Annotated in this window: 46 protein-coding genes and 2 pseudogenes (2 of these 48 only partly in view); 32 read left to right on the top strand and 16 right to left on the bottom strand. The window is 58.7% G+C overall.

Translation table 11 applies throughout. From position 1 onward, the window contains the following. On the top strand, positions 1-7 hold the 3' portion of the coding sequence (gene rnc, locus FJ320_00240) for a ribonuclease III (GenBank protein ID MBM3924409.1). The gene continues 764 nt to the left of window position 1, outside the view; only the last 7 of its 771 coding nucleotides appear in the window; its start codon lies off the left edge, out of view; its stop codon occupies positions 5-7. Beyond that, on the top strand, positions 1-947 hold the 3' portion of the coding sequence (gene ftsY, locus FJ320_00235) for a signal recognition particle-docking protein FtsY (GenBank protein MBM3924408.1). The gene continues 10 nt to the left of window position 1, outside the view; the window shows 947 of its 957 coding nt (coding positions 11-957); the start codon falls outside the window, past its left edge; it ends in the stop codon at positions 945-947. The genes rnc and ftsY overlap by 17 nt, the downstream gene beginning before the upstream one ends. Before the next feature lie 11 nt (positions 948-958). Next, positions 959-3,328, top strand: a complete 2,370-nt coding sequence (locus FJ320_00230) for a hypothetical protein (GenBank protein ID MBM3924407.1) — start codon at positions 959-961, stop codon at positions 3,326-3,328. Next, entirely contained in the window at positions 3,291-5,822 is a 2,532-nt protein-coding gene (locus FJ320_00225; protein ID MBM3924406.1) for a TIGR03663 family protein, read from the top strand. The genes FJ320_00230 and FJ320_00225 overlap by 38 nt, the downstream gene beginning before the upstream one ends. A 62-nt stretch (positions 5,823-5,884) precedes the next feature. Next, positions 5,885-6,943 carry a flippase-like domain-containing protein gene (locus tag FJ320_00220; protein MBM3924405.1) on the top strand — a complete coding sequence of 353 codons (1,059 nt, stop codon included), beginning with the start codon at positions 5,885-5,887 and terminating at the stop codon, positions 6,941-6,943. Beyond that, positions 6,940-8,271 (top strand): NAD(P)/FAD-dependent oxidoreductase, encoded by a 1,332-nt coding sequence (locus FJ320_00215; GenBank protein ID MBM3924404.1) that lies wholly within the window; start codon positions 6,940-6,942, stop codon positions 8,269-8,271. The genes FJ320_00220 and FJ320_00215 overlap by 4 nt, the downstream gene beginning before the upstream one ends. An 82-nt stretch (positions 8,272-8,353) precedes the next feature. After that, positions 8,354-8,881 (top strand): hypothetical protein, encoded by a 528-nt coding sequence (locus FJ320_00210; protein ID MBM3924403.1) that lies wholly within the window; start codon positions 8,354-8,356, stop codon positions 8,879-8,881. After that, on the top strand, positions 8,871-10,583 hold the full coding sequence (locus tag FJ320_00205; protein MBM3924402.1) for an NADH-quinone oxidoreductase subunit F: 1,713 nt from the start codon (positions 8,871-8,873) through the stop codon (positions 10,581-10,583). Before FJ320_00210 ends, FJ320_00205 begins: the two co-directional genes overlap by 11 nt. Continuing rightward, on the top strand, positions 10,583-13,417 hold the full coding sequence (locus FJ320_00200; GenBank protein ID MBM3924401.1) for a hypothetical protein: 2,835 nt from the start codon (positions 10,583-10,585) through the stop codon (positions 13,415-13,417). The genes FJ320_00205 and FJ320_00200 overlap by 1 nt, the downstream gene beginning before the upstream one ends. Before the next feature lie 139 nt (positions 13,418-13,556). Next, entirely contained in the window at positions 13,557-14,288 is a 732-nt protein-coding gene (locus tag FJ320_00195; protein MBM3924400.1) for a ferredoxin--NADP reductase, read from the top strand. A 71-nt stretch (positions 14,289-14,359) separates the two neighbouring features. Beyond that, the gene (locus FJ320_00190; GenBank protein ID MBM3924399.1) at positions 14,360-14,611 is read left to right on the top strand and encodes a hypothetical protein; all 252 of its coding nucleotides are present in this window, start codon (positions 14,360-14,362) and stop codon (positions 14,609-14,611) included. 136 nt (positions 14,612-14,747) lie between these two features. Beyond that, positions 14,748-17,495: a DNA mismatch repair protein MutS gene (gene mutS / locus FJ320_00185; protein MBM3924398.1), complete on the top strand. Its 2,748-nt coding sequence runs from the start codon at positions 14,748-14,750 to the stop codon at positions 17,493-17,495. A gap of 353 nt (positions 17,496-17,848) precedes the next feature. After that, on the top strand, positions 17,849-18,193 hold the full coding sequence (locus FJ320_00180; protein ID MBM3924397.1) for a hypothetical protein: 345 nt from the start codon (positions 17,849-17,851) through the stop codon (positions 18,191-18,193). A gap of 691 nt (positions 18,194-18,884) precedes the next feature. Continuing rightward, on the top strand, positions 18,885-19,589 hold the full coding sequence (locus tag FJ320_00175) for a hypothetical protein (protein ID MBM3924396.1): 705 nt from the start codon (positions 18,885-18,887) through the stop codon (positions 19,587-19,589). Continuing rightward, positions 19,564-20,448: a hypothetical protein gene (locus FJ320_00170; protein ID MBM3924395.1), complete on the top strand. Its 885-nt coding sequence runs from the start codon at positions 19,564-19,566 to the stop codon at positions 20,446-20,448. The genes FJ320_00175 and FJ320_00170 overlap by 26 nt, the downstream gene beginning before the upstream one ends. Before the next feature lie 5 nt (positions 20,449-20,453). On the opposite strand, the gene mftG is transcribed toward FJ320_00170, so the two are convergent. Then, positions 20,454-21,983: a mycofactocin system GMC family oxidoreductase MftG gene (gene mftG, locus FJ320_00165; protein MBM3924394.1), complete on the bottom strand. Its 1,530-nt coding sequence runs from the start codon at positions 21,981-21,983 to the stop codon at positions 20,454-20,456. 221 nt (positions 21,984-22,204) lie between these two features. Here mftG and FJ320_00160 point away from each other — a divergent pair, with 221 nt between their 5' ends. The 5 genes from FJ320_00160 (at position 22,205) to FJ320_00140 (ending at position 27,686) form a co-directional block, all read left to right on the top strand. Next, positions 22,205-22,468: a hypothetical protein gene (locus tag FJ320_00160; GenBank protein ID MBM3924393.1), complete on the top strand. Its 264-nt coding sequence runs from the start codon at positions 22,205-22,207 to the stop codon at positions 22,466-22,468. Between the two features lie 304 nt (positions 22,469-22,772). Continuing rightward, positions 22,773-23,195, top strand: a complete 423-nt coding sequence (locus FJ320_00155) for a hypothetical protein (GenBank protein MBM3924392.1) — start codon at positions 22,773-22,775, stop codon at positions 23,193-23,195. 158 nt (positions 23,196-23,353) lie between these two features. Further along, the gene (locus FJ320_00150) at positions 23,354-24,598 is read left to right on the top strand and encodes an ammonium transporter (GenBank protein MBM3924391.1); all 1,245 of its coding nucleotides are present in this window, start codon (positions 23,354-23,356) and stop codon (positions 24,596-24,598) included. A 293-nt stretch (positions 24,599-24,891) separates the two neighbouring features. Continuing rightward, positions 24,892-25,290: a CBS domain-containing protein gene (locus tag FJ320_00145; protein ID MBM3924390.1), complete on the top strand. Its 399-nt coding sequence runs from the start codon at positions 24,892-24,894 to the stop codon at positions 25,288-25,290. 302 nt (positions 25,291-25,592) lie between these two features. Then, positions 25,593-27,686, top strand: coding sequence for a DNA mismatch repair endonuclease MutL (locus FJ320_00140; GenBank protein ID MBM3924389.1), 2,094 nt, complete (start codon positions 25,593-25,595; stop codon positions 27,684-27,686). 4 nt (positions 27,687-27,690) lie between these two features. On the opposite strand, the gene FJ320_00135 is transcribed toward FJ320_00140, so the two are convergent. From FJ320_00135 to FJ320_00125, 3 genes are all read right to left on the bottom strand, one after another. Next, positions 27,691-28,263, bottom strand: coding sequence for an MFS transporter (locus FJ320_00135; GenBank protein ID MBM3924388.1), 573 nt, complete (start codon positions 28,261-28,263; stop codon positions 27,691-27,693). Further along, positions 28,185-29,090 (bottom strand): MFS transporter, encoded by a 906-nt coding sequence (locus tag FJ320_00130; protein MBM3924387.1) that lies wholly within the window; start codon positions 29,088-29,090, stop codon positions 28,185-28,187. Before FJ320_00130 ends, FJ320_00135 begins: the two co-directional genes overlap by 79 nt. A gap of 348 nt (positions 29,091-29,438) precedes the next feature. Beyond that, positions 29,439-30,332, bottom strand: a complete 894-nt coding sequence (locus FJ320_00125; protein ID MBM3924386.1) for a LysR family transcriptional regulator — start codon at positions 30,330-30,332, stop codon at positions 29,439-29,441. A gap of 355 nt (positions 30,333-30,687) precedes the next feature. Here FJ320_00125 and FJ320_00120 point away from each other — a divergent pair, with 355 nt between their 5' ends. From FJ320_00120 to FJ320_00105, 4 genes are all read left to right on the top strand, one after another. Next, on the top strand, positions 30,688-31,275 hold the full coding sequence (locus tag FJ320_00120; protein ID MBM3924385.1) for a class I SAM-dependent methyltransferase: 588 nt from the start codon (positions 30,688-30,690) through the stop codon (positions 31,273-31,275). Next, positions 31,275-31,664, top strand: coding sequence for a hypothetical protein (locus FJ320_00115; protein MBM3924384.1), 390 nt, complete (start codon positions 31,275-31,277; stop codon positions 31,662-31,664). The genes FJ320_00120 and FJ320_00115 overlap by 1 nt, the downstream gene beginning before the upstream one ends. 146 nt (positions 31,665-31,810) lie before the next feature. Then, positions 31,811-32,425, top strand: coding sequence for a methyltransferase domain-containing protein (locus FJ320_00110; GenBank protein ID MBM3924383.1), 615 nt, complete (start codon positions 31,811-31,813; stop codon positions 32,423-32,425). Positions 32,426-32,720: 295 nt separating this feature from the next. Further along, positions 32,721-33,791 carry a class I SAM-dependent methyltransferase gene (locus FJ320_00105; protein ID MBM3924382.1) on the top strand — a complete coding sequence of 357 codons (1,071 nt, stop codon included), beginning with the start codon at positions 32,721-32,723 and terminating at the stop codon, positions 33,789-33,791. Positions 33,792-33,872: 81 nt separating this feature from the next. Here the strand turns inward: FJ320_00105 and FJ320_00100 are convergent, their stop codons facing one another. Continuing rightward, complete coding sequence (locus tag FJ320_00100; GenBank protein ID MBM3924381.1) at positions 33,873-34,088, bottom strand: hypothetical protein; 216 nt, start codon at positions 34,086-34,088, stop codon at positions 33,873-33,875. A gap of 461 nt (positions 34,089-34,549) precedes the next feature. After that, entirely contained in the window at positions 34,550-34,762 is a 213-nt protein-coding gene (locus FJ320_00095; protein MBM3924380.1) for a hypothetical protein, read from the bottom strand. Positions 34,763-34,784: 22 nt separating this feature from the next. On the opposite strand from FJ320_00095, the gene FJ320_00090 reads away from it, so the two are divergent. Then, positions 34,785-36,563, top strand: coding sequence for a hypothetical protein (locus tag FJ320_00090; protein ID MBM3924379.1), 1,779 nt, complete (start codon positions 34,785-34,787; stop codon positions 36,561-36,563). A gap of 296 nt (positions 36,564-36,859) precedes the next feature. On the opposite strand, the gene FJ320_00085 is transcribed toward FJ320_00090, so the two are convergent. The 7 genes and pseudogenes from FJ320_00085 to FJ320_00055 form a co-directional block, all read right to left on the bottom strand. Further along, entirely contained in the window at positions 36,860-37,111 is a 252-nt protein-coding gene (locus FJ320_00085) for a MarR family transcriptional regulator (GenBank protein ID MBM3924378.1), read from the bottom strand. After that, positions 37,071-37,352, bottom strand: a complete 282-nt coding sequence (locus FJ320_00080) for a hypothetical protein (protein MBM3924377.1) — start codon at positions 37,350-37,352, stop codon at positions 37,071-37,073. The genes FJ320_00085 and FJ320_00080 overlap by 41 nt, the downstream gene beginning before the upstream one ends. A gap of 177 nt (positions 37,353-37,529) precedes the next feature. Then, a pseudogene (rpoD, locus tag FJ320_00075) lies at positions 37,530-38,270 on the bottom strand (RNA polymerase sigma factor RpoD). Positions 38,271-38,696: 426 nt separating this feature from the next. Continuing rightward, positions 38,697-38,981: pseudogene (locus tag FJ320_00070) on the bottom strand (hypothetical protein). A gap of 138 nt (positions 38,982-39,119) precedes the next feature. Continuing rightward, complete coding sequence (locus FJ320_00065) at positions 39,120-40,907, bottom strand: DNA primase (GenBank protein MBM3924376.1); 1,788 nt, start codon at positions 40,905-40,907, stop codon at positions 39,120-39,122. Positions 40,908-41,375: 468 nt separating this feature from the next. After that, on the bottom strand, positions 41,376-42,047 hold the full coding sequence (locus FJ320_00060; GenBank protein ID MBM3924375.1) for a 1-acyl-sn-glycerol-3-phosphate acyltransferase: 672 nt from the start codon (positions 42,045-42,047) through the stop codon (positions 41,376-41,378). Next, on the bottom strand, positions 42,044-42,703 hold the full coding sequence (locus FJ320_00055) for a (d)CMP kinase (GenBank protein MBM3924374.1): 660 nt from the start codon (positions 42,701-42,703) through the stop codon (positions 42,044-42,046). Before FJ320_00055 ends, FJ320_00060 begins: the two co-directional genes overlap by 4 nt. 111 nt (positions 42,704-42,814) lie before the next feature. Between FJ320_00055 and FJ320_00050 the strand changes: the two genes are divergently transcribed. The 3 genes from FJ320_00050 to FJ320_00040 are packed head-to-tail and all read left to right on the top strand — an operon-like array spanning position 42,815 to position 44,588. Next, complete coding sequence (locus FJ320_00050; GenBank protein MBM3924373.1) at positions 42,815-43,462, top strand: phosphatase PAP2 family protein; 648 nt, start codon at positions 42,815-42,817, stop codon at positions 43,460-43,462. A 55-nt stretch (positions 43,463-43,517) separates the two neighbouring features. Next, positions 43,518-44,027 carry a CvpA family protein gene (locus FJ320_00045; GenBank protein ID MBM3924372.1) on the top strand — a complete coding sequence of 170 codons (510 nt, stop codon included), beginning with the start codon at positions 43,518-43,520 and terminating at the stop codon, positions 44,025-44,027. Between the two features lie 33 nt (positions 44,028-44,060). Further along, complete coding sequence (locus tag FJ320_00040; protein MBM3924371.1) at positions 44,061-44,588, top strand: HNH endonuclease; 528 nt, start codon at positions 44,061-44,063, stop codon at positions 44,586-44,588. A 266-nt stretch (positions 44,589-44,854) separates the two neighbouring features. Here FJ320_00040 and holB read toward each other — a convergent pair whose 3' ends face one another. Next, the gene (gene holB / locus FJ320_00035) at positions 44,855-45,925 is read right to left on the bottom strand and encodes a DNA polymerase III subunit delta' (GenBank protein ID MBM3924370.1); all 1,071 of its coding nucleotides are present in this window, start codon (positions 45,923-45,925) and stop codon (positions 44,855-44,857) included. Between the two features lie 266 nt (positions 45,926-46,191). Continuing rightward, a complete protein-coding gene (gene lysA, locus FJ320_00030; GenBank protein ID MBM3924369.1) occupies positions 46,192-47,502 on the bottom strand; it encodes a diaminopimelate decarboxylase in 1,311 nt (436 codons plus the stop codon). 373 nt (positions 47,503-47,875) lie between these two features. Between lysA and FJ320_00025 the strand changes: the two genes are divergently transcribed. The 4 genes from FJ320_00025 to FJ320_00010 all read left to right on the top strand — a co-directional run bounded on the left by FJ320_00025 (position 47,876) and on the right by FJ320_00010 (position 54,542). Next, entirely contained in the window at positions 47,876-50,017 is a 2,142-nt protein-coding gene (locus FJ320_00025) for a DUF4382 domain-containing protein (GenBank protein MBM3924368.1), read from the top strand. 221 nt (positions 50,018-50,238) lie between these two features. After that, the gene (locus tag FJ320_00020) at positions 50,239-52,101 is read left to right on the top strand and encodes a PAS domain S-box protein (GenBank protein MBM3924367.1); all 1,863 of its coding nucleotides are present in this window, start codon (positions 50,239-50,241) and stop codon (positions 52,099-52,101) included. A gap of 403 nt (positions 52,102-52,504) precedes the next feature. Continuing rightward, positions 52,505-53,152 carry an MBL fold metallo-hydrolase gene (locus tag FJ320_00015; GenBank protein MBM3924366.1) on the top strand — a complete coding sequence of 216 codons (648 nt, stop codon included), beginning with the start codon at positions 52,505-52,507 and terminating at the stop codon, positions 53,150-53,152. A gap of 67 nt (positions 53,153-53,219) precedes the next feature. Continuing rightward, positions 53,220-54,542: an insulinase family protein gene (locus FJ320_00010; protein MBM3924365.1), complete on the top strand. Its 1,323-nt coding sequence runs from the start codon at positions 53,220-53,222 to the stop codon at positions 54,540-54,542. Positions 54,543-55,435: 893 nt separating this feature from the next. On the opposite strand, the gene FJ320_00005 is transcribed toward FJ320_00010, so the two are convergent. After that, the gene (locus tag FJ320_00005) at positions 55,436-57,343 is read right to left on the bottom strand and encodes a S9 family peptidase (GenBank protein MBM3924364.1); all 1,908 of its coding nucleotides are present in this window, start codon (positions 57,341-57,343) and stop codon (positions 55,436-55,438) included. Positions 57,344-57,671: the final 328 nt, after the last annotated feature.

Raw genomic sequence — 57,671 nt, 5'->3', positions numbered from 1 at the left:
TCTTTAAGCGGAACAAGGAAGAGTCTAAGGCTAAGACGCAGCAGGCGGTACAGAAAAGCCGCGGGTCTCTGTTCGGGCGCATCATGGGCATACTGAAGTCATCGCCGCAGCTTGACGAGTCGTTGTGGGAGCAGCTGGAGGAGATACTTATTTCCGGCGACGTGGGAGTTGAAACCTCGCTGTCCATAGTGCAGAGGGTTAAGGAGAGGGCGAAAAAGGAGTCGCTGGGCGATGCGCAGCAGGTGTTTGGTGTCCTCAAGGAGGAGCTGATATCGGCGTTGGGCGATGGCGCTACAAAGGCGGATACAGAGACGAAATCCCAGGCGGGGCCATATGTGGTGCTGGTGGTTGGCGTGAACGGCGTGGGCAAGACGACGAGCATCGCCAAGCTGGCCAAGCTCTACGCCGGTGGGGGGCAGCGGGTGCTGCTGGCCGCGGGGGACACGTTCCGGGCGGCGGCCATTGAGCAGCTGCAAATCCTGGCGCAGCGTGTGGGCGTAGACGTTGTAGCCCACCAGCACGGGGCGGACCCCGGGGCGGTGGCTTTTGACGCTTACCAGGCGGCCAAGGCGCGGGATATTGATGTGTTAATCGTCGACACGGCGGGCCGGCTTCATACCAAGACCAACCTGATGGAAGAGATGAAGAAGGTGAGGTCAGTGATAAAGCGGCTGGACGCGTCGGCGCCGCACCATACACTGCTGGTGCTGGACGCGACGACAGGATACAACGGTCTGGCGCAGGCCAAGGCTTTTAAGGACACAATAGAGTGTTCCGGGATATTCCTGGCGAAGCTGGACGGGACCGCCAAGGGCGGTATAGCCCTGGCGATAAGGCGAGAGCTGGGGCTACCGATTTATTACATTGGAACAGGCGAGAAGATAGAGGACATAGCGCCTTTCGAGCCGGAAGAGTTTGTCGAGGCGCTGCTGGCGCCATTGAACTGAGGCCGTAGAGCTTGCCATCATTGTTAGGCCACCTGCTGCTGTGGCTTCTGGCCGTTGAGCTTCTGGGCCTCATTTTTGTTCCCATCGCCTTTTTGCTGTTCAAGCGACTGCCTGACCGTGGCGTTACGCTGTCCAAAGTACTAGGGCTATTGGCGGCCTCGTACGTCTATTGGATTGTGGTTCTTACGGGGCTTGTGCCAAACAGCCAGGGGGCGCTTATCGGGATTTGGGCGGTACTGGCGCTGGGGTCAGCATGGCTCTGGAGGAGGCGAGGGGGTGAGATTCTGGCTTTCGCGAAGGAGCGGTGGGGTCATCTGGCTGTGGCGGAGGCGGTGTTTCTGGGGATATTCCTGATGTGGGCGGCGGTAGTGGCCCAGGCGCCGGGGATAAATCACACCGAGAAGCCTATGGACTTCGGGTTTCTCAACTCGATACTAAAAAGCGAGAGCTTCCCGCCGGAGGATATGTGGCTGTCGGGACATTCAGTGAGCTACTACTACTTCGGCCACCTGATGATGGCGGGACTGACAAAGCTGACGGGAATACCGTCCAGCATCAGCTACAACCTGTCGTTGGCGCTGGTGCCCGCGCTGGTATCGGCGGCGATATACGGACTGGCGTACAACCTAATTCGATTGGCGGGGGCAAGCGCGGGTCGGGCGATGGCCTTCGCGCTGCTGGCGCCGGTGCTGGTGGGGTTGATCAGCAACCTGGTGGGCGTTCTGGAGTTTGTTCACGCGCAAGGGTGGGGTTCGGAGGGATTTTGGGCGTGGGTGATTATCAAAGACCTGGGACCTTCCACTCACGACCCAAGCTTCTTTCCGCAGGAGTACAACTGGTGGTGGAGGTCGACGCGGGTTATCGACACGGTGGTGGAGGGGCGGAGCCTGGACTATACCATAAATGAGTTCCCGTTTTTCAGCTTTTTGCTGGGCGACCTCCACGCCCACGTGCTGGCTTTGCCGTTTCTGGTACTGAACGTCTCACTGACGCTTAACATTTTCCTTTCAAAGACTCCCATAGGGTTTGCATGGGTCCGAGCGCATCCCTGGGAGTCGCTGGCCGTGGCGGCGTCTCTGGGCGCTCTGGGGTTCATCAATATTTTCGATCTGCCGGTTTTCGCCGCGCTGCTGGCAGGTGTGGTTTACATAAAAGCGCTGTCAGAGAAGGGCTGGCACGCCGTCAGAGCGTTGGCCGCGATGCTGGGGATGATGGCGCCGATATTCCTGGCGGCGGCGGTGCTGTACATGCCTTTCTACCTTACGTTCAACAGCCAGGCGTCGGGAATTTTGCCGCTGGAAGAAGTTAGCACACGACCCTTCTATTTCTTTCTTATATGGGGGGTCTTTCTGACTATCAGCGTCGCTTTTCTAGCGAGACAGATGTGGTCGCTGGGGAAGCCGAAGAGGGGTGGCGAGGGTGTGGCGGCGGCGGTGGTGGTATTTACTTTTCTACCGGTGGTGCTGTGGGGGGTGCTGGTGTTTTTCTTGAGGCTGGGGGATGACGGCCTTGGCGGCGCGCTGGCTACAGTGGGGTCTAGGTTTGGCAAGCTGCTGCCACTGTTGGGGATAATAGGGCTGGCTGGTTACAGTTCGATATCGCAGGTAAAACAGGGCAGGACTGTGGCGGCCTTTTGCCTCGCCATTATGGCCTTGGCTTTTTATCTGCTGATGGGCGCGGAGCTTTTTTATATCAAAGACTATTTGATACTCAGGATGAACACGGTCTTCAAACTTTATTATCAAGCCTGGCTTATGCTATCGGCGGTGGGGGCTTTTGGGGCGTATTACTGGCTGTCCAAGCATGCACCGACCAGGGGACTCGCGAGGACTGGCTATTGGGCGATGCCAGTGGTGGTGGGACTGCTGTTGATAGGATCATTTTATTACCCCGCGGGCGCGGCGCTGGACAGGATGAAGAGCAACAGCGATCCAGCGACGCTGAACGGCCTGGTGTATATGAAGCGCTGGTCGCCGGGGGAGTATGAGGCGATTGTCCAGCTTCGAGATAAGGCGGAGAGGGGAAGGATAATCGAGGCAGTGGGGGACGATTATTCGGAGTACGGGCGAGTGGCGGCCAGCACGGGGCTGCCTTCGCCGTTGAACTGGCCGGGACATGAGCTGCAGTGGCGGGGATCGAGCCAGCCCTTCGCGGGGCGTCAGGAGGACGTGGCGCTGGTATACCAGAGCAGGAACACTGAGGAGATTAGCCGAATCCTAGACAAGTATGATATACGGTATGTGTTTTTTGGCCCTCGAGAGCGAGCCAAGTATGGAAGCGAGTCACTACTGACGCTTCCGAGCATGATGAAAGTCTATTTTCAGAGCGGGGACGTAATGGTTTATGAGAGACTTGTCCCGACGAGTCGGGACGACACATAGTATGCTCAAAACCGCACTTTCTCGCTCATCAAACTTCCTCAGGTCTAAGCAGAACTTAGACCTATGGATTTTCCTGGGGCTGGCGATGATGGCCCTGGGTATGAGGCTGTGGGACCTGGGTGGCCGCCCTTACCACTATGACGAAAGCCTGCATACACACTATAGCTGGAGACTTTTTGCCGGCGAGGGGTACCGGCACGAGCCGTGGATGCACGGCCCGTTGCAGTTCTTCCTGAACGCGCTGGTCTTTGCGATCTTCTGGGACGACGACTTTACTGCCCGACTGATTTATACTTTCTTTGGGGCCGGGCTGGTTTTCCTGCCCTATTTTCTGCGCAACTACACGGGCAGGGCCGCAGCCATCATCGCATCAGTGATGCTGGCGGTGTCGCCGATGCTTCTTTATTTCAGCCGCTATTCGCGAAATGACATCATTATGGGTTTCTTTGCCTTTGCGCTGTTTATTTTAATCTGGCGGTACCTGCACGAGCGTAAGAACCGGTACTTGTATATGACAGCGGCGGTGCTGGCCCTGTCGCTGGCTAGTAAAGAGACGGCGTTCATAGTGATTGGTATTGCTGTAGTCTTACTGCTGCCTCTGGCGATGAAAGACCTGATGCGGCTGGGGCTTCGTCGAAAACGGCTGAAGGATATGGCATCGCCGGCGACGATGCTGCTACTCATAGGGACGCTGACGCTGCCCCAGTGGTCGGCGTTGATCTCGCTGGTGCCTGGTTGGTCTGGGAGCGAGGGGATGGTGCTGGTGTATACGGCGGACGATGGACGGAACCCGGTGGGTCTGCCGTTATGGGGAGCCCCGTTTTTGAATCCGGCGGTGATCAACCTGCCTGCGTTGGCTGACGCCTTTATTTTGGGTGGTATAGCGGTATTGGGGTTATTAGGTGTCTTCATGGCGAGGGAAAAGCGCGAGTCCATCAGGGATAGCAGCGGCAGGGTGGTGGGTGTTGTGAAGGCAAAATCACGGCGTGTAGTCCTAGTTGGAGGGCTGATGTTAATCGCTATGGCCGCTTACGCCGTTCTAGCTTTGGCCGACGTGGAAGTCAGCCAGAGCTACCTTGCGGCTGGGGGTATCCTGATTGGGACGGCAACGGCAGCGGCGGCGCTGGGGCTGATGTGGAACTGGCGTGTGTGGCTGATCAGCGCTGGGATTTTCTATTTCCTATGGCTGGCTTTTTATACCAGCATGTTCGGGGCCTTAACCCGGCCTTATGTCGAATGTCCGGACACGCTGTCGGGGGTAGTGGATGTCGCTTGTACGCGCCTCGGCGGGGCCTTTACCGGGGTATGGCAGAGCCTGGGATACTGGATAGCGCAGCACGATGTGACACGAGGGAACCAGCCCTGGTTCTACTACATTCTGACCATGTCGGTCTATGAGTTTTTGCCTTTAGTCTTTGGTCTTATAGGCGTGGGATATTATTTTTTGAAAAGGGAATTCCTGGGGCTGGCTTTGGCTCTCTGGTCGCTGATGACTTTTGCGCTTTACAGCGTAGCTGGGGAGAAGATGCCGTGGCTGACGGCGAACCTGGCGGTGCCTTTCGCCATGCTGGCGGGAAAGTTTGCCGGCGATTTGTTTGACGGACTGCTGTGGCGGCGGCTTGTGGCGAACAGGGGCATTATTCTGGTGGTGGCGGCCCCCGCCCTGCTGGTGGCGGCGGTCTATCTGCTGCAGCGGTTCCTGGCAGCCGACAACTTCAACGACTGGCGAAGCTGGACAGCTCTGGCATCGACAGTGGTGCTAGTAATCGTGGTAGGAAACCTGATATGGCTGGCGAGGCCCAGGGTGGGGATTGCCCTGAGCCTGCTGAGTGTGGGAGTGCTGATGCTGGGGTTCACGGCGTTCAGCGCCGGTCGGGCGGCGTACACTCGCGACGATTACCCGGTGGAGCTGCTGGTATACGCCGGCGCCAGTGAGGATATAAGGACGTTGTCGGAGGAGCTAAGGGACCAGATGGCGGATCTTCCTCCGGAAAAGAAGGCGCTGGTGGACTACGAGATCTGGTATCCCTTCGCCTGGTATGTTCGCAGCGATAAATATATAGAGTTCAGATGTTTCAAGGACCCTGACGAAGCGGGTTATGTGGACTGGTGCAACAAGATCAGCGAGACGTCCGAAGCGGGGGCGCTGGCGCTGTTGGACTCTCACGGGAGGCGGGATGCGATTCATCTGACTAAGTACGCCCAGACGGGGCCGCATAGGGACTTGCTATGGTTTCCGGAGGTCTATCGGCGTCCGGATGAGGATCGTAAGAAAGAGAGCTTCCGGGAAGAGCTGCCGAAAGACATATCCTTTGCGCGGGACAGGGTGCAAGATAAAGAGTCGTGGCGCGGAGGTCTAGACTACTTCTTATACCGGAAGCTGAGCTCAGAGTGGTGGGACACTAAATTCTTTACATATTTGTCCGTGCAGCAGACTAGTCTAAGTGAAGACGCGGCTTTTGACCAAAACCAAACACAAGATATACTGAAATGATGTTCTTACTTTCAGCCTGAGCGCAACTTTTGATAAAACCTCGAAGCTTTATCTTTGGCCTGATGGTAGGTCTGGTATTCATTGCCCTCTTTTTCCTGACAGTGGACGAGAAAGAGATGGGCGAAGCGTTGGCCGATGCCGAGTTGAAGTATCTGGCGCCGGCGGCGGCATTTTACTTTGGGGCGGTGTTCTTTCGGACGCTGCGATGGCGGTATCTGCTGTCGCCGCTGCGTGTGTTTGCGGCGCTGCGCCTATTTCCGGTGGTGGTGGTGGGGTACATGGCCAACAACCTGCTGCCTGTGAGGCTGGGAGAGCTAGCAAGGTCTTATTACCTGCGACGGCGGGAGGATTTCAGCGCCAGCACCGCGCTGGCCACTATAGCGGTGGAGCGAGTGTACGACGGTATCACCTTGCTGCTGATGGCGCTGGCGGCGGTGCCGTTCCTGTTGGGGTACGACTTGTTAGATGGGGCCAGCAGTTCGCAGCGGTGGTCGTGGGCTCTGCTGGGGGCCCTGGCGGCGGCGGTGTTCGTGGCGGCGATAATCGTGCTGACTATGCTGGCCATAAAGCCAGGATTCGCACGGACTATTTACAACCTTTCCAGGATTTTCCCATCGAAACTCCGGCCAAAGGTGCAGAAACTTATCAGTCTTTTCATCGAAGGGCTGATGGTGCTGCGGAAGCCTCGGCGCCACCTGGGACTTTTCCTCTGGTCGCTGCCCATCTGGCTTTTCGAGGGCGCGCTGTATTTGCTTATTGCCTATTCGTTTGGTTTACATCAAGTTTTTGAGCCGGCATGGCTGCTAGTGCCCGTAGTATTGCTGGTCATGGCAGCGTCCAACCTGGCGAGCTCAATCCCATCATCGCCGGGGTCCATTGGCACCTTTGAGTTTCCTGCGGCGGCGGCCCTGGTGCTGGTAGGGGTGGGCCAGGGAGTAGCGGGGGCCTACGCCATTCTGGTGCATGTGGCACTTCTGCTGCCGGTGACGGTGCTGGGGTTAGTATTCCTGTGGGTGGGCCATGTATCGCTGGGAAGGCTAGCAAGGGGGTCGGAGGCTCTGTCGGAGACGTCCAAAGCGAGAGTCGAACACATGACGTCTCAGGAAGCGCAAGAGTCATGAAGGTAGGCATTATCGGCGGCGGCGCCATGGGCCTGGCGGCGGCCCATGAGCTTATGCAACGAGGGCATAGGGCGGAAGTGTTCGAGCGGGCGCCGTTCCTGGGGGGACAGGCCTCAACTTTCGAAGTGGGAGGCGGCAGGTTGGAGAAGGGCTACCACCACCTGTTCCGCAGCGACACGTCGATGGTGGAGCTAATCAACGAGATTGGCCTAGGGCACAAGCTGGCGTGGATATATTCAAAGGTAGGGTTGTTTCATGGGGACAGGATATGGGACTTCGCGTCACCTAAGGACCTGCTGAAGTTCAAGCCTTTGAGCCTGCCGGACAGGGTAAGGCTGGGCCTGACGACGCTCTATCTGCAAAAGACTAGCAGCTGGAAGCGGTTTGAGGAGGTGACGGCGAGGGAGTGGCTTGAGAAGCGGGTGGGGAGAAGGCCCTACGAGGTTATCTGGGAGCCGATGCTGCGGGGAAAATTCGGCAGGCACTACGACAAGATAAGCATGGCTTGGCTGTGGTGCAAGATACATCTGAGGGTGGCGTCCAGGAAGCGGTTGTGGGATAGGGAGTCGCTGGGGTATCCCATGGGGAGCTTCGGAGAGGTCTTCGACGTGCTGGGTGAGAAGATTAAAGAGAAGGGCGGGGAGGTGCATATCCAGGCGGGGGCGAAGCGGGTAGTGGTGGAGGAGGGCCGGGCGGTGGGACTGGACCTGGAGTGGCGAGGGAGGCCGCCGGAGAGCCGCCGGTACGATGCGGTCATTGCCACCACACCGTCATATATATTTACTCGATTAGCGCCGCAGTTGCCGAAGGACTACCTGGAGAAGTTAACCAGCGTGAGCTATCTTTCAGCAGTGCTGGCGATACTGGTGCTGGACCGGCCGCTGACGCCCAAGTACTGGGTAAACATTGCCGACCGGTCGATACCCTTTGTGGGACTCATCGAGCAGACCAACTTTGTGCCGACATCGCTGTACGGCGGGAGCCACGTCGTCTATTTAACCAACTATCCCGCCACGGACGAGCCGCTGTACCAGATGAGCGCGGAGGAGCTGCTTGAGCATTACTTGCCGCACCTGAAGCGGATTAACTCGCAGTTCGAGAGGAGTTGGATTAAGGACTATCACCATCATAAGGTGGACGCGGCCCAGCCGATTATTGGCGTGAACTACGGTCAGCGGATACCGAACAATCGAACGCCGATAAAAGGTCTCTACCTGGCGAACACGACGCAGATATATCCAGAAGATAGGGGTACCAACTACAGTGTGAAGCTGGGCAGAGAGGTGGCGAGGATGGTGTTGTCGGACAGCGGGGCCTCCGAACGATAGAAGAACGCGGTTTACAGTCTTCGTAATAGACATTGAATAGCCTAAACTCCTGTGATAGTATTTGCGTTCCATTAGTTAGAAAATTCACGAAGTCCACGGAGACGCAGTGACCTCCACAGCCCAGAGCATCCGCGACAGGGTGCGCAAGGCTATAAAAGGCCAGAAGCAGAAGACCGTAACGGTACTCTCTTGCCTGCTGGCCGTGGAGGACGAGCTGGGCTGGATTCCAGCGGAGGCGGTGGAGGAGGTGGCGGAGTTTACTGAGGCCACCATTAACGACGTGTGGGGCGTGGTGTCGTTTTACACCAACTTCCAGACACAGCCACTGGGAAAGCATAGGATGGAGGTGTGCTGGGGGCCGACGTGTCACTTGGTGGGGGCGCAGAAGGTGGCGGACCAGGTCTTGAAGTCCCTGGGGCTTCCCAGCGAAGGGACGACTGCGGACGGAGCCATTACGCTTCGATATAACACTTGCCTGGGGGCTTGCTCCAACGCACCGGTTGTAAGCGTGGACCATCATCTCATGGGACGTATGACGCCGTCCCACGCAGCCGACGCGGCGGAGCGTCTAAAGCGGGGCGAATCGATAGGGGGCGGGCATGCCTCCTAATTTTGCCGAACTGAAGTCGGCTGCTCAGCAGCGACAGCAGGAGCTTAGCTCCAAACCGTGGATAAGGGTAGGCACAGCCTTGTGCGGGAAGGCCGCCGGGGCGGACGCGGTCATCGCGGCACTGAAGTCGGAGCTACAGAAGCGGCATATGCAGGCCACTATCAGCGAGGTGGGTTGTCTGGGGCCGTGCTTCGCGGAGCCGCTGGTGGACGTGAGCGCGCCGAATACGCCTCGCGTCGTATATCACAACGTAACACCTGAAATGGCGTGCCATATCGTCCAGTCGCATCTGGTGCATCACAAGCCCGCGGCGGACCTGGCCCTTGGGGTGGTGGACGCAGGCGGGGTGATGCCAGGTCTGGCCAAGCTGGCCGACCATCCAATGATGAAGGGGCAGGTGCGGATTGCGCTTCGCAACGCAGGGCATGTCGACCCGATGGATATATACCAGTACATCGCCAATGATGGCTACGCTGCTCTACACAAAGCGTTGACGTCGATGACAGCGGAGCAGGTGAGGGAGCAAGTCACGAAGTCGGGACTGCGAGGGCGTGGCGGCGCGGCGTTTCCGACAGGCACGAAGTGGAACTTCCTGGCGGTATCCAAGCAGCCGGTGAAGTACGTGCTGGTGAACTGCGAAGAAGGCGATCCTGGCGCTTTTAACGACAAGGGTATTTTAGAGAGCGACCCGCACAGCCTGCTGGAAGGGCTTATCCTGTCGGGGTACGCCACAGGCGCTATTAAGGGGTATGTGTTTATTAGGCATGGACACGAAGGGCCGATAGACCGAACATGGAAGGCCATCGACCAGGCTTACGAACTGGGGCTGCTGGGGAAGAACATTCTGGGCAGCAACTTCGGCTTCGATGCCGAGGTGGCGCTGACGGGGGACTCGTATGTAGCGGGGGAGGAGACGGCGCTGATGGAGGCCATTGAGGGGAAGCGTTCGATGCCTCGATACCGCCCGCCGTTTCCGGCGCAGGTGGGACTGTTCGGCAAGCCCAGCAATATCAACAACGTGAAGACACTATCGTACGTGCCGCAGATTATTTTGAAAGGCGGCGACTGGTTTGCGTCCATTGGCCAAGATAAGAGCAAAGGCACGGCGATTTTGTGCCTATCCGGAGACTTGAAGTACACGGGACTGATGGAAGTGCCGCTGGGCGTCACTATGCGTCATGTCATTGAGAACATGGCGGGAGGCTCCAGGAGCGGCAAGCGGATAAAGGTGTTGCAGACGGGCGGCCCTCTAGGCGGCGTGCTATCTGGGGATGGTATGGATATAGCGCTAGACTTCGAGGTTATGGCTAAGGCGGGAGCAATATTGGGTTCCGGGGGGATTATCGCTGCGGATGAGAGCACATGCGTTGTGGACCTGACTCGCAACCTGGTGGCGTTCTGCCAATACGAATCGTGCGGCAAGTGCTTCCCGTGCCGGACGGGCATGAGCCATCTGCTGGAGGTGCTAGAGCGCATTTGCCGATTTGAAGGGACGGCGCAGGACCTGGAGCTGATGCGGTCAGTTGGGCAGAGCATGCAGGCCGGGTCGCTGTGTGGCCACGGGCAGTTGGGGTTCAACCCGGTGTCGTCGGCGCTCAAATTCTTTGGCTCTGAGTTCGACCAGCACCTGAGGGACAAGGTCTGTCCCACGGGCCGGTGTAACGAGCCCTGGAATCCCCCGGTGAAGACCCGGAGGTATTAATGGTACAGACCAACGAGATAACCATCACGATTGATGGCGTCCAGATAAAGACCAGGCCTGGAAAGATGGTGCTGGAGGCGGCCATCGACGCGGGCATATACGTGCCGTATTTGTGCTACCACCAGGGAATGAAGCCCTACGCCGCCTGCCGCATGTGCGTGGTGGAGGTGGCGGACGACGGGCGAGGGAACCCGGGGCGTGGTTTTCCGGCATCTTGCACGCTGCCGGTGGCTGACAAGATGGTTATCAAGAGCGGGGTTACGCAAGTCAACGAGCTGCGCCGCAATATTATGGACATGCTGCTGGCCGAGCATCCCCACGGGTGCCTTACGTGCCATAGAATCGATCTGTGCGGGCCGGAGGACGTGTGCCTGCGCCACGTGTCGGTCAACGACCGATGCGTAACCTGCCCCAAGAATGAACGATGCGAGTTGAAAGATACAGTACGTTATCTGGGGATGAATCTGGAGTCGCCCCTAAACTACCGATACCGCAAGCTGCCTATCGAGGTTGGAGACCCGTTCTACGACCGAGACTATAACCTGTGCATTGTTTGCGTGCGGTGCGTTCGGGTGTGCGAGGAGGTACGAGGGGACAACGCGCTGACGGTTATCGAGAGGTCGGGCAAGGGGCTGGTCGGGACGGCGTTTGGGACGTCGCTGCTGGAATCGGGATGCGAGTTCTGCGGCGCGTGCGTGGATGTATGCCCGGTGGGGGCGCTGGTGGAAAGCGACCACAAGTGGGAGAAGGCGCGTCGCGTGGAGCGGACGGTGTGCCCTCAGTGCCCCATTGGATGCCAGTTGAACCTGGAAGTGAACAGCTTCGGCAAGATGGTGCGCTCGATTCCTGAGATAAACGCGCCGGCCAACAAGGGGCAGGCGTGCTTCAAGGGCAAGTTCGGCCTTGATTTTGTGAACCAGAAGTCGCGGCTGAAGCGGCCGATGGTCCGCAAGAATGGAAAGCTGGAAGAGACGACCTGGGATGAAGCGCTGGGCGTAATAGCGCAGCGGCTGGGCGAATACCGTGGCGACGCGTTCGCGATGCTAACATCGCCTAATAGCACCAACGAGGAGCAGTACCTAGCGCAGAAGTTTACTCGCGCCGTGATGGGGACCAATAACATCGACCAGACATCCAACACGCGACCAGGACTAGTGGAAAGCCTGGCAGACACTCTGGGATACCGAGCGGCGACCAATAATGTATGGGAGGTAGAGAACGCGCAGTGCATAATCGCGTTTAACACCAACCTGACGGAAGAACAGAACGTCATCGGTGTGCCAGTTAAGCGGGCGGTGAAGAAGGGTACCAAACTTATCGTTATAGACCCTCGAGAAGTGGAGCTGACTCGGTATGCCGCGCTCTGGCTGCGGCCCAAGCCTGGGACCGAGCTATTACTGCTGGGCGGAATATTGAAGGAGATTATTTCACAGGGGCTGGAGAAGAAGGATTGGATAGAAAAGAACGTCCAGGGAATTGACGCGCTCAAGCAGTCGCTGGCGTCGCTGAATATAGATAACGTGGCCGCTGAGACGGGTGTGGTTAAGGGACAGATACAAGAGGCGGCGAGGATTTACGGCACGGCGGCGACGGGAGCGATTCTTTACGCGCTGGATAATATACCGTCGTTGCTGCACAAGGACTGCGTTTATGCGTTGGCGTCGATGGCGCTGATGGCGGGGAACGTGGGGAGGCCGTCTACGGGGTTGTGCCCCATGCGGCAGGGCGCCAACGAGCAGGGGGCGTGGGACGTGGGCGCGGTGCCGCATCTTCTGCCAGGGTATGCGTCGGTGTCCGACGCATCGGCCAGGACTAAGTTCCAGAAGGTCTGGAAGCTGCCGGCGCCGCAGTCGCAGGGGTTGGGGGTTGTGGAGGCCTTCGACGCAATGAGGGCGAAGAGGGTGAAGGCGCTTTTCCTGGTGGGGGACAGCCCGAATTTCAACAACGGCGTGTTGGGCGATGGCATAAGTGCGCTGAAGAGTCTCGAATTCCTGGTGGTGATGGACTCGTTCTTAACCGAGGCGGCGCAGCAGGCCCACGTGGTCCTGCCGAGGGCGACCTTTGCAGAGAAGTCGGGCACATTTACGAATATCGAGCGGCGGGTGCAGACGGTCAGACCGGTCATCGCGCCGAAGAATTTGGACGCGAAGCCGGAGTGGTGGGTGATATGCGAGCTGGCTCGCCTGATGCAGGCGGATGGTTTTAGCTTCGAGTCGCCGGCGCAGGTCATGGACGAGATAGCGTCGCTGACGCCGATTTACGGGGGCGTGTCGCATCAGCGGTTGGAGAAGGAGGGGAGGCTGGTGCTGCGGCCGGCTACCTCCAACCCGTTGCCGAACCAGGTCTTGTATTCGGACAAGGAGTACCGAGGTTTGCAATGGCCCTGCCCTGACCCTGAGAGCAAGGGGACGGCGATTCTATATTCGGATGGGTTCCCAGGTGGGAAGGCTCGGGTTATGGCGCCACAGTTCAGGAAGGTGTCGTTGGGCGATGGGCTGGTGTTCGTGCCAGGGCGCGTATTGCTCCAGTCGCATCGCGAGATGGAAGTGGTAAAGGGGAAGCAGAACCGGATTGTGCGGGAAGAGCTTATCGAGGTCAACCCGCAGGACGCGGCGTCTCTGGGGATTCGAGAGGGCGACGCGGTGAAGGTGCAGGTCAACGGTCATTCTATACAGGGGCGGGCGGCGCTGAGGGAGTCACTGCAGCGTGGCATGGTGGCGTCAACGTCACTGTTCGGCCAGTTAATGACCGAGTTGGACGCCAGCGAAGAGCCTGACCCGATGGCTAAAACTCCCACGCTTTTGATCAAGCCAGCAAAGCTGGCGAAGGTTTAGTATAGTTCTACCTCTTAATTGGCTCATCTTAACTTTTCATTTTAGACTTCAGGTGACACAGCGTATTGGTGAAGTCCTTCTGAACGGCAATTGCGGCGCCCTGGACAAGCAGATCAGGGCTAGAATGTAGGCCTAATTTATGGTCCAAAAGCAGCAAGTATTACCCAAAGCGACACTGGTGGACCGCAAGGACATCAGCCATGACCTGATGGTTATAAAGCTGCGCCCGCCGTTCAAGATGGAGTTCAAGCCCGGCCAGTATTGCACACTGGGGTTGGACGGCATCGAGAGGGCATATTCAATAGCGTCTTCGCCGCATGAGGATAACCTGGAGATTTTTATAGAGCTGGTACCAGCGCCGGACGGGGCGCTGACGCCGCTGCTGTGGAAGATGAAGGCCGGGGACGAGATAAGCATACGGCCCCGATGCAAAGGTATTTTCACGCTGGACGAGAAGTACCAGTCGCACCTGATGGTGGCGACGGTTACGGGGGTAGCGCCGTTTGTGAGTATGCTGCGGAACTACTTGCATCGAGGCGGGCAGGGGCATCGATTTTACGTGCTGGAGGGGGCCAGCTATCGTAACGAGTTTACGTATGACCTGGAGCTGGCGTCGATGATGAAGGCCCATCCGGAGACGGTGGTGTTTGTGCCGACGGTGAGCCGCCCAAAGGATCCTCGGAACACAGGGTGGAAGGGCGAGACAGGGAGAGTGAATGAGGTAGTGGAACGGTATATCGAGAAGCTGGGGCTGAAGCCGGAGTCGACGCTGGTGTACGCTTGCGGGCATCCGGGGATGATTGAGGATGTGAAGGCGCGGCTGACGCCCAAGGGATGGAAGGTGAGGGAGGAGCGATTCTGGAAGCAGTGAATTAGTCCGCTCTGATCTTCAAGGCCTCCTTTTCGTATAAGTGACTCACCGCAAGGGATTGGAGAATCGATATGGGCCAGGTAATACAGATTATCGGCGCGCTTATGATACTGGCGGCCTACACTGCTTCGCAGGCCCGCCTCCTCAATCAGCATACCTATACCTATTTAATCCTTAACTTTGTGGGGTCTGCGGTCCTGGCGGTGCTGGCGGCGGAGGAGCGGCAATGGGGGTTCCTACTGTTGGAGGGCGTGTGGGGGGCGGTATCTCTGTGGGGGCTAGTGGGAAGGATGAGGGGAAGGACAGGCGCGGCGGCCCGCTAAGGGAGACTAGGGTTACGTCTTGGCTACAGGCTCTTTATAGTAATCGAGATTTCACTGAGAAAATCCCAGACGGGTTGGACGCGTTCTCGGCTAATTTAACCGTCACCGCTGATTTTCTGTAAAATGCCTGTAGGCAATGGCTATCGAAAAGAACGCAACACCTATTCGACGACAGTACCTGAGGATTAAGGAGCGTTACCCGGACGCTATCCTGTTCTTCCGCTTGGGCGACTTCTACGAGACGTTCGACGAGGATGCCCACGTGGCCTCTCGTGAGCTGGATATCGTACTGACGTCTCGTAGCATGGGGAAGGACGTGAAGGCGCCCATGGCGGGCATCCCGTTCCACGCGGCGGAGAGCTACCTGGCGCGGCTGATCAAAAAGGGGTATAAGGTGGCGCTGTGCGAGCAGCTTAGCGACCCCGCTACGAGCAAGGGGCTTGTAGACCGCAATGTGGTACGAGTGGTGACGCCGGGGACGGTTATAGAACCAAGCATACTGGAGCAGACGGCTAACAACTACCTGGCGGCGCTGGTTGTTCGTGGGGAGGAGGCGGGGCTGGCACACGTCGACGTTAGCACAGGACTGTTTTCGACGACGCAACTGCCGCTGTCCAAACTGGCGCCGGAGGTGGCGAGGCTGGGGCCGTCGGAAGTGCTGGCGCCGCAGGGGCAGGAAGGGTTGGCGGGGGAGCTGAACGTGCAGGTGGTCACGCCCTTCAATTCGAGGGCTTTTGAGCCAATGCATGCCGAGGAAATGTTGAAAGACAAGTTCGGGGTGATGAGCCTGGAGGCCTTTGGGTGCGAAAACCTGCCGCTGGCGACGGGGGCGGTGGGGGCGATACTAGAGTATTTGGACCAGACGCAGCCTGGGGCTTTGGGACAGGTGACGTCGCTATCGGTGTATTCGGTGGGGGATTACATGGCGCTGGACGCGCAGACGGTGCGGAACCTAGAGCTGTTCCAGAGCGGGCGGTGGGGTGAGTCGGAGCTGTCGCTGCTGAAGGTGCTGGACTTCACGAAGACGCCTATGGGGGCGAGACTGCTGCGTCGGTGGGTGGGACAGCCGCTGTTGAATCTGGAGGCGTTGCTGCGGCGGCAGGAGGGGGTGGCGTATTTTTGCGGAGATATGATGAGGCGAGAGGAGACTCGGAATATGCTGGGGAAGGTATCGGATATAGAGAGGATTTTGGGTCGGATGAGGCTGGAGAAGGCGTCGCCGAGGGACTTGCTGGCGTTGAAGGAGAGTTTGAGGGCGTCGGGGAGGTTGAGGGAGATGATTAGGGACAACCCCCCACGCACCACCCCGACCCCCCATCTTAATCTTCCCCCTCAAGGGGGGAAGAGACCAGAAGGAAGCCGAGGAGGTGTGGGTAGTCAGATGAGCCCTGGTCAGCAGGGTTTCACCCCTCAACCTGCATTTTCTCCCACAAGGGGAGAAGGAGTGAAATTTGTCGGTGCCGCCTTGCGCAACTTTCCGGAGGTGGCGGGGCTGGTGGAGGCGGCGGTGGAGGCGGAGCCGGTGGGGATGCCGGGGGAGGGAAGGGTTATTCGGCGGGGGTTTTCGGAGGAGCTGGACAGATTGAGGGACGCGTCGGGGAATGCGAGGGAGTTCATAGCAGGATTGGAGAGGAAGGAGCGGGAGGCGACGGGGATAAAGTCGCTGAAGGTGGGGTATAACCGGGTCTTCGGGTATTACATTGAGGTGAGCAAGGCCAACCTGTCGCAGGCGCCTGCTAGATATGAGCGGCGGCAGACTATCACCAACGGCGAGCGGTATGTGACGCCGGAGCTTAAAGAGTACGAGTCGCTGATACTGAACGCGCAAGAGCGCATCGAGACGCTGGAGCGTGACATATGGCGGCAGGTGTGCGGGCAAGTCCTGGAGCAGTCGGCGGGGCTGATGGAGCTGGCGGCGTCGCTGGCCGAGACAGACGGAGTGGCGTCGCTGGCGGAAGCGGCGTCGCGGTACGGATACGTGCGGCCTGAGTTGACATTGGAGGGGTCTATCGACATAAAGGCGGGCCGACACCCCATGGTGGAGCGGGTGCTGGCGGCGGGGACCTTTGTGCCCAACGACCTGTACATGGCCAACGACGACGCGCAGCTTTTGATGATCACGGGGCCGAACATGTCCGGCAAGTCCACGTTTATCCGGCAGGCGGCGCTGATAACACTGATGGCGCAAATAGGGAGCTTTGTGCCGGCGGAGAGAGCGAAGATAGGGATGGCGGACAGGATATTTACTCGTGTGGGGTTGCAGGACGACCTGTCGACGGGGCAGTCCACGTTCATGGTGGAGATGGTGGAGACGGCGGCGATATTGAACCAGGCGACGCCGCGGTCGCTGGTGATACTGGACGAGATAGGGCGGGGGACGAGCACTTACGACGGACTCTCCATCGCGAGGGCAGTGGCGGAGCATATCCACAACTCGCCGAGATTGGGGTGCAGGACGTTGTTCGCGACGCACTATCATGAACTGACGGAACTGGCCCACCACGGCGGGCTGCCTCGGGTGCGGAACTTCAGCGTATCGGTGGCGGAGGAGGGCGGGCGGCTGGTGTTCCTGCATCGCATAGTGCCTGGGGGCGCGGACCGGAGCTATGGGGTGCATGTGGCGCAACTGGCCGGGCTGCCCCGGAGCGTGGTGCAGAGGGCGTGGGAGGTTCTAGGGGAATTGGAGGCGGGGTCGATGGTGAATAATGGGGTGGCTACGAAGAAGAGGGGCAAGGGGACGCCGGCGCAGCAGATGGGGCTGTTTGGGAGCGGGGATGGCGGAGTGTCGGAGGAGCTACGGGGGCTGGACGTGAGCGCGATGACGCCGCTGGAGGCGATAAATAAGCTGTTTGAGCTGCAAAAGAGGGCGAGGGAGGAAGGGTAGAGTGCCTACCTGGCTCTTGAGTTACGCATCGCTTGTTCTGAGGCGTTAATACCGCATGTAAACTAGAATAGATGTAGGGTGAGGTGGTGATGTGCGTAGCTAGGCTGTGGTCATAACAGATTCCTCGACTGCGTCCCGACGAGTACATCGGCACTCCGCTCGGAATGACAACACGATTTCATTATGAGCAAGATGAGGAGTGGCAGCAGTCACGGTGATTAGATTCTTCGCAGGCTCAGAATGACATGTACACATCTATATCATAGGCCCCAATCCTCAATTAGCATCAGGCGGGTAGTCGTACTCGCATCGATCATATTAGAAAATCCTAAGAAGGGTTGGAGGTGTGGGACGTGTTAGGGAATGTGTTAGCGCTGGTCCGATTTGGCGGGTTGGTAAGGACGGCTACTAAGGATGTGCTGCCTATGGTGAGGGAGGCGCGTAAGGCGATGGAGGCGCGCCGTGGTGGGACCGTGGATGGTGATGAGACCTCCATTGAGGAGATGCGTGCGCGATTGGGCCAGTTGGAGTCGAGGAGCGCGAGGCAGGCGGATATATTGGCGAGGTTGTCTTTGTCGGTGGAGGGGTTGGAGCAGGGGCTGGAAACGGCGACGAAGGGGATGAGGACGCTGCTGGTTATCACCGTGGCGTCGGTTGTCCTCGCGATGGCGGCGATGGTGGTGGCGGTAGTGGTGTAATTTTTGGGGAACACTCAGGTTGACTATGATGCAGGGATTTGTTTCCGGGGAGTCGTTTTGCAATTTTTCCTCAAAACGACTCGAAGATTTAGGCACAAGTTAGGCACGATGCCGTTTTAGTCATTTTTTAAGATGCGGGGGTAGATGGTCATTGGCGGGGAGGAAGCAAACAGGTTGTTTCTCTGAATAAAGTTTCTTTTTGTGCCTAGACTGGCCAAAAACAACCGTCCCGATTAGCATCGGGATTTCGCGATTGAATAGAGCTTCGGTGCTCAAAAACAACCTGCCTTTTGCTCTGATTTGTTTTGTTGGACTGGCGGACCCCCAAGAAAAAGGTTTCCCGATTGTCATCGGGATTTCGCTATTGAATAAGGTCAAGGTGTTTAATTTTCCGAGAACGAATCAAAATGTCAGATGTGGGCCAGATACGGAATCGTTTTCTAAATTTATACCTTCCCAGGCATCTCCACGGAGGGAAGTCCGCGGGTAGGACGGTTGGCGGCGGGAGGTACAGGATAGAGTAAGGTAGAGGCTTAAGGCAATAGGCAGATGTCACTGGGGCGTAGTGACCAGGAACCTTTCAAAAGGGGATAACGTCTAAATTAGTAGACGGATGACAGGGGGCGATTTGCGAAGACCGGATGTTGGGTCCTTTGGAATACGGCTATTTCTTGCGCTATCAGCTTTGCTGTTGGCTACGGGCTGTGGAGACCTGACTCCCTGGAGTGTTGAGGCGACGGCCACACCATCACCACGCCTGCCGTCTGAAGGAATTCATACGCCGGAGGACCTTAGGGAACACCTGGCGTCGGTCTCGGACGCGCGGAAGATAGTCATCGACGAGGATGTTCAGGTACAGATTCGCCCGGCGCCGTGGGAGTGGGAATCGCGCATAGTCGATTTCATTGATGCGGCGGCGATCCATCATATTCCAACAATGTCGACGATTCACCTGGATAGAGAAGGCGAGATACTGCCGCGGTATAACCGGGTGAATGGAGATGAGGCGGAGCGACGGCTGCAGGCGGTCCTGGGAGACGAGGCAGTGATGGGGGAGGTGCGGCTGCGTCTGCTGGCCCGGACGTATCCTCCCGACCGGCCAGTGTTCCAGTTCCAGCATGGCGGCGGCCTGTTCGATCGGAATTTAGGAAGCGAGATGGTGTATGAGCTCACTATATGGGGAGATGGACGCGTGGTTTTCATCGATACTGAGGGAATTTTTCGTGAGGGGTGGATAGATGGGGGCGCCGTGCTGAAAATTGTTTCCGAGGCGGTGGTCCTGAACGAGTTGGAGGAGCATTACGTGGGAGTCGGCGGGACGGATGGACAGAACACTTTTTTCGGTTTACGCGGGACGGGGCCGGAGGACGGTGAGCGTCTACGGAATGAATCTTGAGCAGGCCTGGCCCGGGGAGCAGAATCATGAGACGCTGGAGCGGCTTCGTGGCATCTATCGCACGGCTACGGATGCTCTGCCGAAGGATGCGGGGGTAATGGAGCCGGACGAGGTGGTGGTGGAGACTTTGGCTGCGGATGGCACCGCTGCGGCGGGTGAATGGCCATCTAATCTAGTGGGGCATCTGCATGGGGATGACGCGCGTCGAGCGGTACGTCTGAGCGGGGTTGGGCCTATGAAGGCCTTCAAGATTAACGACAAGACGTATGGCGTGAAAGTGACGCCTGTGCTTCCGATTTTGAGCCTTCCGTCCCAATCATGGCCTGAGGGAGGTCTGCCGAGCTTTGATTCGATGATTGCTTACAGCGCGCCGAGCACGCCGTATCGTTATGACCAGACTGGACCGGGGGACGCGGCAGAATTCTACCGCTACGCAATGCTTGGGCGCGGCTGGAGGTTGGTGAAGGAGGAGAAGGACGCGCTCCAGGTGTGGGTGCGGGACCCGTCCTTTGACGATCCTATTGTGATACTGCGTTTTGAGACGGAGCACATGGAGATTGACCTTCGGCAGACACATCGTGGGGTTCCGCATCATCCCAAGGGTGTCTTCGGCGTGTGCGATGGGAAGTATTGCGAACTGGTGAATGGCGAAGACGCTGATGAGGTGGAGGCATGGTTCCGAGAATACCTGGGGTATCTGGGGTGGCGGGAGGTGGAGCCGAATACGTATGAGCGCGACGATTGGCGGCTGCATCTAGACTTTAAATTCACCGAGGGCAGTGTGGAAGTGCGGCATGAGTGCACGTCGATTCAGCCTTCTGGTTGGCCGCTGCCTCCGACGCCGACTCGTGGGAAGTAAAGGAATTAGGAGAGCCAGGCGGCGAGGCGCTCGGCTATGAGGATGACGGGGGCGTTGGTGTTGGCGCGGGTGATCTGGGGGATGATGGAGGCGTCGGCGACGCGGAGAGCGTCAATGCCGTGGACCCGGCAATACTGGTCAACGACGGCTTTAGGGTCTGAGGCGGGGCCCATTTTGCATGTGCCGGAGACGTGGCGGGCGGTGCCGACGGTGGCGAGGAGCCACGCGTCCAGGGCTTTGTCGGAGGCGAGGTCGTCGTTGGTGGGGCCGGTGCGCTGGGTGACAACGTTTTTGTAGGCGGCACTCTGGCCCAGGCGCATACAGAGGCGGACGCCCTCGCGAAGGCGCTGGCGGTCGTAGGGATCTTCGAGATATCGGTAATTGAAGGCGGGCTGCTGGTGAGGGTCGGCGGAGGAGAGCCGCAGGTCGCCGGCGCCCGCGGGGAGGGAGAGGGAGCAGGAGATTCGGATGCCGCGATCGGGCAAATACTCGCCGGTGACGGGGTTATAGATGGAGGAGGTGAGGAGGGCCATGTCGTTGGGGGTGGTGGAGTCGCTGGCGGTGTAGCGGGCGGAGAGGCGGACGGTGTTGGGGCCGAGGGTAAGGGGGACGCCGTCACGGACGCGGAAGGTGACGCTGGCGTTGGGGTGGTTGGTGAGGTGCTGGCCGACGGCGGGGGAGTGATGGGCGACGGGGATGCCGACGGCGCGGAGGTGGTCGGCGGGGCCGACGCCGGAGAGGAGGAGGAGGTGTGGGGAGCGGAGGCCGCCGGCGGCGAGGATGATTTCGCCGCCCTCGATGGTGAACTTCTGACCGGCGCTTTCGGCCTCGACGGCCATGGCGCGCTTGTTGTCGATGATAACGCGGGTGACGAGGACGTTGGGCCGGATGGTGAGGTTGAGGCGGTGGCGGGCTGGAGCGAGGTGGGTGAGGGCAGCGCTCATTCGGATGCCGTCTGGATTGTTCATGGGTAGGAGGCCGACGCCGGCGGTGTTGGGGCCGTTCATGTCGGGGTCCTCGGGGAAGCCCTCGGCGACGCAGGCCTTGTAGAAGGCGGAGTGGTAAGGCTGCCATTCGCCGTGCTTGCGACGGAGGACGGGGATAGGGCCGTCGGCGCCGTGGTAGTCGTCGGAGATGTCCAGATCGCGCTCCATCTTTCGGTAAAAGGGGAGGACTTTGGCGTAGCTCCATTCGGTGTTGCCGAGGGCGGCCCAGTCGTCATGGTCCTGGGGGATGGCGCGGAGGAAGGTCTGGCCGTTGATAGCGCCGGAGCCGCCGACGACCTTGCCCTGAGCGACGTGGACGCGGGTCTGAGTGGAGGTGATGTCCCCGGTGAGGGACCAGTTGTGCTTGCCGGTACGGGCCTCGGCGTTGCGGGTGTAGCCGTATTTCAGGTCGTCGGGGAGGAATTGGAGGTCGGGATAGTCGGGGCCGGCCTCGAGGAGGAGGACGGAGCGGCGGGGGTTTTCCGAGAGTCGGGCGGCGAGGACGCAGCCGGCGGAGCCCGCGCCGACGATGATGATGTCATATTTCATATAGGGGTCTCCATGACGGGTGAGGGGGCTTGGAGGGTACGCCGCCATATTAACCGCCTAGGCATCATTGAGCAAACGGTGAGGTTTGTGTTGATGCGAAGAGTAGAATATGTGATTGAGTTCCGAGAACGGAGGGAATCATGGCAAAGAAGGTGACACTGTACTGGTGGCCGAAGTGAACGCAATGCCGCAAGACGAGGGAGTTTCTCTCGTTAAAGGGCGTGGATTTTGAGGAACGGGACTTTTTCAAGGAGCCGTTCAGCGAGTCGGAGCTGAGGGAGCTGGCGAAAAAGTCGAGGCTGGCGGATATGTTTTCGTGGAAGAGCCCGAGCTTTAAGTCGATGGGCTTGGAGCAGGGGAGGCTGAGCGCGGACGATATGATTCGATTGATGCTGAAGGAGCCGCGGCTGATCCGTCGGCCGATGGCGGAGGTGGACGGGAGACTGGCGATTGGGGAGAAGGAGGTGAAGGAGGCAGTGGAGTGAGGAGGAAGGGGACCTAAAGGAAGAGGGCTAGCGGTGAGGTGGCAGCAAGCACGGCGATTAGACCCTTCGGCTACGTCGGAGTACCGACTTCGCTCAGGATGACAGGGCTTTATCTTATCACTTAGCCCTGGTTTGTTTAGCCAGCCTTTAGGGAAGACGCGGTTTGCCACACGAAGGGTAATGGCAGCGGACGGTCGCTGAGATTTCTCCCGCCAGAGGCGGGTCGAAATGACGTACCAGACCCAGCCCCCAGGAGGGGGAGAGGACTAAATTCCGGCGGAAGGCTGGAACGATGAAAGGGAAGATGAACGTATTTTTTGATGTGGACCAGACGATACTAGGGATGGATAACTCGTTGAGGCCGGGGACTCGGGAGACGATGGTGGGTCTTATTGATGGGGGGCATAGGGTGTATGTGTGGTCGGGGGTAGGGGTGCGGAAGGAGGCGGTGAGGCGGCACAAGCTGGAGGAGTTGGTGAGTGGGGTATACCACAAGCCGCAGTATGACCATGTGAAGCGTCTGACGGAGATGGGGGTGCTGGCGGCGCCGGACTTTGTGGTGGACGACGACCCGGAGGTGGTGGGCGCCTTTGGCGGGTTGTGGGTGCCGCCGTATTACGCGTCGACGACGGGGGATAGGGAGATGGAGAGGGTGCTGAAGGCGGCGATGGAGTTCGCGGCCAAGGGGGTGTGCGACGACCCGCAGTTCAGGGCTAGGCGGGGGTAGAGGGTCGAAAACATCGATTATGTGGTAGACATAACTTATTGACTTGCCGCGCGGCAAAAGCCTAGCATGGCCTCGACAGGCGGGGACGCCTTGTTTGGAGAGACGGGGAGCCGCCGTCTGCAAACGCCTTCAGGGCTAAACAAGGAGGAGAAGCCGTGATAGATAAGGGCGATACCGCGTGGGTGCTGATGGCATCCGGCCTAGTGCTGCTGATGACGCCCGGTTTGGCGTTTTTCTATGCGGGGCTGGTGCGCCAGAAGAATGTGCTGAACACGATGATGCTGAGCTTCATAGCGATGGCTGTGGTAGGGCTGGTATGGGTGCTGTGGGGTTACAGCCTAGCCTTTGGGCCGGACTGGGAGGGATGGGGCCTGGTGGGGAATCTGAAGTGGTTTGGGCTGAAGGACGTGTCGGCGACGGAGGCGGGGCCGTATTCGGCGACGATACCGCATCAGGCGTTCATGATATTCCAGGCGAAGTTCGCGATTATAACGCCTGCTTTGATCACAGGGGCAATTGTGGAGCGGGTGAGGTTCCGGACCATAGTGGTGTTCCTGATTTTGTGGTCGACGATTGTGTACGCGCCGCTGGCGCACTGGCTGTGGAGCACCAACGGCTGGCTGGGAGCGCTGGGCGGAGAGGGGGCGCTGGACTTTGCCGGAGGCGCGGTGGTGCATATAAGCGCGGGCGTAGCGGCGATGGCGGCGGCCCTGATTTTTGGCAGGCGGATACAATCAGGCTCTGAGAAGATGGAGCCGGCCAACATTCCTTTTGTAATTCTGGGAACGGGACTGCTTTGGTTTGGGTGGTTTGGGTTTAACGCGGGGAGCGCGCTGTCGTCGCTGGGGGCGGCCACCAACGCCTTTGTGGTGACGAACACGGCGGCCTGCACGGCGGCGCTGACCTGGGTGGCGCTCTACTGGCAGGCCACGAATAAGATTAGCGTGGTAGGGGCCGCTGTGGGAGCGGTGGTGGGACTGGCGGCTATAACGCCTGCGGCGGGGTTTGTGGGGCCGATGCCGGCTATCGCGATCGGGTTTGTGGCAGGCCTGGCGTGCTACGCCGCGGTAAAGATAAAGACAAGGATGGGATTTGACGACTCGCTGGACGTTTGGGCGGTGCATGGTGTGGCGGGCGCTTGGGGTATTCTGGCCACAGGGTTATTCGTAGGGGTAGGGTACCTGAGCTTCGAGGCGCTGACTCAACCGGGTATGGGACGGGGCGAGCAGATACTGTGGCAGGTGGTGACGATTGGAGTGGCGTCTGCCTGGGCTTTTGTGGGGACCTGCGGCATCCTGTGGGTGTTGAAGAAGACTATTGGCCTGAGGGTGTCGGAGGAGGAAGAGACGAGGGGGCTGGACGTGAGCCAGCATGGGGAAGTGGCGTACGGTGTGGTGCATTAAGCTCTAGGCTGCTTCAACCACCTGATCTCGGGGGCTGTCCGGCGCGCCGGACAGCCCCTTTTTATTGGTGGCGCATGTTTGTAGACAAGCGCGAGTGGAATTTCCTGTCTTGTTTAAAACTTTTGGATGATGACATCTAGCATTCAAGTAATAGTCTTAAAGAATGGAGATGGACGCCGCCCAAGAGAACGTTCGATGTAGGGGGCGTCGAGCAATAACGGCGATGACCAGGCAACGTGGTCGAAGCCGAGAAAGAAAAAGGTGGAGTTGTGGCGCAGACGGTACAGGATGTGATGAATAATAATCTGAAGTCGCTGCCGAAGTCCGCTTCCATCTGGGAGGCGGCGAACATGATGCGGGAGAATGATATTGGCGACGTAGTGGTCATCGGCGAGGACAGCAAGATCTTAGGGATTGTGACGGACAGGGATATAGTGGTCAGGGCTATTGCTCAAGGGAAAGACCCATCCACGACGAAGCTGGAGGAGATAACGAGCAAGGATCTGGTTACAGTATCGTCGACGGATGACGCGGACCAGGCGGTGCGGTTGATGCGCGAGAAGGCGATTCGACGGCTGCCGGTAGTGGATGGGGACAGGCCGGTGGGGTTTGTATCGATAGGGGACCTGGCGCTGGCGAAGGATAGAGAGTCGGCGCTGGCGGACATTAGCGGGGCGCCGCCGAACAGGTAGGGGCGGGCCGCGGGTGCGGGGGCTCCAAATGTGGGGTCTGCTGATGCGAGGGCAGGCCTTGGAATCAACGGGGAACCCTCATCACCCTTTGTCCCTCTTCTCCCGTAATCGGGAGAAGAGGGAAAGAGATTAATAAAACCACAACCCCCTCTAACTCCCCCTTCGCCTTCCAGGCCGAAGGGGGAGAACCTGATGGGACACCCCGAGACCCAGACCAAGAGGAGATGACGCTCATCTCCTCTTGGTCCCTTATGGATGACATCTGAGAACCCCTAAGTCTGGTGTTGTGGTAACATAAGGGCATGGCGATTAGGGTACTGGCAGGCGATGTAGCGTCTAAGATAGCGGCGGGGGAGGTGGTGGAGCGGCCTGCGTCGGTGGTGAAGGAGCTGGTGGAGAATTCCCTGGACGCAGGGGCGACGCAGGTGACGGTGGAGGTGAGGGCCGGCGGGGCAGAGTTGATCCGGGTGGTGGATAATGGGCGGGGGATAGAGTCGAAAGAAGCCGCGCTGGCCTTTGAGCGCCACGCTACGAGCAAGCTAAAAGATATTGAAGACCTGGAGCAGATCGCCACGCTGGGGTTTAGAGGGGAGGCGCTGCCGAGCATAGCGTCGGTGTCTCGGGTGCGGATGCTGACACGGTCGGCGGGGTCTGAGCAGGGGTGGGAGGTGAGGCTCCAGTGGGGCGCGGTAGAGAGGGAGGGGCCGGCGGGGAGCCCCGTGGGGACGTCGGTGACGGTGACGGACCTGTTCGAGAACGTGCCGGCGCGTCGAAAGTTCCTGCGGTCGCCTACAGCGGAGTCGGGGCGGATAAAAGACCTTATTTCAAAGTTTATCCTGGCTTTTCCAGAAGTACGATTTCATTTGACGATGGATGGGAGCGATTCGCTGCGGTCGACGGGGACGGGTCGGATGGAGGAGGCGGTGGCGTCGGTATATGGGGCGGAGACGGCGAGGCGGCTGCTGGCTGTGGGAGGGCGGAGGGGTGAGTTGGAGGATGAGGGAGAGAACCCACCGTTTACCACCCCGATCCCTCTCTCTAGCTCTCACCCTCAAGGAGGGAGAGGAGTAGACGGGGAGACCCAACGAGAAGCAGCCAGCCAGATGGAGCCTGGTCAGCAGGGTTTCACCCCTCATCCTAACCTTCTCCCACAAGGGGAGAAGGGACCTGAAGGGGAGGTCCTTCTTCCTTCGACCCTTCGATCAGGCTCATGGCAGGCTTCCTCAGAACAGGCTCTTGGTCCTTCCACGGCAAGAAGCGGAGGAAGGCGAGACCAGGGGAGCCAAGGGCAGGCTTCCGGCAGGCGGCGGGGGTATGAGGTGGAGGGGTATGTGGGGCCGCCGTCGCTGGAGAGGTCGAATAGAAGCCAGATAACGTTTTTTGTAAATCGACGGTGGGTGCAGAGCCGATTGCTTTTGGTCGCGCTGGAGGAGTCCTACAAGGGGCTGATGCCGCAGGGGAGGTATCCGCTGGCGGTTATTAACTTGACCGTGCCGCCGGAGGAAGTGGATGTGAACGTGCATCCGGCCAAGCGGGAGGTGCGGTTCAGGAACGAGGACAGGGCGTTCAGCTCGGTGCAGAAGGCGGTGAGGGCGGCGCTGGTGGAGGCGTCGCCGGTGCCGACGGTGCATTTGCCGTCGAGGGGAGCGGAAGGCGGGTTGAGGCTTTCGCCGATGGACTACCAGGCTCCGTTGGGGTCTGGGACATCCGCCCGCCCAACCCCGACCCCCCTCTCTAGCTCTCCCTCCTTCGACCAGGCTCAGGACAGGCCTCAAGGGGGGAGAGGACCAGACGAGATGGGACAGTCCCCCACACTGAAGGAGGCGGGGCCGAGGCTGCGGGTGCTGGGGCAGGCGTCGTCGACGTACATTGTGGCGGAGGGACCGGACGGGATATTTTTAATCGACCAACATGCAGCGCACGAGTGTGTGCTGTACGAGCGGATATTGAGGGAGATGAAGGAGGGGAAGCCGTCGCAGCAGGCGCTGTTGGAGCCGGTGACGGTGGAGGTGGACGCGCTGCAGGCGGGAGTCGTGGAGGAGTCGAGGGAAGAGATGGAGGCTTACGGGTTTTCGCTGGAGGCGTTTGGGGGAGGGTCGTATCTGCTGAGGGCGGCGCCTGTGGCTATGGGGGAGGGGGACCCGTCGAGGGGGTTCCTGGAGGTGGTGGAGATGATGTCAAGGGAGGCGAGAGTGAAGGACCGGCGGGAGGCGCTGGCGGCGTCGATAGCGTGCCACGGGTCAGTAAGAGCGGGGAAGGGACTTAGCCAGCGGGAGATGGAGGAGATGGTGCGGCTGCTGGAGGGGGCGGTGAACCCGCATACGTGTCCACATGGGAGGCCGACGATGCTGCATTTGAGTTCCAGGCACTTGGAGAGGGAGTTTGGGAGGAGGTAGGGGCTCAGGGCCGATGGCCGTTGGCTTGTCCGACTTTGGTTTTCCCAAGATGAAAGTGGTGGAGTGGGGAGTGGTGGTGAATGACGCGTCGATGAACGCTCCGGCCACCGATGAGGATATGAAATAGCTGGCTGGCGGGAAGGTTGCTAACTTTCCTTACCTCTTTTACACGAGATATGAATGCCGCTGTGGTTAACAAACGTAAGAGGCCAGATATTAGGAAAAGAGTAATTATCTGATGTCCCCGAAGAGCCGGCAGCCATTCGAGGATATATCCGCCGGTCAGAGCGCCCAATCCTGCTGTCATGCCCATGCCGGCGCTAAAGTATGCCAAATAGCGAGTCCTGTTATCTGGATGGGTGGCGTCGTAGAGATAGTTTACCGAGCAGAGATTGAAGCCAGCCCACGCCAGCCCAGAAAAGGCTTGTATCAAGGCTATGTACATGAAGTTAGAGGAGGGAATCCAAAGCAGGGGGACAAAGGGAATGAGGAGGGAGGTCAGGAGCAGAATTTTACGATTTCCAGCGCGGTCGCCTGGCCCCAGTGGGTGATAGCTACCAGAGTAGCCAAAGTGGATACAGCCTCTAAGGCGACAAAAGTAAGGTAGTCCATGCCAAGGTCTCGAAGCTGGTAAAGGGTAAAGTAGGGGCTGGCGATGTTTACGGCAAAGCTCATGCAGAAGAGGAAAAGCAAGTAGGTGCGGAGGTTATGGCGTTGAGCATTGTTGGAGGTGTGCGAGGCGTGGGCAACCTGGTATAGCTCTTTGTCCGGCTCATGGAGCCGGGTAAGCAATGCCCAGGATATAAGTCTGGCTACAACGGCAGCGCCAAACAGGACGGCGAATCCCCAGAGTTCCTTTTCGACGAGTTGATTCAGAAATAGCCCTGCCAGAAGAAATGACATCACGTTAGCTAAAGTGGAAAGACGGCTGCGCCTGGAAAAGTAACTGCCCCGCAGCTTTCCAGGGACTAGCTGGGACATGATGCTACCCCAAGCAGGCGAGATAAGAGCACCAAAGATGGAATAAAGGCTGGCGAATAAGACGAGCCACCACACGCCCTGACCCGAATCTATAAAGACGACTGCTATTAAAGGCAGGAGGATAAGGCCCTGGGCCAAGGCAAAAATGAGGACTACTGCTTTTCTGCTCTTGAGCAATTGGACTAGACGTGTGTCAAAGAGTTGGGCAATGGAGCCTAGGAAGCCGGGCAGGGACGCCAGCAGGCCGATTTCCAGGCTGCTGCCAGACATAGCCACTGCGAAGGCAAGGATGAAGTGTTCCCCAAGACCAATGAAGGCCCCAAAGGCCACGCCTTCCATGGTGGATAGTCGCAGGGCGCGCTTTACTGTGCGAGCTGGAGGGGCGCTTGGGATGTGGGATGGGGCGTGTGATGTTGAAGCCATGGCTGGGAATTTATGGTAGTGGCCTGCTTGTTATGCCAGCAATTGTTTAAGGGGGTGTTTCTCTTTGGTTTTCCAGTTACATAAGCGAGATACCATCCCCTTTATCTCGCCACGGCGAACTTGCAGCCCCTTTCCCGACTGCATAGGGACTGAGTACAGCCTGCTGGAAGGGGAAGGGAAAAATATTCATCACAACCCCCTCCTTCGGCCAGGCTCAGGACGGCGTCTAACTCTCCCTTCGCCTTTCAGGGGAAAGGGGGAGAACCAGACTCCAAGAACCCCGGCCCACAATGTCTATGCCAGGATTGAGGTGACGTTTCCTAACGCCCTTTGCCTGAGAAGAATCGGTTAGGACTCGGGGAGGTCTGGGATGAGGTCTAAGAAGGCCTGTTGGACACGGGAGAGGTAGGCTTGGCGGTGGTGGAGGATGTAGAAGGAACGCCGGCAGTCGAAGACGGGGACGTCGACTAGCTGGACGGCGCCGGCGGCGAGGTCTACCTCCAACGCGAGGCTGGAGAGGACGCCGACGCCGAGGCCGGCGGCCACGGCGCGTTTCACCGCCTCATTGTTGCTGACTTCCATGGACATTTTGATGGGCAAATCCAGCTTTTTGAAATAGTCTTCGGCCACGCTTCGGGTGGCGGAGCCGTTCTCACGCATGACAAAGGGGTGCTGGACAAGCTCGGTCAGGTGGACGGACTTTCTGGAGGCGAGGGGATGGTCGGGGGCGGCGAAGACGGCGAGGCGGTCGGTGTAGATCTCCTTGGCTTCGACGGAGGGGTTGTCGGCCTTGGCGCCGACGAGGCCGAGGTCGATATTGCGGGCGACCACCTGAGCGATAACGTGGGAGGTGTTGGCGATCTGAAGGGAGACCTCCACGCCCGGGTAAATCTTGGTAAATCGGCCTAGGAGACGGGGGGCGAGGTACTCGCCAGGGGTGGAACTGGCGCCGAGGACGAGGCGGCCGGTGACTGCCTGCTTGAGGCGGTCCACGGCGCGCTCCATCTCGTTAGAGGTCTTGAAGATCTGCTCAGTGTAACGGTAGACGATTTCGCCGATGTCAGTGAGTCGGATTTTGCGGCCCTGTCGATGGAAAAGGGGCGCGCCGTAGTAGCGTTCCAGGTCTCGTATCTGGAGGGAGACGGAGGGCTGGCCGATGAGAAGCTCCTCGCTGGCTTTGGAGAAGCTGCCGAGGCGGGCGACGGCGTGAAAGATTTCCAGGTGGTGGAAGTTAGGACCCATTATTTCCTACGGTCAATGGGATAGTTTTAGAAAGCGCAATTGATTGTAGGCTACCAAGGTTCTAGGGTGTCAATAAGGGTACTATTCCATCTATTTGCTTGGAGTGGTGCCGAGCAGACCCTACCCCTCTACCCCGACCCCCCTCTCTAGCTCTCCCCCTCAAGGGGGGAGAGGACCTGAAGGGGTTCAGGAATGGGAGCCATACACCTCGCTTAGTTTGTAACATCACCGAGCAAATGTAAACCAAGGTAAGGCCAGGAGCGTTAATTTGAAGAAACGTATAGAGCCTTTGGAACTGAAGGCATTGGACGCACAGAAGAATCACTGGGAGCGGGTGTTTTCGCAGAACCCGGATATGCTGGGAACGGACGCGAGCCAGACGGGGCGGTATGCGGCGAAGCTTTTTAAGAGCGAGGGTGTGAAGGATGTCCTGGAACTGGGGGGAGGGCAGGGTCGGGACAGCGTTTACCTGGCGCGGAGAGGCTTCATGGTTACGACACTGGAGTACACCGAGAGCGGGGCGGAGGCGATATCGGCCAAGGCGAAATCGCAGGAGTTGGAGGGGCGGCTGAAGGTGGTGCGGCATGATGTTAGGGAGCCCCTGCCGTTTGAGGATGCAACTTTTGACGCCTGTTATTCACACATGCTTTTGTGTATGGCGATGACGTCGGAGCAGTTGGAGGGGTTAATGGGGGAGGTGCGGCGGGTGCTGAGGCCGGGAGGGCTGATGGTGTACACGGCGCGAAATACCAAGGACGCGCATTATAGGGCGGGGATTCATCGTGGGGAGGACATGTACGAATCGGGCGGATTTATTGTCCACTTTTTCAGCCGTGAGAAGGTGGATGAGATGGCGAAGGGGTTTGAAGTGGTGGAGATGGGAGAATTTGAGGAGGGGGCGTTGCCGAGGAGGCTATATCGGGTGACGATGCGGAAGAGGTGATGTGGAACAGATTCGATTCATTGCCTTTCGTTAATAGACGAGTTTGGAAATTAACAATTGATGGCAGGTCCGAGGGGTTTGAGAATGCAGACATGAGCCGCGGGCCTAAAAGGACAAGGCGGCGCAAAAACTCAGGATGGAGGAACATCATGTCGAAGTTACTATACATCGCGACACACGGGACGGACGACCCGACCAGGGCTACCTTTCCGTTTTTGATGGCTAAGGGGGCCATTGAGGCGGGGCATGAGACAGGGATAATCCTTATGGGGGAGGCAGCGCCCTTGATTAAGGATAAGATGTCCTCGCAGATACAGGGAATCGGCGTGCCGCCCTTGAAGGAGCTGATGGAGTTCCTGGTAAAGCGCAACGTAAGAATATCGGTTTGAGGACTCTGCGGAAGGGCCCGTGGGGTCACAGAGGAAGATTTTAAGGGCAAGAACAGCGGGTTTGGCACGCCGGTGGACGCGGCCACGGCGCACGCGCAGTACGACCGGGTTATCACCTTCTAAAGTCACTCTTGAGGTGAATGGAAATGGCATCAACAGTAAGCACACCAAACGTGGATCTTAATACGCTGCGTCGAGAGATCAGCAAGGAGTACGCCGAGGTGGCGGAGAACCCGCAGAAGGGGTTCCACTTCCACGCGGGCCGCCGGCTGGCGGAGATGCTGGGCTACGACAAGGCGATGCTGGACTGGATGCCGCGAGGGACGCTGGAGTCCTTCGCGGGGACGGGCAACCCCTTCTCGCTGGGCGCTTTGAAGCCCGGTAAGAAGGTTGTAGACGTGGGCAGCGGAGCGGGCTTCGACAGCCTGATATCGGCCAGGATGGTGGGGCCGTTGGGGCGGGTTATCGGAGTGGATATGACGCCGGAGATGCTAAAGAAGGCGCGAGCTGGAGCGGCCCAGGCGGGGCTGGAGAACGTGTCGTTCAAGCAGGGGCTGGCGGAGTCGCTGCCGGTGGAGGACGGGTGGGCGGACGTGGTGACGTCGAACGGGGTGGTGAACCTGTGCCCGGACAAGTCTGCCGTGTTTAGAGAGATGTTTCGTGTGCTGAAGCCCGGAGGACGGCTTCAGATTGGCGACATCCTGGTGCAGAAGGAAGTCCCCCAGAGCGCCAAGGACAAGATTGACCTTTGGACGGGTTGAATTGCCGGCGCTCTGCTGGAAGCAGAGCTGCAGCTGGTGGTGGAGGAAGCGGGGTTCCAGGGATTTGAGATCACGTGGCGGGCCGATCTGTTCAGCGGGGCGCCCCAGTCCTCCAGCGCGGCGAATTTTGGGACGCTGGGGATAAACTTCAGGGCGCACAAGCCAAGTAGGCCCTAGTAGGTAAGGGGGCGCTACTGCGCCCGTAGAGGATTCCTAGTCTTGCTTGAGTCAGAAGGCGAATATAATCGCTAAGGGGAGTTTTCTCGCTAAAAAGATGTAATAGCGGGAGGGTGCGATGACTACGCAGATTGACCAGTCAAAGGCAGAGGCGTTCGCGGGGAGGATGATAGGAAATCTGAACGGGGCTGGCCTCACATTTCTGACCAGTGTGGCCTATCGCACCGGGATCTTCGAGACCATGGCTAAGATTAAGCCATCGACGAGTAGGGAGATTGCGAAGGCGGCGGGCCTTAATGAGCGGTATGTGCGGGAGTGCCTTGGAGGGCTGGTGGTGGGGAAGGTGGTAGAGTATGACGCGTCAACCAAGAAGTACAGCCTGCCGCCGGAGCATGGGGCGTTTCTCACCAAGGAGGCGGGGCCGGACAACCTGGCCCTCTTCGCGCAGTTGATTCCACTGATTGGGACAGTGGAAGATGAGCTGGTGGAGTGTTTTCGCAAGGGCGGGGGAGTGCCCTACTCTTCTTATCCTCGATTCTCCGAGGTGATGGCGGAGACCAGCGCGCCGCTTTACGACCACCTGCTGGTGAAGAAGATGATACCGCTGGTTCCTGGACTGAGGGAGCGGCTTGAAAAGGGGATAGATGCGGCGGATGTTGGGACAGGGGCGGGCCACGCGATAAACGTGCTGGCCAAGGCGTTTCCCAAGAGCCGGATTGTGGGGTACGACTTCTCGGAAGAGGGGATAAAGCGAGGCTCTGACGAGGCGAAAGCATGGGGTCTTCGTAACGCGCGGTTCGAGGCTAAGGACGTGGCGAAGCTGGGGCAGAAAGAGGCTTTCGACCTAGTGACAGCATTCGATGCTATCCATGACCAGGCGAGGCCGCGGGTTGTGCTTAAGGGGATTTACGATGCTCTACGTCCCGGCGAGACCTTCCTGATGATGGACGAGGGCGCGTCCAGCCTGTTGGAAGAGAACGCAGATGGCGTAATAGCTCCTCTTCTGTACACCTTCAGCACTTTCCACTGCATGACGGTATCGCTGGCTTATGGCGGGGAGGGATTGGGAACGTGCTGGGGCAAGCAGAAGGCGGAGGAGCTAATGGCCGAGGCGGGGTTTAAGGACATCAGCGTCGAAACCGTCGAAGGGGATATTGAGCATTACTACTACGTGGCGTGGAAGCGATAGACCAAGCGAGCAAGAGCGATAGGAATTAAAAAGACCTCCAAAATCCTGGAGGTCTTTTCACGATGGTCAGGTGATGAGCTATTAGGATTTTTTGTTTTGCCGAGGCTGGAAGATGGAGTCTTGTGGGAGGTCTTTGGTGGGGCCGTCGGCAGGGGCAGGATTGCGCTTCAGGAACCCCGGGAGACCCTTGAGGGCGGTGCCCATGACGGCGAGGCCAGCGGCGCCCAGGAGGGTGATGCCGAGGACACGGCGCCGGGTGAGGGTTTTGGGAGTGTTTGCTGATGTGTTATTGTCCATATGCTCGGTGGGTTACTCTTAATGTATAGGTCAGGCTGGATATAGTTTAGCCTATATTTGGTGGGATACAAGGGCCTCTGCGCAGGAAACAAAGGAGAGAAGTGGGACGTATTTAAATAGAGGAGGCTCAATAGTTGTTTAGAGGTGATGAGCAGTACTCCCGCCCTACCGAGACCCTGACCCCCCTTTCTAACTCTCCCCCTCAAGGGAGGAGAGGACCTGAAGGTTACTGGGAAGCGACACAGCATCGAACTTTGTTTGTAAGACCCCTAAGCAAATAGAATCAAAGGGCTGAATAGTTGAATCAAGGATGCTCGCCCGGGGGAATCCACATTAACTTATAGATTGTATGCTAGGCTTCGCAATAAATGGTGTTGACACTGAATCGAAGAGACAAGAGAGCAAATTCAGGCTGTGATAATAAGACGTAGGATGGACGGGTTGAGAAAGCCGCGAGCGTTTTATGCCGTGGTCCTGGCCGTGTTACTGGTTGGAGGGCTGACGCTTTTGGTGGCGGGGTGCAATCGAGGGAGCATGGCGACGCCAAGCGAGACGCCGACATTGGCGCCGATGGCAACATCGACGGCCACGCCCCTACCATCAGCGACACCTAACAGAACGCCCGCGGCAACGGCGACTACCGCCACTACGCCTGCGCCCACGGTCACGGCCACGCCTACTCCAACGCCTACGGCGATGCCCACACCAACGCCGGCGCCACCACTAGCAGGTGTGCCGCGGCCCACAAAGCGGGACCTGTATGAGCTGGCCAGGGCGCTGTCGTTGAAGACGGCGAGGCCGATACAGGGGTTTGATTACACGCAGCCGCCGCTCCGGTTAGAGTCGGGGCACAACGAGACCTTCACGATTATGGTCCAGGTGGATGTGAAGTCTGAGGTTATCAAGGCGAAGCTAGAGCTTGTGTCGGAACACGCCTACTGGTATTTCCAGGAAGGGGTGACGGTGGACCGGGCCAGGCTGGAGCAGTCGGCGAAGGAATTTGAGGAGAAGGTCTATCCGATGGTGACGAAGACCTTTGGGCCACTGTGGCCTGAGAACGCGGCGCCGGGGCATAGAGTGGTGATTCTCCATGCGAAGCTTAGGGGTGTGGGAGGGTATTACAGCTCGTCGGACGAGTACCCCAAGTCGGTGCATCTGCTGAGCAACGAAAAGAAGATGATATACATCAGCGTGACGGCGCTGGGAGTGGGGTCGCCGGAGTACATGGCGACGCTAGCCCACGAGTTGCAGCACGCGTCGCAATGGAACATCAACGGCGGGCAGGAGACGTGGCTGAACGAGGGGCTTTCCCAGGTGGCGGAGCTGCTGTACGGGCGGGTGCCGTTCACGGTGGGGGCGTTTTTGGGGTCGCAGCCGGTGTCGCTGGTGCACTGGCCGCTGAGCATCACCAACAGCTCGGCCAACTACGGCGCGGCCTTTCTATTCTCGGAGTTTTTGCGGGGGCAGCATGCCAGGGACAACGACCTGACTATGCTGGGGGAGGTGGAGGAGGCTGGCATATACGCTGTGGAGGAATACCTTAAGAAGATAGGGTCGAAGGAGGACTTCGACGGGCTGTTCTCTCGATGGGTGGCGGCCAACTATATGGGCGAGAGCAAGGCCGGACCTCTGGGCTACGACAACCTGAAGATAGCGGCGACGCCGACCAATAATCTGTCGTCGGGCGAGAAGGCGACACTGGCGCAGCCGCAATACTCGGCGCGGTACATAAAGCTGAACGTGAAAGAGCCGTCGGTGGTCAGATTTAACGGCGAGGCGTCGTCGCAGTTGATGCCGGTGGAGCCGCTGGACGGAGGGAAGTGCTGGTGGAGCAATCGAGGGGATTCGATAAGCACGACGCTGACTCGGGAGATAGACCTGACGGCGGCGCAGCGGGCCACGCTGGAACTGAGGCTGTGGTATGACATTGAGCAGGACTGGGACTACGGGTATGTGCTGGTGTCCACGGACGGCGGGGTGACCTGGGATATTTTGAAGGGGAGGCTGGCGGTGGAGCAGAACCCGGTGGGGAACGGGTTTGGGCCCGGGTATTCAGGGGCCAGCCAGAGCTGGGCTGTGGACAGTATAGATCTGTCGGCGTACGCGGGGAAGAAGGCGCTGCTGCGGCTTAATTACGTTACTGACGACGCCACGGGAGGAGCCGGGTTCTGCGTAGACAATGTTTCGATACCGGAGATCAAGCTGTTGGACGATACGTCGAGCGCAGGGGGATGGACGCCGGAGGGGTTTTATCTTACGGACAACAGGTTTGAGCAGGGGTATGCGGTGTGGCTGGTGGAGACTAGGGGCGGGGTGAAGTCAGCGAAGCGGGTGGAGTTGGATAAGGGGAATGATGGGAGCGTTGAGATAAAGGATGTGGCCGGGCTGGAGGAGGCGGTGCTGGTGGTGGGGAGCATGAGCCGGCACAGCAGCCAGGCGGCGCGGTACACGGTGGAGATGGGGAAGGGGAGTTAGGGGCGGGAGGGGGAGAGGGAGGGGTGTGGAAAGGGGAGGGAGGAAGGGACGGGCGAGGGGACCTCGCCCCTACATTTTGGTGCCAGGGTAGAAGCGAGAGTGGAGCGTGGCAGCCTTCACGGCGATTAGATTCTTCGACTGCGTCTCAGAATGACATAGGACTTACGCAGTTGGCTACGAATCGTGGGTGTGGCGACGCTTGAACCGAATATGAAACGAGATTCAAGTGCGTAACTCCTATGACAATTACACACACTTGGTTGTCATGTATGTAACCAGCGGCTGAGACGGGTGGCTTAAGGGCGGGGGTCAACGAGGGAGGCGGTCTCGCGGTCGAAGGCGGAGAGGAGGACGTCGAGGGCGTGGGAGATGGCCTCCAACTCGCTGTTGCTCAGGAGGTTGACGAGGTAGCCTATACGCTGCCGGTCGATTTGATTTAGGGACTGGGACTCTTCGCGGCCCAGGGGGGTGAGGCCGCACTTGACGACGCGGCGGTCGTCGGGGTCGTCAAAGCGCTGCACGAGGCCCTTGTCTTCGAGGCGGTCCAGGAAGCTGGTGGCGGCGGAGGGGGGTCATGCCTAGCTGCTCGGCGAGGTGGCTGATATTGCGGGGGCCGCGTTTGAGGAGGGCGAGGGCGCGGATTTGCTGGAGGGTCAACTCCACGGGGGCGCCGGACTCGAGGATGTAGGGGCCGACGCGCTCAGAGAGGCTTTCGAGGAGGTGGATGAGCTTTCGGGCGTCGCCCTGTCGTGGCAGGGGATTGTGGATGTGGGTTGAAATGTTCACCATGGGTGAAATTTACATAATGGGTGAAAGGCAGGCAATAGTCCAAAGAGACTAGGGGATGGCCTGGGATGCGGTGAGCATACAGTGGTTCTGTACTGCGTGGCGTCTACTTAAGCGCGGCGACCTTCTCCCCCTTCGGCCTGAAGGCCGAAGGGGGAGAACCAGATAAGGGAGGAGAAGCTAGTCCAGGAAGTCTTTGAGTTTGCGGGAGCGGGTGGGGTGGCGGAGTTTGCGGAGGGCTTTGGCTTCGATTTGGCGGATGCGCTCGCGGGTGACGCCAAATTCGCGGCCCACTTCCTCCAGGGTGCGGCTGCGGCCGTCTTCCAGGCCGAAGCGAAGCTGAAGGACGCGGCGCTCGCGGTCGGTGAGGGTGTGGAGGACATCGTCGATCTGTTCTTTGAGGAGCTGGAAGGAGGCGGCCTCAGAGGGGGCGGGGGCACTCTGGTCTTCGATGAAGTCGCCGAGGTGGGAGTCCTCCTCCTCGCCGATGGGGGTCTGGAGGGAGACAGGCTCCTGGGAGATTTTCAGGATTTCCTCAACACGGTCGGAGGTAAGCTCCATGACTTTGCCGATCTCGTCCGGGCTAGGCTCGCGCCCGTAGTCCTGGAGGAGGCGTCGGTGGTGGCGCATGAGCTTGTTGATGGTCTCCACCATGTGGACGGGGATGCGGATAGTGCGGGCCTGGTCCGCGATGGCGCGTGTGATGGCCTGTCGAATCCACCAGGTGGCGTAGGTGGAGAACTTGTAGCCCTTGCGGTAGTCAAACTTCTCCACGGCGCGGATGAGGCCGATGTTGCCTTCCTGGATGAGGTCGAGAAGAGACATGCCGCGGCCGATGTATTTTTTGGCGACGCTGACCACCAGGCGGAGGTTGGCCTCAGTGAGGTGGGCCTCGGCGCGGTCGGCCTCGGCCTGGACGCGGAGGAAGCTGGCCCTGAAGAGGGGTTCCAGCCTGGGGAGGGTGTCTTGAAGCTCGCCGGAGTCCAGATTGGTGAGGATTTTGCTTATGGTGCTGTCCTCTAAAATCTCGACGGCCTCGGGAGGCAGGACCCAGCTATCCAGGGAGAGGTTGATGACGGCCTTATCGACATCGGCCTGGGGCTTTTTGAGGTCGTGGGCTACTTTGGCCATAAGCTCCGGATCGAGGATGACGTCAATGGCGTCGCGGAGCTTCTGATTGCCGGTGATCTGGCGGAGGTTAAGATTTTTGGGAAGGCCGAGGTGCTTGGCGAGGGAGGCGATGAGGGGGCCGGCGTCCACCACACGCTGGAGGAGCTGGTGGGTCATCTCCCAGGCGCGGGGAGGACGGCCAGTGCGAGCCTCCAACTCCGCCTTGAGGGTGGTGAGCTGTTTGCCGCCTTCCATTCTGCGGGCGAGGACGCGCTCATCCTTGGAGGTGAGGAGCTGAACGCGGCCAATCTCACGGAGGTACATGCGGACGGGGTCGTCCAGGACCTCGGTGCCTTCAAGGCTGGGTTCCCACTCCGGCTCCTCTTCCTGCTCGGCGAGCTCTTCATCGCGAGGTCCGGCGGCGGCGGGAAACTCCTCGGCTTTGGGGTCTTCCCAGTCGGCGGCGGGGGCTTCGGCCTCGACGGGGAGGCGGCCCATGTAGCGGCCGTCCTCGTGCTCCATGTCGTCGGTGGGTTCAGGGATGGCGATGGGAGCGGGCTGCTCAATGCCGACGCCTCGCTGCTCTTCTTCACCTAAGGTATCGAGGAACTGTTCTTCACTTTTCTGTTTGCTTCTAGATTTTCTGGGGGTTGCCATTATCTATCCACTCCTAGTCTTAAAGAGTGCTTCTATGTCCTGATTCACACGAAGGATTTCATCCTGGTGCTGAGAGATATCACCGGGGTCCATATCCGCCAGACGGAGCGCTTCCTCTTCCTTAAGGCGTCGAAGGCGGCGCTCCTCCAGTCGCCGCGCGCAGTGCTGGAAGGCCGCCTCTTTTTCCTTGGAGTTGGAAGGAGGCAGGGTCTTGCTGGAGAGATGGGAATAGTGGGCGGTGATGTCCTGGTCCAAAAGCTCCGGCGGTGCGCCTTTGAGCCAGTGGGAGAAGACCTCCCGGTTCTCGGGGCGGGTGAAATGCTCGGACCGGAGGCTGGAGGCAGCGGACTCTAGCTGGGCCACCTGAAGGAGGAGGGCGAGGGAGTATTCCTCCAGGGGGTCCTGGTTTAGCTTTTCGAAGGGGGCGACGGCGCCGTTGGAGGCAGGCTTGGGAGTGTTCCTTCGCGTCGGGGCAGCTTTGGGCTGGCCATAGTGGGAGGTTAGCATAGAGGGGCTGACGCCAAGGAGGGCAGCCAGCTCGTTCAGGTAGCGGTCCTGGTCAAAGCCATTGGTTGTCCAATGGACTATGTTCATCATCATTCTAGCTGTGCGGTCTTTCCCCTCAGGGGCAGAAATATCAAACCTTTTGGGGACATAGGACTTCAGGAAGTCCCATAGAGTTAGGGCACCGTTGGTAATGCCGTCCCACTCATTCTTACTCTTCAAAATAATTTCGTCTGGATCCACACCTTCTGGAAGCGGCGCGACCTTAAGGGTGGGGCCTTTTGGCCGCTCGTAGAGGGTGACGCCACGAGATTGAGCTACAGGACGACCCTGCAAGGCTTGCCAGGCGGATTCTAGGCCTCTAAGGGTAGCCTCCTGGCCGGCGGCGTCCGGGTCCAGGGCCAGGACGACTTCTTTGGTGACGCTTTTCAGCGTGACAGCCTGATGTTCTGTCAGGGAGGTGCCCATGGAGGCGATGACGTTGGCAAAGCCTTCCTGGTGGGCGACGATGGCGTCCATATAACCTTCAACTACTACGGCCTGGCCCTTCTCCCGGATGGAGGGCAGGGCGAGGTGATAGGCGAAGAGGATGCGGCCCTTGTCGAAGAGGGGGCCCTGGCGGGAGTTGAGATATTTGGGGGGCGAGTCGTCCATGGAGCGGCCGCCGAAGCCAGCGAGCTGGCCGTCAGCGTTCCAGATGGGGAAGATGAGGCGGCGGCGGAAGAGGTCTTGGTGTCCGCCGTCGGTGGCCTGGGCCATGAGACCGGCCAGGACTAGCTGCTCCTCTTTGTAGCCCAGGGAGACGAGATGACGTTTGAGGGCCTGGCCGTCGCTGGGGCTAAGGCCTAGCTGAAAGGCGTCGATGGTCTTGGAGGTGAGGCCGCGGCCTTTGAGGTAGTCGAGGGCCTTGGCGCCCGCGGGGGATTTGAGATGCTGGGAGAAATACCTGGCTGCGGCCTCGTTAATTTTAACCAGGGCATCGTCATGGGAGGCGGCTTTGCGGGTAGGGAGGACGACGCCGACGCGGTCGGCGAGGAGCTTGAGGGTCTGGGGGAAGTCCAGGTTCTCCTTTCGCATGACGAAGGTGAAAGCGTCTCCGCCGGCGGCGCAGGCGCCGAAGCAGCGCCAGGTCTGGCGGTTGGGAAAGACGTGGAAGGATGGGGTCCTCTCGTTGTGGAAGGGGCAGAGGGCCTTATAGCTGGCGCCGGACTTTTGCAATGGCACGTACTGGGACACCAGGTCGACGATGTCCAGGCGGGCTTTTATTTCATCAAGGATTGCCAAGATGTAATTAGCTCAAGTGTTCTCTTGGGTTAATTTTGGGCGGAATACCCCCTTCGATTATACATGCAACAGGCGAAAGGTACAGATTTGCAAAGCTACAGGCAGGACTATTTCGACTGCTCAATTAGGCTAAGCAAGGTGTGTGACAATTGGATGAGCCAGCCTTCTTCTAAAAGGGAGGCTCATGCCAGTTCTGGGGTGTTGATAACGCGGGTAGGCAAGGAGATATGCGTGGCGTGTCAGTGATATGCCCAGCTAAGTTTCAGTCATAACAGATTCCTCGACTGCGCTCGGAATGACAAAGCTTTCGTTGGTAGTGATGAAAGAAGCGAGGCAACAGTCACGGCGATTAGATTCTTCGACTGCGTCTCAGAATGACATTAGCGGTCTGTTTATTACCGAACACGGTTCATATATCTATAATCACCATGAAGGAAAGGATTGTGGGTATTACGAGTGGAGTCCTTGATATTAGATATTCGGGCTTGACTGTTGGGGTGTGGAGTTGGGGAAGGCGTAGTGGCCGCGATAATCGGGGGGGAGGAGGGCGGCGACTCGGGACATGATGAGGTCTGTCATTTGCTGGAGGATGGGTTTCCCCAGCTTACCCTCAATGATGGGGAGGGTGAAGGGCTGACCGATGCGTACGTGGATGGGGCAGAGGGGAATAGTGAGACGCCAAATGGGGCCGATGCCTTCAGTGCCGGTGAGGGCGACGGGGACGATAGGGGCCTGGGACTTAAGGGCGAGGTAGGCGACGCCGACGTAGGCGGGCCTCATGCCGGGCTTCTGGCTGCGGGTGCCCTCAGGGAACATAAGGATGGCCCGGTCCTGGGCAAGGAGGCGCAGGGCCCATCGGATGGCAGCCTTGTCGGTGCCGTCAGGGTTGACGGAGTGGGCGCCCATAGAACACAGGTAGGCGCCGAAGAGTCGGTGCTTGAAGAGGTCGTCTTTGGCCAGGGCGTGGAGGGGCCGGTTAAAGGCGACCATGACGACGGGAGAGTCGCCGTTGCTGAGGTGGTTGGAAACGACCAGCAGGGGGCCTTTGGGCGGGATGTTCTCCCGGCCTTCCACTTTCCACTGAGCAAGGGTGTTGAAGGTGAGCTTACCGTAGAGCATCCAGGCGTTGTACCAGAGGTTCACCGGTCCCCCCTTGTGAGCCTAATAATAGCATCCACGACTTGCTCAACGGTGAGATTGTCAGTGTTGATGATATGGGCGTCGGCGGCGGGGCGGAGGGGGGAGTGGGCGCGCTCGCTGTCCAGTTTGTCGCGGCGGATGAGCTGTTCAAGGACGAGATCCTGTTCGATGGCGATGCCTTGCTGCTGAAGCTCGCGCCATCGCCGGCGGGCGCGTTCCTGTGGGGAGGCCTGGAGGTATATTTTGAGGGGGGCGTCCGGCGCGACGACGGTGCCGATGTCCCGTCCCACCATGACGATGCGGCCCCGGGCGGCGATGTCACGCTGCTGGGCCACCAGGGCTTCGCGGACGCCGGGGACCTGCGCGACCAGGGAGACGTGCTGGTCGATTTGGGTGCGGGCATCCTGGAGGGGAACTTGACGGTTGTCGATAATAACCTGTCCTTCGTCGTCCACGGAGACGGGGTACTGATGAGCTAGGTCGGTGAGGGCGGGCTGGTCGTGGGTGTCGACGCCGCGCTGGAGGGCGAGCCAGGTGAGGGCGCGATACATGGCGCCGGTGTCGAGGAATCGGCAGCCCAGGCGTTGGGAGATGAGGCGGCCCACGACGCTTTTGCCGGTGGCAACAGGGCCGTCGATGGCTATGAGGGTGGGGACGATGAGGTGAGGTTTAGGCACAACGTTCGCAGGTAATTAAGCACACGTCTTCTTAAGCAGAGGGGATTATACAATGGCACGTGGGTTCATCCTAATCACTGGTAATATAGATAGATGTCCAAACTGAGGTCAACGAGGACTAACGCAGCTTTCATAGGAGCCGTGGCGGCCATGGCGGTCTTGTCGTGGCTGGCGGCGTCCTTTGGGAAATTTCCTGGGGACGAGGAAGCGCTGCGGGGATTCCAGTCGCTGCGAAGCGGGGCGCTGGATGATGTCATGCGCGGACTGTCCTGGCTAGGGCACGTGGGCGTGGGGACGGCGCTGACGGCGGCGCTGGGCGTGGGGCTGTTGATGGCTAAACGAGGATGGGAGACGCTGGCGTGCTTAATGATAGGAATCGCGCCTGGGATAAATGCGCTGATGAAGGAAATGGTGGGGAGGCCGCGGCCGGAGTTTGCGTTGTTCCAGCCCGCGCCTAGTTCTCTGGCGTTTCCCAGCGGCCATGCGGTGTTCGCGGTCACGTTTTTCGGATTTGCCGCGTTTCTTGTATCGCAGACGGATTGGAAGAGGTGGGTAAAGGGTGTGGTGATTGGTACGCTGGGACTGATAATTCTGGGTATTGGGACGTCCAGGGTGTACCTGGGGGTGCACTGGCCTAGCGATGTGGCTGGCGGCTACCTAGCGGGGGGAGTGCTTTTGGCGTCGATCATTTATTTGACGAATACATATCTAAATAGGAATAAAAAGCAAAGGAGCGCGTAGATAGCGCAGGCACGGGCTGTGCTAGAATGGCGAGCATTGCCCCAGGAGGTCGTAATTGAACTGGTTAGACCTTGTGATACTGGTGCTGGCGGGTGTGGCAGCGTTCACGGGGTGGTCGGTGGGGTTGATTCGGACGGCGATGTCGCTGGTGGGGACGGTGGTGGCGATTGTGCTGGCGAGCCGATTGTTTGACGCCGCCGCCCCGATATTCAACGGGATGACGGATAATGAAGAGGCGGCGCGGATACTAGGCTTTATACTGGTCTTCCTGCTGGTGCTGGCGGCGGCTTTTGTGGCAGGAGTGATGTTGAAGCAGATTGTGAAGTTCTTTCTTCTGGGACCGCTGGACAGCCTGGGCGGCATGGTGGTGGGAGTTCTGCTGACGCTGGCGGGGATGGCGGCGTTGCTTTCGGTAGTGCAGCAGAACGCGGTGCTGGGGATGGAGGACACGATAAACGAGTCGACCCTGGGGTCTTTTTTGGTCGACAAGTTTGACGTAACGCTAGAAGGGATTAAAATATTGCCAGAGGACTTGTCAGAGAGCGCGAACAACTTGGGAGGGTAAGAAGCCTTCGATAGCAGCGGACTAAAACAGGTGCTGAGTTCGCAGGTGCTGGTGCTGAATCTGGACTACCAGCCTATCAACCTGTGCAACGCGAGAAGGGCTCTGCTGCTGATTATTAAGGGCAAGGCAGAGCTGCTGGAGAATGGGCGTGGAGTGGTGCAGAGCGAGAAGGACATTTTTGAGCTGCCTTCAGTCATCCGGCTGGCGTATCTGGTTAGGCGACCCTTCTCGAAACGAAAGCTGTCGAAGAAAGAAGTGCTGCTGCGGGACAAGCACACCTGCCAGTACTGCGGGAAGCGGAGCAGGAACTTGACGCTGGACCACGTGATACCACGCCGGCAGGGGGGCGGGCAGAGCTGGGAGAATATAGTGGCGGCGTGTATTCCGTGCAACCACGTGAAGGCTGGCCGCACGCCGCAGGAGGCGGGGATGAAGCTGCTTCAACGACCTCGCGCGCCGTATCCGAGCCCGTATTACGTGCTGCATGGTCGGCCTATACTGGAGTCGTGGCGGAAGTTTATACCGTGGGAAGTGGCGGAGGAGCAGGGGAGCGCGGACTAGAGGTTGGGGTTTTGGGGGGCTTTGGCCTGAGCCTGATAGGCTTGAAAAAAAGTCTCGTTCATAATCGGGATACCATCTCACCCTTTGTCCCTCTCTTCCTGCTGGAAGAGAGGGAAATTATTAATAAGCGACCTCATCACCCTCTATCTCCCTCCTCTCCTTGCCAAGGAGAAGAGGGAGGACCTGAAGGAGAGATACCACAAGTCCCCCACTAGAGACGGCGAAGCTACCTTAGCTTCCCTCGAGACAGAATTGAGTAAGGTGAACTAGGCGGGGGTTTTGGGGGTGTGGGAGGCGGGCATGCGGAGCATGAGGGCTTCAAGAGCTAGGCGGGGCTGGACGTTGGCTTCGATGGCTTTAAGGGCATCGAGGATGGCGGCGAGGAAGGCGGAGATTTCGGCGGCGGAGTAGCGCGCCGCTTTTTCTTTTAGGGTTTCGAGGTAGTCCAGGTTATAGACGACAGCCTCCGCGCTTTCTTTGACCAGGAGGAGGTCTCGCCACCACTGAAGCCAGGTGTGGATGCTGTTCATGGCGGCGGCGCGGTCTCGATAGTAGATAGTAGAGACGTCAGAGGCGGCGGAGAATCGCTGCTCCAGGCTGCCGTCCATAAGGCTGACGGCGCGCTCCATTTCGGTCTGCCGGTGTTCCAGGACGGTGGGTTCTTTGAGGGCTTTGAGCGCCCATCCGACGCAGCCTTTGGACAAGCGGGCCAGGAGCTGGGCCTGGGAGTCCGGGACCTGGTGAGATTCCATGAGGTAGCGGGCTAGGGCGTCCTGGGGCATGGGGCGAAGGTCTATGCGGCGGCATCGAGAGAGTATGGTGGGGAGGAGGAGGTCAGGCTGGATGGCCAGGAGGATGAGGAGGCTCTGGGGCGGCGGCTCCTCCAGGGTCTTGAGGAGGGCGTTGGCGGCCTCCTCGCTCATGTGGTCGGCGCTGTCGAAGATGAAGACGCGGGAGGCGCCCTCGAAGGGTTTTAGGGCGGCCTGACGCTCGACGGTGCGGACTTCGTCGATGCTGATTTCGCGCCGCTGTACAGCGACGTGCTGGAGGGTGATAACGAGGACGTCGGCGTGATGGCCGGCGGTGATGCGTTTGCACTGGCGGCACCCGCCGCAGGGGCGTTCAGGGACGGGGGCGGCGCAGTTGACGGCGCGGGCGATGTCCAAGGCGAGGGACATTTTGCCGACGTGGGGCGGGCCGACGAGGAGATAGGCGTGGGAGAGGTGGCCGGCGGCGAGCTCGGCCTGAAGCTGGCGGAGGGCGTGGGGCTGGGCGAGGGTGGTCCACATGGGGTTAGGCTCCCATGGGGACGTGCGGGAGAGGACGTGGCGCCACATAATAAGCTGGCCATGTCATAAGCGGGAGGCCCTCATCACCCTTTCTCTCTCTTCTCCCGACTACGGGAGAAGAGAGAGAACCAGATGGGAAAGAATCAGGTGGAATCGTAGTTGGCGGAAGGCACGTGTCGTCAGGCACGGCGATTAGATCCTTCGCCTGGGCTCAGGATGACATTAACGTTAACGCGATATTCGACAAGAGACGCAGTATCAAGTGGCACGTTGAGGTTTCTGGGCTTCGCTCGAAATGACGTAATTGCCCTACCCTACACGCGGTCTAGGAGCATTTGGTCTTCGTAGGTCTCACGGCGGCGGATGAGGCGGGCCTTGCCATCTTTGACCAGGACTATGGGAGGCTTGGGGTTGAGGTTGTAGTTGCTGGCCATGGAGGGGCAGTAGGCGCCGGAGGCGGGGATGGCGATGAGGTCGCCGCTGGTGTCGATTTTGGGGAGGGGGTAGTCCTTGAGGAGGATATCGCCGGACTCGCAGTACTTGCCGGCGACGGTGACCTTTTCGGTCGGGGGGTCGTTGACGCGATTGGCGAGGACGGCCTCGTACTGGGCCTCGTAGAGGGCGGGTCGGATGTTGTCGCCCATACCGCCATCGACGGAGACGTACTTGCGGACGCCGGGGATGGTCTTGACTGCGCCGACTCGATAAACGGCGACGCCGGCGGGGCCGACGATGGAGCGGCCAGGTTCGATGATGAGCTGGGGAGGCTCGAAGCCGAAGCGCTTGAGGCCGTCGGAGAGAGAGGAGGTGATGGCTTTGGCGTAGTCGGCGATGGGAGGCGGAATCTTGCTGCGGAGGTAAGCGATGGCAAAGCCGCCGCCCGGGCTGATCTCCTTGAGGTCGAGGCCTTCCTCTCGCAGGCCGGAGGCGTACTCGAGGACGACGCCCATGGCGACTTCGTAGGGTTCGAGTTCGAAGATGGGAGAGCCGAGGTGGAAGTGGAGGCCCATGAGCTTGAGGTTCTTGGAGTTGAGGGCCTGTCGGACGGCTTTGGTGGCGTCGCCGGTGGCGATGGAGAAGCCGAACTTACTGTCCAGGATGCCGGTGGTGGTCTTGGCGTGGGTGTGGGGGTCGATGCCAGGGGAGACGCGGAGGAGGATGCGCTGGACTTTGTGGGCGCGAGCGGCTAGCTCGTCGAGAAGGGAAAGCTCATAGAAGCTGTCGACGACGATGCGGCCTATGCCCCATTCGATGGAGTACTGGAGCTCGTCGCGGGTCTTGTTGTTGCCGTGGAAGAAAACTTTTTCGGGGTCGGCGCCAGCAGCCTTGGCGACGGCTACCTCGCCTCCGGAGACGACGTCGAGGCCGAGACCTTCTTCGACGAAGAGTTTAGCCAGGGCGGGGTTGATGTAGGCCTTGCTGGCATAGCAGACGAGGGTGTTGTGATATCGCTTGCGGAACTCGGAGACGAAGGCGCGGCAGCGGTTGCGGAGGGTGGCCTCGTCGAAGACGTAGAGGGGGGTGCCGTGCTGGGCAGCCAGGTCGGTGACATCACAGCCGCCGATGACGAGGTGGCCTTTGGCGTTGATTTTGGCGGTTTCCGGGAAGACCTGGCTGGGGAACATGGGACGCTCCTTGTTGATGTTGAGGTTTTAGCTTAGGGGGAGGTGTTGGGGGTGTCAAGGATAGAAGGAAGACGTGTAGTTGAAAGAACAGTTGTTTTTATAGTAACAGTTACGTTGTCAGCTTGTCATAAGAGTCTTTATCCGCCTGACGCTGGTATTTTTGAGGCGTTTTACTGATGAGATACAGAAACCGAAGTCAAAAGCGCAATTCCCGGGGATGCAGATCGACAGAGGAGGTAAAGGACAATCGATGGTGAGCATTAAGCAGTAGATAAGTACAGGCAGGTTTGTGAGCAGCTTGTTACTCGTCCAGAGTGTAAAGCGAACTCCGTCAACTCGTGCCAGCGCACAAAACTTACTGGAGGACCAATAAATGAAGACCAAGATTCTAATACCACTGCTACTAGTTCTCAGTCTGACGCTGCTAGTACTTTCTGGGTGTGGTGGTGAGGGCGGGTCTTCAGGTGAAAATTTTGGCAAGGCAGTTTTTGCGGTGTCTGATGCTGCTGCGGACATGGGTGAGGTGACAGAGGTGACGGTCACTATCGATTCGTTAAAGATTCACGCTGAGGGCGGCGCATGGAAAACAGTCTCCAGCCAAGCTCAGAGTTTCAACTTATTAGAGCTGCGCTCCAAGGGGACTGCCCAACTTCTTGCTGAGGCGAAAGTAGAAGTGGGGAACTATGATCAGATAGAGCTAAACGTTTCCAAGGTAGTGGTTGTGGACGGCAAAGGTGAACACGAAGCCAAGCTGCCCAGCAACAAGATCCTGATCCATGGGAACTTTGATGTGGCAACGAACGCGGTGGCTACAGCCAACTTCGACTTCTTGGCAGACCAGTCGCTCCATCTAACTGGAGAGGGCCGGTACGTTCTGGCGCCGGTTATCAAAATGGAGACTCGGGCGCAGGCTACCGCCATGGTAAAAACCAATAAAGAGGTTATCTTCAACGGAGGGCAGGTTACCACGGATATAACCGTTGGCATGAACACTGAAGGCTTGGTGGACTCTGGATTGAGGATTTCCCCTGACGCGGTTCTTAGTCTTGCAGCGTCGGGGAAGGTATCCCAGAATCGGGGTCAAGCGCTGGTTACAGGAACGATAAAGAGTGTAGATACCGCCAACGGCACAGTCACGATTGTTACCAAGAGCGGAACAGATTTAACCCTACATCTATTCAGCGACAGTGCCATTACCGTGAAAGGGTCGTCCAGCACAGCGTCCCAACTTAACGGAAAGGTGGGCGCAGAGATTATTGCGGAGTATAACGCCGAGACTAAGGCCGCCAAGGAGGTAGCAGCGGAGGCGGACGCTAAAACCAAGGCGGAAGTCGGCGCGACACTGGAAATAAGTGGCACTATCAAGTCGGTAAACTCGGCGGCTGGTACGGTCACAGTGGTGTCGGACAGCGGGGCCGAAGTGGTGCTCAAGGTGGCATCGGACAGCAAGCTTACGCTGGGGGGCGTCTCATCCAGTCTGCTGGATCTGGCTAGCAAGGTTGGCGCTCGCGTCACAACAGAATATAACGCCTCGTCCGGCACGGCTATGGAGGTATTGGGTCAATCGGAGGCGATGGTAAACGTTAATGGCACTATCAAGGCGGTTGACGCGTCGGCGGGGACTGTAACCATTACCAGCCCGAGCGGCGACGTTGTGCTAAAGATGGCCTTAGACAGCAAGGTCATGATTAATGGGACCATGGCGACGGCGGCCACCTTAAAATCCATGGTTGGTTCAGAAGTTGCCCTGGACTACAGCCAGCAGAGCAGCGTAGTGGGCTCTCTCAACGCCAAAAGCAAGGTTGAGCAGTCCACTATGGTTACCGGAAAGATTAAAGTGGTTAACGCGGATAGGGGCACTTTGATTATCACCACAGACGCCGGCAGCGACGTAGAGCTAAAAGTCGGCTCGTCCAGCAGCGTCGTGACCGACGGGTCGATTTCTACTCTTGCAAACTTGTCCGGCAAGATAGGGTCCGCGATTACGGCAGAATACGATGCCCAGACTAACGCTGCCACAGTGGTACATGTCCAGGCACGGGCAACCGTTATAGTGAACGGTACCTTGAAGGTGGTGAACACCGCTGAGGGCACTATGACCGTAGCCACGCAATCCAGCGGCGACATAGTCGTGAAGCTAGTCTCGGATACAAAGATAACTGTTGGCGCGGCGGCTTCTACGGCGGCGGGTCTTGCCGCCAGCATAGGCTCGCAGGTAGTGGTGGAATATGAAGCAAGCACGAAGGTGTCGACCCGTGTTAATGCTGAAGCCGGGGCTACTATTCAGACCACCGCTACGGGAACAATTAAGATGCTCAACGCCCTGACGGGCGCAATTACGATCGCGGCCCAGAATGGGTCAGAGATGGCGCTAAAGCTGACTTCGGATACTAAGATTACGGTCAATGGGGCCGCCTCAACAGCGCTTATAGCCGCCGCCAAGATTGGGTCACAGGCAACAGTCCAATACAACGCTCAAACTAACGTGACGAGCAGCATAGACATTAAGGACTAGCCAAAGCGCAAACCGTATGAAAGGCCCTCTGATGCATCAGAGGGCCTTTCATATTTCCTCAGATGACGGGCCTTGAATGATTGTTCTGATGGTCACAGCTAGTCATGGTTGATAACTACTACACCAAAGTACGAGGGCGGGGGGGGTTGCTAAGGGCTAGAATCGGGATGGCGAGCCGTTTGGGGTGAGGCCACAGGCTCGCAGGGGCTTGGAGGGCTAGGATGGTCAACAGTCAGCTTTATCAGGCCCTGCTGGAGCGCAGCTTTGATGCGATAGTCCTTATAAATCGAGAAGGGACTATTGCCTACGCCAGCCCGGCGACGACGAGGATATTGGGCTATGCCGCAGAGGATCTCGCGGGGCAACATTTTATGGGGCTGGCGCATCCTGAGGATGGCGAAGGGATGAGGGCGAACTTTGCCAAGTTGATAGCGAGCCCCGGCGGCACGGCCACGGGTGAGTTCAGATTGAGGCATAAGGCCGGCACGTGGCGATGGATTGAGGTAGCGGCGGTGAATATGCTGGATGATTCTATGGTTGGGTGGGTGGCGGCAAATTTCAGGGATGTCAGCGCAAGAAAGCCAGCCGAGTCGCGGCAGGCGCTGCTGGCGGCTATCGTGGAGTCATCAGAGGATGCGATTGTAAGCGAGACACTGGACGGGGAGATTACTAGCTGGAATGGGGCGGCGGAGAGGCTGTTCGGTTACAGCAAAGAAGAAGTGGTGGGGAAGAACGCCTCCATCATTGTTCCGCCTGGACGGATGGCGGAGGCGGCGCAGATGCTGTCCATAATCCGGTCTGGAGGGAGGGTAGCGCACCACGAGACGCTACGGTTCAAAAAGGACGGCGCGCTGCTGAGGGTGTCGCTTTCGGTGTCGCCTGTGATTGGGGTTTCGGGAGAGGTGATGGGCGCGTCGGAAATTGCGAGGGACGTGACAGAGAAGAAGCGGACGGAGGCCCAACTCAGGTTTCAGGTGGAGTTGGCGAGGCGGATGCTAGCCAACGCGCCGTGCGGGTTGGTGGTTATCAATAGCGGGGGAGTCATAGAGCTGGCAAACCGCGCTTTCCATTCGATGCTAGACATAGAGGCGAAGCAGACGAAGGGTGTTCCGCTGGAGGACGTGGTAAAAGCGCCGGCGTTGATTAGATTTATCAATTCGTCGCTAAAGAACAATAGGCGGCTGGCGAATATTGAGGTATCAATAGAGACCAAGGCCGGGGCCAAGACACTGATGGCGAATGTGACCACGTTTGAGGCTAGCGCGGACCTGGAAGAGGCTTTGGGCGCCAACAGGTATGCGATTGTCAGCTTGCACGACGTGACATCGGAACGCATGGCGATGGAGCATTTAATGCGGACGGGGACGCTATCGGCCCTGGGGCGGATGGCGGTGGGAATTGCCCACGAAATAAACAATCCGCTGGCGGTGATTCTGGGGTTTACCGAACTGATTAAGAGGGATAAGTCGGACCCCAATGCTGAAAGATGGCTTCAGGAGATTTCTTCTAACGCCGAAAGAGCGGCGAACATTGTCCACAGCTTGCTGCGGCTGACCGGATCCCAAGGGGGGAAGCGGATACCTGTGGATATCAATCAGATGGTGTCTATATTGTTGAACTTAAGGAAGGGCGCTTTTGAGAGGAAAAGCATTAAGGCGGCGCAGGAGTTATGCAAGGAACTGCCCTTTGTCACAGCGGACCCGTTGCAGATACAACTGGCGCTGACCAACCTAATCGATAACGCGGAAGACGCCTTGATTAGCCGCAAGTCGGGGCGGAAGCTGTGGGTTAAGACGGGCGTGTTTAAGGAGTGGGTGCGGGTGGAGATAAAGGACAATGGGGCGGGGATACCGAAGGGGATGGAAAAGAGGATATTCGAGCCGTTTTTTACCACCAAGGGGTCGGAGAGAAGTGTGGGGCTGGGCCTGACGATTTCGATGAACATAATCGTTGAGCATGGGGGCAGGATTTTTGTGCAGTTGGGAAGGGAAAAAGGAGCGCATTTTATAGTGGAACTGCCGGTGGTGAGCGGGCAGTTGGAGATGCTGGGGGCTAAGGATTTATTGCCTGTGGGCCTTGGCTAGAAGGCCAGCCTTAGTTCTAATCGGGGCGACCTCATCACCCTTTATCCCTCTTCTCCTTTCTGAGAAGAGGGAAAGAAAATAATGCACCACAACCCCCTCTAGCTCCCCCTTCGCCTTCCAGGCCGAAGGGGGAGAACCATAAGAAACCCCCATCCCCGCCTGCTTAGATAGCTCCTAGCTTCTCATAAACAAGTCCTAAAAGAAGAAAAAGAAAGCGTGAGACTTCCTTTCATGTGAATCCACGTCTGCCGGAAGGAAGGATTTTAAAGATGCACCAGTTCCCCGGGCTTTTGTCCAGAGATGAGGTTGGGACGGGGGATCCAGCGGGAGGGTTGGCGGAGTCCTTGACCCTTCAAATATCAGCACGTGCTAAGATTGTGGGATGAGGGTCTGAGGTGGCGCAATGGACTCACGCAACCATGATAAGGTACTGATTCAGAAGATTCCGCATATGGGACCGGTGAACAATAACGGCTATATTTTAACGTGCGCGGAGACGGGCGAGTGCGTAATCATCGACGCGCCGGCGGAGCCGGAGAAGCTGCTGTCGCAGGTGAAGGACCTGTCGAAGGTGAAGGCGATCCTTATCACCCACGGCCACGGGGACCACATCGCCAGCTTCAAGGAGATGACGGAGCGGGCCGGGAAGCCGGGCGGGATACATTCAGGCGACGCGCATAACCTGTTGCCGAACAAGCCCGGGTTCAATTTAGAGGATGGACAGACAATCAGCGTCGGCAAGATAAGCTTACGGGCGATTCACACGCCCGGCCACACACCTGGCGGGGTGTGCTTTCTAACGGGCAAGCACTTATTTTCCGGCGACACGCTGTTTCCAGGAGGGCCAGGTTACACCAGGTCGCCGGAGGCTTTTCAGCAGGTAGTGAAGAGCATCACGTCGAGGCTGCTGGCGCTGCCTGAGGACACGCACGTGTATCCAGGACATGGGGACGACACCACGATAGGGAAGTCAAAAAAAGAATACGCGGCGTTCGCGTCGAGGAGCCATCCGTCGGACGTGCACGGGCACGTGTCGTGGGCTAAGAGTTAGGGAGACATTAATAAGCCGACGCTTAGGCGCCGGCCACATATAGAAAGGCAGCGCAAGAAAAACAAGTATGGCAAAAGTGAAGCCGGCGAAGACGATGGAGGCATCTCGAACGGAACCAAAGTCGGTGGAATACAGGAACACTAGGCTGGACAACGGCCTCAGAGTCATTACAACGTCGATGCCGCATACCCACGCGGTGACGGTGGGGTACTTTGTGGGGGCGGGTTCAAGGTACGAGTCGGACCGTACAGCCGGCTCGACGCATTTTCTGGAACACCTCCTGTTCAAGGGGACGCGGGAGTGGCCGACGGCCAAGATTATCAGCGAGGCGATTGAGGGGACGGGCGGGATAATGAACGCCAGCACGGAGCGGGAGATGACCACCTACTGGTGCAAGGTGGCCAAGCCTCACGCATCCAAGGCGCTGTCAGTGGTGACGGACATGGTGCTGCACCCGCTGTTGGAGCAGACGGAGATGGAGAAGGAGCGGCAGGTTATCCTGGAGGAGCTCAGGATGAGCAACGATTACCCATCTCACAGGGTGGACTTGCTCATCGATGAGATGATGTGGCCGAGCCAGCCTATGGGAAGGGACGTGGGAGGCACCAAGGAGTCAGTGTCGGGGATTGTAAGGGACGACCTGTGGGATATGATGCGGAACCAGTACGTGCCCAATAACGTGGTGCTGTCGGTGGCGGGGGCGATATCGCATGACGAGGTGCTGGAACAGGTGTCGGAGGCGACCAGGGAGTGGAAGCCGGGCCAGCCGTGGGAGTGGAGCAGGTCGCACAGGGAGCAGGGGGAGAAGGGAATGAGGGTGGAGAGCCGCAAGACGGAGCAGGCGCACATATGCATTGCGCTGCCCGCTTTGCCCCTGAACCACCCCGACAGGTACGCACTGATGTTGATGAATACGATTTTCGGCGAAGGAATGAGCAGCCGATTGTTCCTGGAGGTGAGGGAGCGGCTGGGCCTGGCTTACGACGTGCATAGCTCGGTAAGCCAGTTCCACGACACGGGCGCTTTTGTTATTTATTGCGGCACGGAGCCTTCTCGCAGCACGGAGTCGGTGGAGGCTATTATGCGGGAGATGGGGAAGATGACGCAGGGGTTCAGCGAGGAGGAGGTGGAGAAGGCGAAGGAGTTGACCAAGGGGCGGCTTTTGCTGAGGATGGAGGACAGCCGCAGCGTGGGGATGTGGCAGGGAGCACAGGAGCTGCTGCTGGGGTATGTGAACAGTGTGGAGGATGTGACGAGGGCCATCGATATGGTTACGCTGGAGGACCTCAACAGGGTGACGCGGGATATTGTGAGGGAGGACCAGTTGAACCTGGCGGTGGTGGGGCCGTTCAGGTCTGAGGCGAGGTTCAGGAAGGTGTTCAAGCTGTAGGGGTCTGGTTTTTGCCGGGGCCTGATTCCGAAATGGCCGGCCTCGCCCTCATTCGGGATACCATCCCCTGGCCCCTTTCCCGACTGCATCGGGACTGAGTACAGCCTGCTGGAAGAAGAAGGAATAATAGGGTCACCTCATCACCCTCCTTCGATCCGCCAGAGGCGGACTCAGGACGGTCCGATTCCATCGGACTTCGCGATATATGCGCTAAGGTAGCGGAGCTCTTTTCAATAGGAGAAGAGGGAGAACCAGATGGGAGGGGCCCCCGACCCTTTCCGACTCGTGTATACGACAAAGGATCACACCGGTCAGCTCGTTGGGTTAATTAAAGACGGGTAGGCCGATAGATCGGCCTACCCGTCTTGGCTTGATGAAGGTCTGTTGAAGCAGGTAAAGGAGAGTCTGTTGTCTTGGAGAGCCTGACCAACGCCGCGCAATTCGAGGGATGGTGTGGGTATAAGTTGGGTGCTGAGGGGCCTGACAGTGGAGGATTTTGGACGTTTTGATTATAGAAATACGAGGGCGCTTGAAACTTGGGACAGAGCGTTACCTCACTATATAGAAAGGGAGAGATATGGAAGCATTCCTTTATATCGGCATGGCTGTATTGGGGGCGGCGATACTGCTGCAGTACCTGTCGACGTGGACCAAGGGGGACGAACTGAAAAAGATGCCGTTGAAGAACAGGAGGGAGGTTGGGAAGCAGAGGAAGGGTGGGTCTTAGCCGCGCATGTTTCTTACCAGGACTCCGCTTATGCCTATCGGCGGGGAGGATTGAATCCCATCCAGGGCGATCAGCGAGAAGAGAGGGCTAGACAGAAAGATTACATAAGTGGGGAAGGGGCGGACCGTCATGACGGCCCGCCCCTTCCCTATTTTGAGTTGAGGGGTTAGACGCCGGTGAACTTTTTGAAGTGGGCGTGAATGCGGCGCAGGGAGTCCCGGACGTTTTCGGGGCGCCAGTGGTACCAGCCGTGAGGCTCGCAGTTGTACTGGATGTACTCGGCGTACTTGCCTTTGGCCTGGCAGGCTTTGAACAGGTCGTCGACCATGGAGATTCGGACGCTGTCGCGGTCGCCCCAGAGGAGGAGGAGGGGGGTCTTGAGCTTGTCGAGGTTGTAGATGAGGGAGCGGCCTTGCCAGTGGTCGGGGGCCATTTCGGGGCTGCCGCGGTCGCCGGCGACGACGTCGCCGAGGACGGGCTTGGCGGCGCCGTTGCGGCAGTTCCACATGTGGATTAGGTCGGGCGGGCCGTAGAAGCAGACGGAGGCTTTGAGGAGGTCGGGGTAGCGGAAGGTGGTGGTGAGGGCGAAGTACCCGCCGGTGGAGCCGCCCTGCATGACCACCTTGTCCTTGTCGATAAGCCCCTGCTCCGCCAGGTGGTAGGCCGAGTAGGCGAAGTCATCGATGTCACCGCCGCCCCAGTCACCAAAGTTCAGGAACTCGTACCGCTTGCCCAGCCCCCCGCTGCCCCTTACCAGAGGACAGACCACGGTGTAGCCCTTGTGCAGGTAGTACTGGATGTATGGGTAGAACCCGTTGACGTGGATGCCTTTGGTGTTGGCCCTGGCATAGACTACCAGGGGAGTCTTCTTGTTCCCCGCATCCTTGGGCCGGTACAGCCAGGCGGGCACCTCCAGCCCATCCCTGCTCTTGTACTTAATCAGAGCGGGCTTGATGAACTGGAACCCAGAGAGTCCCCTGGGCATGTGGTTGGAAATCTGCCTGGGCTCTCCTCCCTCAGCGCTGATGCTCCATATGCCCGAGCATACCTCGTGGTTCATGTAGGTGAACACGATGCTCTTGGAATCAGGCGTCCACCTGATAGACCCTCTAGCCTGGTAGGCGTCTATGCCCCCATGCACCCCGTCCCGCTTAGTTAGCTGGATCGGCTTGCCTGACCCGTCAGCCTTTATCTTCATAATGTGGAAGTTCCAGCCCATGTTGGCCACGTAGGCTATCCACTGCCCGTCGGGGGAGTACCTGGGGTTGTACTCGTCATACTCTCCCTGGCCTTCGGTAAGGGAAGAGGCCTTGCCTGTAGCTATATCTACAACCCATATCTTCCTGAAGTTGCTCTTGTCTGTCGTATAGACCAGCTTCTTGCCGTCGGGGGACCACCTGGGCCGGTAGTCGTAATGCTCAAGGGTATTGGGGGTCATGTTCCTGGCTTCCCCGCCATCGATGGGGGCTATCCAGATATCCATCCTTTTGAAGTCGGCATAGCCTGAGCGGTCCGACATAAAGGCCACATGCTTGCCGTCGGGAGAGACAAAGACATCAGTGCTGTTGAAGTCCTCATTGGTGATGTACCTGATGTTTATCCTGCCCCTGGGTATCTCAGTGGATACTGATGCCACCTGCATGTAGCCATTAGAGCCCAGAGTGATGAATACAATCCGCTTGCCGTCGGGGGTCCAGCGCATAAAGGCGTGGGCTGTTCCCGGCCCTCGGCCATAGGTAAGGTTGATGGGGGGTTCTGAGCCGTCAGCCTTTACTTTGAACATGGTGTCACGGGCGCAGTAGGCGATCCACTGGCCGTCGGGGGACCAGGAAGGGCCCAGGCATTCCTCGGGGTACATGGTGACGATGCGTTTTCGGTTCCCCCCGTCGATGTCGCAGGTGTAGAGGTCGTAGCCGCCGGACTCGGCGGAGACGTAGGCCAGCTTCCTGCCGTCGGCGGAGAGGTCGAACTGCTCGACTTTGGCGTTGGTCTGGGCCAGGAGGTCGATGAGGGGGTCGTCAGGGAGGACCGGCTCCTCTTTGTACGTGGCCCCTCGATTGTAATAGCTGGGCATGACAGGCTCCTTAATGGTGGGATGGACAGGCGGTATTCTAGCATTGGGGAGGGTGGCGGGGTAGGGCCGTGCCGGGAGGGAAAAGAGAAGCCCCCCGATTCCGGGGGGCTTCTCTTTCTAAGCCGTTCTTAGAAGGGTTACTTTGTCACGGCCTTGGTGTACTCGTGGTAGCGAACCGGGCCCATGTGCAGCATGTTCACGGTGTAATCGGCAACGACGCTGGGGTTGTAGGCGATTTCAGCGGTGACCCAGAACGTGGGGATGGTGAAGGCTTTCTTCACCCAGATGTCTCCGAGCTCCTGGGCTATCTTGTCGCGCTCTGCGACGC

It is taken from the genome of SAR202 cluster bacterium, assembly GCA_016872285.1.
Taxonomy (GTDB): Bacteria; Chloroflexota; Dehalococcoidia; order Lucifugimonadales.
The sequence above is the reverse complement of the archived record's forward strand: the minus strand, read 5'-3'. Positions and strand labels throughout refer to the sequence as shown.

Coding starts and splice junctions, on each gene's coding strand:
- FJ320_00225 (MBM3924406.1), top strand. CDS start 3,291: ATGAGAGACTTGTCCCGACGAGTCGGGACGACACATAGTATGCTCAAA.
- FJ320_00220 (MBM3924405.1), top strand. CDS start 5,885: ATGGTAGGTCTGGTATTCATTGCCCTCTTTTTCCTGACAGTGGACGAG.
- FJ320_00215 (MBM3924404.1), top strand. CDS start 6,940: ATGAAGGTAGGCATTATCGGCGGCGGCGCCATGGGCCTGGCGGCGGCC.
- FJ320_00205 (MBM3924402.1), top strand. CDS start 8,871: ATGCCTCCTAATTTTGCCGAACTGAAGTCGGCTGCTCAGCAGCGACAG.
- FJ320_00200 (MBM3924401.1), top strand. CDS start 10,583: ATGGTACAGACCAACGAGATAACCATCACGATTGATGGCGTCCAGATA.
- FJ320_00195 (MBM3924400.1), top strand. CDS start 13,557: ATGGTCCAAAAGCAGCAAGTATTACCCAAAGCGACACTGGTGGACCGC.
- FJ320_00190 (MBM3924399.1), top strand. CDS start 14,360: ATGGGCCAGGTAATACAGATTATCGGCGCGCTTATGATACTGGCGGCC.
- mutS (MBM3924398.1), top strand. CDS start 14,748: ATGGCTATCGAAAAGAACGCAACACCTATTCGACGACAGTACCTGAGG.
- mftG (MBM3924394.1), bottom strand. CDS start 21,983: ATGAAATATGACATCATCATCGTCGGCGCGGGCTCCGCCGGCTGCGTC.
- FJ320_00155 (MBM3924392.1), top strand. CDS start 22,773: ATGAACGTATTTTTTGATGTGGACCAGACGATACTAGGGATGGATAAC.
- FJ320_00145 (MBM3924390.1), top strand. CDS start 24,892: ATGAATAATAATCTGAAGTCGCTGCCGAAGTCCGCTTCCATCTGGGAG.
- FJ320_00140 (MBM3924389.1), top strand. CDS start 25,593: ATGGCGATTAGGGTACTGGCAGGCGATGTAGCGTCTAAGATAGCGGCG.
- FJ320_00130 (MBM3924387.1), bottom strand. CDS start 29,090: ATGGCTTCAACATCACACGCCCCATCCCACATCCCAAGCGCCCCTCCA.
- FJ320_00125 (MBM3924386.1), bottom strand. CDS start 30,332: ATGGGTCCTAACTTCCACCACCTGGAAATCTTTCACGCCGTCGCCCGC.
- FJ320_00120 (MBM3924385.1), top strand. CDS start 30,688: ATGCTGGGAACGGACGCGAGCCAGACGGGGCGGTATGCGGCGAAGCTT.
- FJ320_00115 (MBM3924384.1), top strand. CDS start 31,275: ATGTGGAACAGATTCGATTCATTGCCTTTCGTTAATAGACGAGTTTGG.
- FJ320_00110 (MBM3924383.1), top strand. CDS start 31,811: ATGGCATCAACAGTAAGCACACCAAACGTGGATCTTAATACGCTGCGT.
- FJ320_00105 (MBM3924382.1), top strand. CDS start 32,721: ATGACTACGCAGATTGACCAGTCAAAGGCAGAGGCGTTCGCGGGGAGG.
- FJ320_00100 (MBM3924381.1), bottom strand. CDS start 34,088: ATGGACAATAACACATCAGCAAACACTCCCAAAACCCTCACCCGGCGC.
- FJ320_00090 (MBM3924379.1), top strand. CDS start 34,785: ATGCCCACACCAACGCCGGCGCCACCACTAGCAGGTGTGCCGCGGCCC.
- FJ320_00080 (MBM3924377.1), bottom strand. CDS start 37,352: ATGGTGAACATTTCAACCCACATCCACAATCCCCTGCCACGACAGGGC.
- FJ320_00050 (MBM3924373.1), top strand. CDS start 42,815: ATGTCCAAACTGAGGTCAACGAGGACTAACGCAGCTTTCATAGGAGCC.
- holB (MBM3924370.1), bottom strand. CDS start 45,925: ATGTGGCGCCACGTCCTCTCCCGCACGTCCCCATGGGAGCCTAACCCC.
- lysA (MBM3924369.1), bottom strand. CDS start 47,502: ATGTTCCCCAGCCAGGTCTTCCCGGAAACCGCCAAAATCAACGCCAAA.
- FJ320_00025 (MBM3924368.1), top strand. CDS start 47,876: ATGAAGACCAAGATTCTAATACCACTGCTACTAGTTCTCAGTCTGACG.
- FJ320_00020 (MBM3924367.1), top strand. CDS start 50,239: ATGGTCAACAGTCAGCTTTATCAGGCCCTGCTGGAGCGCAGCTTTGAT.
- FJ320_00015 (MBM3924366.1), top strand. CDS start 52,505: ATGGACTCACGCAACCATGATAAGGTACTGATTCAGAAGATTCCGCAT.
- FJ320_00010 (MBM3924365.1), top strand. CDS start 53,220: ATGGCAAAAGTGAAGCCGGCGAAGACGATGGAGGCATCTCGAACGGAA.
- FJ320_00005 (MBM3924364.1), bottom strand. CDS start 57,343: ATGCCCAGCTATTACAATCGAGGGGCCACGTACAAAGAGGAGCCGGTC.